The organism is Streptomyces marianii (assembly GCF_005795905.1).
Taxonomy (GTDB): Bacteria; Actinomycetota; Actinomycetes; order Streptomycetales; family Streptomycetaceae; genus Streptomyces; species Streptomyces marianii.
Map to the genome: position 1 here is coordinate 4,094,885 of NZ_VAWE01000001.1, position 57,671 is coordinate 4,152,555.

Here is a 57,671-nt window from a genome sequence, read left to right on the forward strand (position 1 = left end):
CACACCTTGCCCCTTCCGCCCCTGCCGCCGCCGGGCCCGGCGGCGTACGCGCCGTCTTCCGGATTGCGCGGCGGGAGGAGCGGGCCCTTCGAGGTCTCCCCGTGGTGCGGATGCCCCATGACCGCCGTCGCGCCCATGCCCTGCGCCGGGGTGTGGCCGCCCTCGTGCATCTCGACCGGGCCGGTGTTCCAGGCACCCGTGTGGCTGCCCTGCTGCTGCAGCATCTGCAACCCGTACTGCAGGAGCGCCCGCATCTCCTCGGCGCTCTGGAACCGGTCGTCGGGGTCCTTGGCCAGCGCGCGCATCGCGAGCCCGTCCAGCTCCGGCGGGGCCACGTCCGAGACCTCGGAAGGGGGCACCGGCATGTCCTGGACGTGCTGGTAGACGACGGACAACGGTGTCTCGCCGGTGAACGGCGGGCGCAGCGCGAGCAGTTCGTAGAGCAGACAGCCCGTGGCGTACAGGTCCGAGCGGTGGTCGACGGCCTTGCCGAGCGCCTGCTCCGGGGAGAGGTACTGGGGCGTGCCCATGACCATGCCGGTCTGGGTCATCGTCGTCGAAGCGCCGTGCAGCGCACGGGCGATGCCGAAGTCCATCACCTTGACCGCGCCGCTGTTGGTGATGATGACGTTCGCCGGCTTGATGTCGCGGTGGACGATGCCGTGCTGGTGCGAGTACGCGAGTGCCTCGAGGACGCCGGAGACGATGATGAGCGCCTGCTCCGGCGGCGGCGCCTCGGCGTTGATCAGCAGATCGCGGATGGTGTGGCCCTCGACCAGCTCCATCACGATGTACGGCACGGACTGCCCGTCCACGACGTCCTCGCCGGAGTCGTACACCGCCACGATGGCATGGTGGTTGAGGCCCGCGACGGACTGCGCCTCGCGCGTGAAGCGCGCCTTGGACACCGGGTCCTCGGCCAGATCGGCACGGAGCAGCTTCACGGCGACGGTGCGGCCGAGCCGGACGTCCTCCGCCGCGAACACCTCGGCCATACCGCCCCGGCCGAGACGGTGGGTCAGTCGGTACCGGCCGTCGCCGACGAGCCCGCCGACGCCCCAGGAGTCAGCAGCATCCGACACTCCGCCGCCATGTGGTCCGGATTCGGGTGCCATCAGTCCTCGCCGTCGTGTCTTGCCGCGCTGCGCGCGAGCGGCATCTCTCGGTGGTTCGACACGTCACGCTACAGGCTTCCGGCGACACGCCGGTCCGAGATGGACCGGTAGCCGGACCCGTTGCCGGTGGGCCGGAGCACATAAGTCCGGTTCCTGTAACGCTTGCGAGACGCTTCTTGTGCGTACGGTCACGGAACGGGCACCCGGCTTGACGTGTCACTGCCCTCGGGCAGACTTGCCACGTAATCCGGATCACCGCGGCCACCGCTCCACGGTGTGCGTGCCTAGGGGGAAGCACAGTCATGAGCCAGGACGGCGCACAGGGCGGCCGCTACGCGGGCGGTTCGGTAGCGGGCGGCCGGTACCAGCTTCGCGACCTGCTCGGCGAAGGCGGGATGGCGTCGGTGTACCTCGCGTACGACAGCGCGCTGGACCGGCAGGTCGCCATCAAGACGCTCCACACCGAACTCGGCCGGGAACAGTCCTTCCGCGAGCGCTTCCGGCGCGAGGCCCAGGCCGTCGCCAAGCTGTCCCACACGAACATCGTGTCCGTCTTCGACACCGGTGAGGACGAGCTCAACGGCGCGCTCATGCCGTACATCGTCATGGAGTACGTGGAGGGCAAGCCACTCGGCTCCGTCCTCCAGGAGGACACCCGGCAGTTCGGCGCGATGCCGGCCGACAAGGCGCTCAAGGTGACCGCCGACGTACTGGCAGCGCTGGAGACCAGCCATGAGATGGGCCTGGTCCACCGGGACATCAAGCCGGGCAACGTGATGATGACGAAGCGCGGCGTCGTCAAGGTCATGGACTTCGGTATCGCCCGCGCCATGCAGTCGGGCGTCACGTCGATGACGCAGACCGGCATGGTCGTCGGTACTCCGCAGTACCTGTCTCCCGAGCAGGCCCTCGGACGCGGCGTCGACGCCCGCTCCGACCTGTACTCGGTCGGCATCATGCTCTTCCAGTTGCTGACGGGCCGGCTGCCGTTCGACGCGGACTCGCCGCTGGCGATCGCGTACGCGCACGTCCAGGAGGAGCCGGTCGCCCCGTCCTCCATCAACCGCTCGGTGACCCCGGCGATGGACGCCCTGGTCGCACGGGCGCTGAAGAAGAACCCGAACGAGCGCTTCCCGAGCGCCGCCGCCATGCGCGACGAGTGCCTGCGGGTCGCGGGCGCGGGCCAGACGCACGCCCCCGTGATCGTGCAGGGCGCTCCGACGACGAACAGCGGCTCGGGCGTCGCGTCCGCGGTGTTCCCGCCGGTGGACCAGTCGGCCCCGGCCCCGGGCCCGGGCAGCGTCCAGCAGCCCTACCAGCCCGGCCCGTACGGCCCGTCGACGCCGGCCCCCGGCCCGGTGCACGGCCCCACCCCGGGCTACGGCTATCCGCAGCAGGCCCCGGCCTACCAGACCCAGGCCCCGGTGCCCCCGGCGTACCAGCTCTCCCCCCACCAGGCCGCCGCCCCCGCACCGTCCGGAGGCGGCAGGCGGAGCACGCCGCTGATCGTCGGCTCGATCGTGGTGGCGCTCCTCGCGGTCGGCGGAGTGGTCACGGCGCTCACCCTGAACGGCGGCGACGAGGGCGGAGGCGGCGCCGACCCGTCGGTCTCGGAGCCGGCCGTCGCGGGCCACAAGCCGCCGGAGCGCAACCGCACGATGGACACGGACGAGTGCACGGACGCACAGGAGGACAGCGACGACCCGGCGAAGGTCCGGGCGCCCAGCTTCACCTACAAGGACGTGATCTCCGTCAAGTCGTGCCTGCAGGCCGCGGGCTGGAAGTTCAAGGTCACGGAGAAGGACGACCCCCAGTTCGCCGAGGACCAGGTCATCGACCAGTTCCCCACGGAGGGCACCGCCGTGGTGCCGGGCAACCAGACCTTCGAGCTGACGGTCGGCACGGGGAACCCGGGGTACTAGCTAGCTAGGGCGTGTTGCGAAAGTAGCTCCGTCCGCCCGCAGGGCGGGGCCTGCGGCGTCTGGTGCATGGGGCCTACCCCACCCCCTCGGCCCCGAGGGCCGGGGGAGGCCCCGTGCACCGGACGCCGCTCCTTGACGGGCAAACCCTGCCTGACGCGGCACCAGTGATCGCCAGACCTTGGGGACCGTGCGGCCGCACCGCCACACGCCCAGGCGGGCTTCTCCTCTGAGAGTGAGTGGCCCTGAGAGTGAGTGGCCCGGCACGCGTTCGTGCCGGGCCACTCTCCGCCAGACAGTCCGGTTTCGCCCGGGATGCCGGAAGTTCCCGACCATGTGACGCTGAGCCCGAAACCTCGGCGACCCGGCTCGGGAGGGGGTCACCCCGTGACTCCGAAGCTCCGCACGCACTGCGCGACGACCCTCGCGGCACTGGTCCTCACCCTGCCCGTCGCGACGTACGCCTACGCCGACGGCCCCCTGACCCACTCCGCGGAGTCGCGCGGGGACGGCGAGGGCCGCGGACGGGGCGGCGAGGACGGCCGGTACGACGGGTCCGGGCGGTACGGCGGCGAGGAGCGCGGTGAACGTGGCCCGTACGGCGGTGACGGGCGCGACGGCAGCCGCCGGTACGGCCAGAGCACGCACGGCGAGGAGCGCGGGCGTTCCCGGACGCCGGGGGCAGGCGCGGATCACACCGGCCCCGACCGGAGGACACTCGCCGCCGGCGACCCGGCGCACGGCGCACCGTCACACCGGCGGGCCGACGGGGGCGCCGCACCGGAACAGGGCACGGGCACGGCCGGGGACCGCCCGCCGGCGGACCCCGGACGCTCCCGGGCGGCGCACGCACCACGCGGGAAGGCCGCCGAGCGACCCGATCCGTCACCCACCCCGTCGCTGGCCGGGCGTCAGGCCGGCGAGGGCCGGCTGCGCCCCGGCCGGACCTCCGCGCCCTCACCCGACGCGTCGACGCCCCCCGGCCGGCACCACGACGACGGGCTCGGACACGGCCGCGACCCCGAGGAGGCCGCGACCGAGGAGGACACCACGCCGCACGACGAGAACACGGCCGAGGCCGAGGCCCACGCCGTGCCGGACTCCCCGTCTCCCTCGGAACCCACCCCTACGGACGACGCGTCTCCCGCCGCCGCGGGCAGGTCCCACCCGCGTCCCGTACCCCAGCCGCTCGAACGGCAGATCCCGGCGCTGACGCTGGGCGCCGGCTGTGCCCTCATGGGGCTGGGGCTGGGCTACATGGGGCTACGGCTGCGTCGCGGCTGAGCCCGGGGACGCTCCCACGCCCTCCCCGTCCACCCGTTCGGGCGGTGCGCTCGTGCCGTTTCGTCCGGGTGCGTACGGCGGTGTCGTCCTCCCCGGGTTCGTGTGTCCCCCGTACGGACTACGCCGGACGTCCGCCTCAGGGCGGTTGGTCGCCGTCGGCATACCCGGTATACATACTCGGTATGTCGATCCGGCACGGGCTGCTCGCCCTCCTCGAACGCGGTCCCCGCTACGGTTCCCAGCTCCGCACGGAGTTCGAGTCCCGTACGGGGGCGACCTGGCCGCTCAACGTGGGCCAGGTCTACACGACCCTGAACCGGCTGGAGCGCGACGGAATGGTCGCGCAGGACGGCGAGGACGAGGCCGGCCACACGCTCTACGCCATCACCGGCGCCGGGCGGGCGGAGCTGCGGGCCTGGTTCGAACGGCCCGTCGACCGGACCAGCCCCGCGCGGGACGAGCTGGCCATCAAGCTCGCCATGGCGGTCGGCGCGCCGGCCGTCGACATCCGCGATGTCATCCAGTCCCAGCGCCGCCACACCGTGAAGGCGATGCAGGACTACACCCGTCTCAAGGCCCAGGCGCTGGAACCGGCGCCCGCCGACCGGGACGAGATCGCCTGGCTGCTCGTGCTGGAGCAGCTCATCTTCCAGACCGAGGCGGAAGCCCGCTGGCTCGACCACTGCGAGGCCCGGCTCATCCGGCTCTCCGCGGCGGCGGAGCGGCACCCGGAGCCCGCACCCCCACCCGCCCCGGCTCCGGCACCCGCCCACGGACACCGGAGGAGGCCCGGCTGAGCCCCGCCCCTGCTCGACAGGGGTCGCGTCCGGGTCCGGCGCCGACCCACCGGCGCCGGACGGGGTGAGGCAAGCGCCGTACGCCGGGCGCACTCGAACCCTTCTCCCGGCCCTCGCAGGAGGCCCGTTCGGGCCGTCCCGCCCCGGTGCCTCCCAGGCACTCGCCTTCCACATCCGCTCATGTACGCCTCACGCGTACGCCCAAGGGGGACCTCTCATGTCCGACCATTCCCACCAGCCCCAGCAGCCCGTCCTGCAACTACGAAACCTGTCCCGGGTGCACGGCAGCGGTGCCACCGAGGTGCATGCACTGCGCGGTGTCGACCTCGATGTGTTCCCCGGTGAACTCGTCGCCGTCATGGGCCCGTCCGGCTCCGGGAAGTCCACGCTGCTGACGATCGCGGGCGGCCTCGACACACCGACGTCGGGCCAGGTGATCGTCGAGAACACCGACATCACCACCGCCGACCGCAGGACACTCGCCGCGCTGCGCCGGCGCAGCATCGGGTACGTCTTCCAGGACTACAACCTCATACCGGCGCTGACCGCCGCGGAGAACATCGCACTGCCCCGCGAACTCGACGGCCACTCCGCTCGCAGGGCCCGGAACGAGGCCGTCACGGCCCTCGACGAGATGGGTCTCGGCCATCTCGCCGACCGGTTCCCCGACGAGATGTCCGGCGGCCAGCAGCAGCGGGTGGCCATCGCCCGCGCGCTCGTCGGCGACCGCCGTCTGGTGCTCGCCGACGAACCGACCGGCGCTCTGGACTCCGAGACCGGTGAGTCCGTCCTCGCGCTGCTGCGCACGCGCTGCGACGCGGGAGCGGCGGGCATCCTCGTCACCCATGAGCCCCGCTTCGCCGCGTGGGCGGACCGGGTCGTCTTCCTCCGCGACGGCTCGGTGGTCGACCAGACCGTCCGCAGCGACGCGGACTCCCTGCTGAGTGGTCAGGCGGCCGAGCGGTGAGGAACTGGTACCACTCCTGGCGCGCCGCGGTCCGTATCGCCCGCCGCGACGCCGTCCGCTCCAAGGGACGCAGCTTCCTCGTCCTCGCGATGATCGCCCTCCCGATCCTCGGGGTGAGCGCCGCCGATCTGACCCTGCGCAGCGCCGAGCTCTCCACCGAGCAGTCCCTGGAGCGCAAGCTCGGCCGCGCCGACGCCCAGGTGAGCGATGCCCAGACAGGTGGCGTGCCGATCCACCAGACCCCGGACGGCAACGGTTACGACCCCGTCGGGGACTTCTCGGACAAGCCCTGGCCCGAAGGCGACACGGATGTCCGCAAGGCCCTCCCGGCCGGCACGAAGTTCCTCGAGGACTCGTCCGGTTCCGGGAAGTTGCGCACCGCGCACGGGCTGCTGAACGCCGAGATCCGGGAGCTCAGGGCCGTTGATCCGATGGCCGAGGGCATCATGACGCCGGTCAGCGGCCGCTTCCCGAAGTCGCCGGACGAGGTGGCGGCGACGACGCACTTCCTGGAGTCCAGCGGGCTGAGCGTGGGCTCGAAGCTGGTGGCGCGCGGGCTGGACCGCGAGTACACGATCACCGGCTCCTACGAACTGCCGGACTCGCTGAAGAGCGACCAGGTCAACGCGCTCCCCGGCGCACTGCTGGACCCGCTCGACAAGGCGCTCACCGCAGACGGGCTGCCGGGCACCGAGAAGTCCACGAACTACCTGGTGAGCCTGCCGGGCGGTTTCACGTGGAACATGGTCCAGGAGATCAACACCAAGGGCGTCCGGGTGCTGTCACGCGCCGTGCAGCTCTCGCCGCCGGCCGATGCGGACGTGCCGCTGTACGAGCGCAAGGGCTGGGATAACAGGAACTACGAGCAGAGCACCGCCGCCCGGGCCGCCGCGCTCGCGGCGGTCGGCACGGTCGTCGGTCTGGCCATGCTGGAGATCTGTCTGCTGGCAGGGCCCGCCTTCGCGGTGGGTGCCCGGCGCTCGCGCCGCCAGCTCGGGCTGGTCGGCGCCAACGGCGGCGACCGCAGCCACGTCCGGGCCATCGTCCTGGCCGGCGGGCTGGTGATCGGCGTCGCCTCCGCGGTCGTGGGCACGGTCCTCGGCCTGATGCTGACCTTCGCGCTCCGTCCCCTGCTGGAGGACTACATCGGTGCGCGCTTCGGCAGCTTCGACATCCGTCCTCTCGAACTGCTCGGCATCGGACTCCTCGCCGTGGTCACCGGTCTGCTGGCCGCGATCGTCCCCGCGGTGACCGCTTCCCGGCAGACCGTTCTGGCCTCGCTCACCGGCCGCCGCGGTATCCGGCGGAGCAACCGGGTACTGCCCGTGCTCGGACTGGTCGCCGTGGCGCTCGGCGCCGCGATCGCCCTCTACGGCTCGCTGCTCACCGAGCAGTTCGTCATCGTCGCGGGCGGCAGCGCCCTCGCGGAGCTCGGCGTGGTCGCCATGACGCCCGCGCTGGTCGGCCTGTTCGGCCGCTCCGGCCGCTGGCTGCCGCTGTCACCGCGGCTGGCGCTGCGGGACGCGGTGCGCAACCGGGGCCGCACGGCACCGGCGGTGGCCGCCGTACTCGCCGCGGTCGCCGGAACCGTCGCCGTGGCCACGTACGCCACCAGTAGTGACGCCCAGTCGGAGGCCTCGTACGAGGCGCGGCTGCCGCACGGTGCGGTCTCGATGGTGATCGCCGACGGCGGCGGACGGGATGTGCCGGCGGCCCGCGCCGCGGTGCAGAAGTACCTGCCGGTGGACGTGCGCGCCGACGTGGACCGGATCGTCGTCGGGAGCGTCAACTGCCCGCCGTTCGGCGGCGGCAAGGAATGCGGCAGCTACGAGATCGTCGTGCCCGAGCCGAACCGCTGTCCGCTGTGGAGCTCCTCCGACGGCCAGGATCCCTCCGAGAAGTTCACCAAGGCCCAGCTGCGCGCACTCGCCAAGGACTGGCGGTGCAAGGAGAGCTCCGGCATGACCTACACGGAGAGCGGGGTGCTCGTCGCCGACGAGAAGCTGCTGGAGGTGCTCGCCGTCGACGATCCGTCCGCCGCGAAGGCCCTGGCGGACGGCAAGGCCGTCTCCTTCGACAAGCGCAACCTCGACGGAAGCGGTGCGGTCGCCATCCGACTGATCACCGACATGGAGGCTGCGAACCGGGCGATAGAGAACGACAAGGAGATCCCCGGCACGATCAAGTCCTTCCCCGTCCACCAGGCGGCAGACGAGGTCGACGCCTATGGGGTGGCCATGATCCTTCCGCCGCCGGCGGCCAAGGCGGCCGGCATCACCACCGTCCCGCTCGGTGCGTACTACTCCACGGACCGGATGCCCAGCAGCGAGCAGCGGCAGAAGCTCGACGGTGAGCTCGACAAGTCGGCCGCGAACATCGATCTGCACCTCGAGGAGGGCTACACCAGCGACAACAGCATCGTCCTGCTGGCCCTGACCGTCTTCGCCGGCCTGGTCACGATCGGGGCGGCCGGGATCGCCACCGGGCTGGCACAGGCCGACGCGGAGGCCGACCTCAAGACCCTGGCGGCCGTGGGGGCCCCGCCCCGGGTCCGTCGCACGCTGAGCGGATTCCAGTGCGGCGTCATCGCCGCGATGGGCGTGGTCCTCGGCTCGGCCGCCGGAGTCCTGCCCGCGATGGGCCTGCGGCTCACCGAGCACCGCCAGGAGCTCAAGTGGTACGAGGAGGCACTGGACGCCGGCTGGGGCGGGAACCTGACCCCTCCGGTGTCCACGATCGTCATCCCGTGGGGCACGCTGGCCGCCCTGCTGGTCGCGGTGCCGCTCGGCGCAGCCCTGCTGGCGGCACTGGTCACCCGCTCCCGGGGTGCGCTGGCCCGCCGTGAGGCGATCTGAGCCCTCTTCGGTACGCGCCCGGTGAAATCGTGCCCTCGCACCAGGGTGGATCACCCCGGTGCGGGGGCACACCGTGGGGGGAACCACAGGTGCGAGAGAATGGACGGCATGGAGATGCCGAGGAGTGAACGGTCGCAGGAGAGTCCCCCGGTCCTCATCGTGGGACAGAACGGGATGGCGCTCGGCGGCGGTGAAGGTGACGGCGAGCCTCGCGAGGTCCCGGTGACGGAGATGGTCGAACAGCCCGCGAAGGTCATGCGGATCGGCAGCATGATCAAGCAGCTGCTGGAGGAGGTGCGCGCGGCACCTCTGGACGAGGCGAGCCGGGTCCGGCTGAAGGAGATCCATGCGAGCTCGGTGAAGGAACTCGAGGAAGGGCTGGCCCCTGAGCTCGTCGAGGAGCTTGAGCGGCTCTCGCTTCCGTTCACCGACGAGACCGTGCCCTCGGAGGCCGAGCTGCGCATCGCGCAGGCCCAGCTGGTCGGCTGGCTCGAAGGGCTCTTCCACGGCATCCAGACGGCGCTGTTCGCCCAGCAGATGGCGGCCCGCGCCCAGCTCGAGCAGATGCGCCGTGCGCTCCCCCCGGGTGCTCCGACCGACGACGACCCCCTCCACGGCGGCGCCGCCCGCTCGGGCCCCTACCTCTGAGTTCCCCCACGCAGAGCGGCCCCGTCCTTCGCAAGGGCGGGGCCGTCGTCATCGGCGCGCGCTCCGCACCGGCACGGAGCGGGACGGTGGGGGCCGGTCCTCCGGCCCGGGTGGGCCCGGTTCAGCGCTGCCAGGCCGGGGCCACCAGCAGCACCTTGCCCACATGGGCGCCGGACTCCAGGATCCGGTGCGCCTCGGCCGCCTCCGGCATCGGCAGAGCACGGTCCACCACGGGCTTCACCGCCCCCACCTCGATGAGCGGCCAGACGTGCTCCCGCACGGCGGCGACGATCGCCGTCTTCTCGTGCAGCGGCCGAGCGCGCAGCGATGTCGCGGTCACCGCGCCCCGCTTGCCCAGCAGCACCCCGAGGTTCAGCTCGCCCTTCACCCCGCCCTGCAGCCCGATCACGGCCAGACGCCCGTTGACGGCCAGCGCACGCACGTTCCTGTCCAGGTACTTGGCGCCGATGATGTCGAGAATGACATCGGCCCCGGCACCGTCGGTAGCCTTCCGCAGCTCCTCGACGAAGTCCTGCTCGCGGTAGTCGATCAGGATGTCGGCGCCCAGCTCGGCGCAGCGCGCCAGCTTCTCCGGCCCTCCAGCGGTAACGGCCACACGTGCGCCCACCGCCTTCCCCAACTGGATGGCCATCGTGCCGATCCCGCTGGCGCCGCCGTGTGCCAGCAGCGTCTCACCGGGCCGCAGATGGGCGACCATGAACACGTTGGACCAGACGGTGCACGTGACCTCGGGCAGTGCCGCCGCCGTGATCAAGTCGACGCCTTGGGGCACCGGGAGCAGCTGGCCGGCGGGCACGACCACCCGCTCCGCGTATCCGCCGCCCGACAGCAGCGCGCACACCTCGTCGCCCACGCTCCATCCGGAGACTCCGGAGCCGACGGACACGATCCGGCCCGAGCACTCCAGCCCCGGATAGGGGGACGCGCCGGGCGGCGGGTCGTAGAAGCCCTGCCGCTGGAGGACGTCCGCGCGATTGACGGCGCTCGCGGCAACCTCGACGAGGACCTCCCCCTGGCCGGGTTCGGGGTCCGGTGCCTCCGCCCAGACCAGCGCCTCGGGACCACCTGGTTCGGGAATCGTGATCGCGTCCATGGCGCGAGGCTACTCCGGCTTGGCGTTGCCGCCGCCCCGCACCGCACCGGGCAGCGCCTTCGTCGCACGCACGATGGTGATGACCCGGTCCGTCAGCTGGAGCGGACTGGCCTCGGGGTCGTCGTAACCGAGCAGCCGGTGCCCGCGCAACACGCTGACCACCAGGTCTTCCACCTCCCGGACGTTCTTGCCGACCTCGCTCTTTATCACCGGCCGCTCGACGATATCGAGCCCGCTGCCCTGTTGGATCAGGTCTTCCATCACCGTGCCCGCGTACGGGCTGAGCACGGACAACCCGAGGAGGCGGCCCGCCGCGCTGGCGCTGGTGATCACCGCGTCGGCGCCGGACTGACGCAGCAGAGGCGCGTTCTCCTCCTCCCGGACCGCGGCCACGATCTTCGCTCCCCGGTTGAGCTGCCGCGCGGTGAGCGCGACCAGGACCGCCGTGTCGTCGCGCTGGGTGGCGATGATGATCTGCCGTGCCCTCTGCACCTCGGCCCGGAGCAGCACATCGCTCCGGGTCGCGTCGCCGATGACACCCGTGAAGCCGTCCGCGTTCGCCGCCTCGATCACCTTGGAGCTCGGGTCGACGATGACGACCTGCGCCTTCTGCAGGCCCGTCGCACACAGGGTCAGCAGTGCGGAGCGCCCCTTCGTGCCGAAGCCGATGACGACGGTGTGGTCACGCAAGGTGGACCTCCAACGGTTCAGCCGCCACTCCTCCCGGGTCCGTTCCGTGAGGACCTCGAGAGTGGTACCGACCAGAATGATCAGAAACAGCACGCGCAGCGGCGTCACCAGCAGCACATTGATCAGGCGCGCACTGTCGCTGTGCGGAACGATGTCGCCGTAGCCCGTGGTGGAGAGCGTCACCGTGGAGTAGTAGACGGCGTCGAGGAAGTCGACCTTCTGGTCGGCGTTGTCGTAGTAGCCGCCGCGGTCCAGCCAGACGATGAGCACCGTCAGTACGAGGACGAACAAGGCCAGCAACAGCCGCTTGGTGACCTGCCGCAGCGGTCTTTCGACGGTCTGCTTGGGCAGGTGCACCCGTGAGACGGCCAGTTGTTCGTCCGCTTGCCGGGCCATCGCGTCATGGCCGGGAAGTTTCACGTGAAACACCCTTCGGAGCTCGGTGGCCAGGTGAGATCGAGGATCTCCAGCTCGTCGCCGGGCCGCCCTCCCCCGGGAGGCACGACGGCGAGACCGTGTGCGGCGGCGATTCCCCGCAGCATGGCCGGACCGCGGTAGTGCAGCGGTACGACCTTGTCGCCGCGGTACACCACCGGCACCAGCCGGGTGTCCTGCGGATGTCCGTGGATCTCGTCCCTCAGGGACGCGCGATACGGCGCCGGGGTTGCCTGCCCGGACCGCCGGCGCAGCAGGGGCTCCGCGAGCGTGAGCAGTCCGGAGACGGCGGCGAGCGGATTCCCCGGCAGTCCCACCAGATGGCGGCCCGGAGCGAGCCTGGCCAGGAGCATCGGATGCCCGGGCCGTACGGCGACGCCGTCGACCAGCAGCTCCGCACCCGCCTTGCGCAGCACGGGGTGGACATGGTCCACCGGTCCCGCGGCCGTGCCGCCCGTGGTGATGACGAGATCGGCGGCTGACTCGGTGACGGCCCGCTGCAAGGCGTCCGCGTCGTCGCCGACCCTGCGGGTACCGGTCACGTCGGCCCCGAGGGCGCGCAGCCAGGGAGCGATCATCGGCCCGAGCGCATCACGGATCAGCCCGTCGTGCGGCAGCCCTTCGGTGAGCAGCTCATCTCCCAGGACGAGCACCTCCACCGTCGGACGGAGCACCGTGAGCAGTTCGTCGTAGCCGGCGGCGGCTGCGAGACCGAGTACGGCAGGGGTGACCAGCGTCCCTTCGGCCAGCAGTCGGTCGCCGGAGCGGCATTCCTGGCCCCGGGGCCTGATGTCCTGACCGTGCAACACCCGCCGCTGGGCGTGCAGATGACCGCTGTCGGTCCGGGCGTGCTCGCTGCGGATCACTGCGGTGGCGCCGGGCGGGACGCGGGCACCCGTCGCGATCCGTACGGCCGTGCCGTCCGCGAGGGTCCCGGCCTCCTCGCGCCCCGCGAGGAGGCCGCCGTCGCCGGACATCACCGTCCACGGTCCCGGGCCCGCGACCGCCCAACCGTCCATGGCGGAGGTGTCGAACGACGGCAGATCGACGAACGCGGTGAGCGGAGTGGCGAGCACCCTGCCCAGGGAGGCGGCGAGGGGATCTCGCTGGGTGCGCAGCACCCCGGCACGTCCGGCACGGGACGCGACGGCGCGTGCCTCGTCCCAGGGCATGCCACGGCGCCGTCCGCGGAGGGCGTCCCGTCCCGGTGCGGACGGCTCCTGACGCCCCGGCGAGGTCGGGGACCGCCTTCCCACCAACGCGAGAGCGTCCTCCATGCCGTCGTCGCCCTCCACCATCGGGGCGGAGGCACGGTCATCGGACCGGTCGTGGGACACGGGACAGGGCGCCGACTCACCGGTGCCGCCCTGCCCGGTGGCGCCGGAAGCACCGAGATCATGGTCCTGCGCGGTCATCGGCTGCCGGCCCCGTCGCTGCGGTCCGGACCGTTCCGGCCGTCCTCACGTCCGTCCGCCCCTGCCTTGTCGGCCGCGGCTCCGTCCGCCTCGGCGGCCTCGGCGGCCTCGGCGGCCCACCGTCCGGCCAGCGCCCCGGCCTTGCGGGCCGCCTCGGCGACCGCCTGGGCATCGTCACCGCCGGCCCTCGCCGCCGCATAGCCGACGAGGAAGGTGGTCAGCGGAGCCGCGGGCCGGGCTACGCCATGGGCGGCGTCCCGGGCGAGGTCGAGCAGCAGTCCCGTGTCCACCTCGAGGTCGATGCCGAGTTCGTCCTTGACTGCGGTGATCCATTCATCCAGCACGTTCCCATGCTCCCTGATCCTGGCCCGGGCTGTGACGATGTCCTCCCAGGTGTCGCAGTCGTACGCGGCGAGCGGTCCGGCGGCCACCCGGTCCAGGTCGAGTTCGGACGTCAGCAGACGCAGCGGCAGCCCCGAGAGACCGCCGTGCTCGGCGGCGATCAGGGCCAGTTCGCGATGGAGCGGTTCCGCGCGGTACGCCGCGACGAGCGACTGGTCCCGGCCGTCGGCATCGACGAGGAGCGCACCCTCTCGCCCTCCGGAATCCACGGCGTCGACCAGCCGCCGCACCGTCCCGTCGTCGAGGAAGGGGAGATCTGCGGAGAGCACCACGACGGTGGGGGCGCCGGTCCGGCGGAGGCCCGCGTGGAGCGCGGCGAGCGGCCCGCCGCCCGGCGGGGTCTCGCGGGTCCAGGTCACCGGGCGCGCGGTCGGCCGCCGCCCGCCGACGACGACCGTGCGCCCGGCGCCCCGGCTTGCCCTCAGCACCCGGTCGAGCAGCGTCCGGCCGCCGACGCTCACCCCCGGTTTGTCCGCGCCGCCGAGCCGCTCGGCATCCCCTCCGGCGAGCACGATGGCGTCGTAGTCCGCTTCCGCATCGGCAGTCACCCCAGAAGTATGGGCGTGACCGCCGATACGGAACCACTCGGCCCCGCCGACGCGGGTTTCCCGCGATACCGCGCGATCAGAGAGTGCGCAGCAGCACCGCGGGCTGCTCCACGCAGTCCGCCACGTACCGGAGGAAGCCGCCGGCCGTGCCTCCATCGCACACCCGGTGGTCGAACGTGAGCGAGAGCTGCACGACCTGGCGGACGGCGAGCTGTCCCTCGTGCACCCAGGGCTTGGGCACGATACGGCCGACACCGAGCATGGCCGCCTCCGGGTGGTTGATGATCGGCGTGGAGCCGTCGACCCCGAACACGCCGTAGTTGTTCAGCGTGAACGTGCCGCCCGTGAGGTCGGCCGGAGTGAGGCTGCCCTGGCGGGCCTTGTCGGTGAGCCGCGCGAATTCCTCGGTGAGCGACTCCGCCGGGCGGTCCTGTGCGTCACGGACGACCGGGACGACCAGGCCTCGGTCGGTCTGGGCCGCGAAGCCGAGATGGATCCCGGGCAGCCGCACGATCTCCCTCGTTTCAAGATCCACCGTGGAGTTGAGCTCCGGGTGGCGGGTGAGCGCCGCCGTGCAGATACGGGCCAGCAGAGCAAGCAGCGAGATCTTCGGCCCACCCGCCGCGTTCATGGCCCTGCGGGCGGCCATGAGTTCGGTGGCGTCCGCGTCGACCCAGCAGGTCGCGTCCGGAATCTCCCGGCGGCTGCGGGACAGCTTGTCCGCGACGGCGCCACGCACCCCGCGCAGCGGAATCCGCTCACCGGTGGCCGGGCCGCGCGCGGCGCCGATCGCCGGTGCGGGTTCGGTGGCGGGAACCGGCGGTTGTGCCGCGATGTGCTGCTCGGCCGCGCCGGCACGGGCCCGCACGGCGTGCTCCACGTCCACGCGCAGGACCAGCCCGTCCGGCCCGGACCCCCGCAGTGCCCGCAGATCGACCCCGTTGTCCCGGGCCAGCCGCCGCACCAGCGGCGAGATGACCGCGACCGGACCTTGGTGGGCGGGCGGGACGGCTTCGAGGACGACGTCGCCCTGGGCGGGGGTGCCGCGCGGCGCGTCGGGCGCCGGGCTCTCCACGGCGCTGTCCCAGACCGGTTCGTGTCCCGCGGTGGACGCCCCGGACGTCCCGCCCGGCACGGGTCCGGGAGCCGACGCGACGGGTCCACCACCGCTCGCGGTGCGTGCGTCGCCCGTGGGGGCGGACCTGCCGCCGGTGAGCGCCGGCGGGCGGACCCTCCGGCGGCGGGCCGCCGGTGCACCCGTCCCGTAGCCCACGAGGACGTTGCCCGAGGACTCCGCCTCCTGGCTCGCGGCGGTGCCGGCACCCTCGGCGGAGCCGCCGGGGACGGGCTCCGTCGCGCCCACCGCGACGGTGAGCAGGGGAGCCCCGACGGGAAGCTCCGCCCCTTCGTCACCGAAGCGCTGCGTGACCACACCCGCGTACGGGCAGGGCACCTCGACCATCGCCTTGGCCGTCTCGACCTCGACGACCGGCTGGTCGATGGCGACGACATCGCCCACGTCCACCAGCCAGCGGACGATCTCCGCCTCGGTCAGGCCCTCACCGAGGTCCGGCAGCCTGAATTCGAGCACCTGGGCCATCAGCTCTCCGCCTCCCACTGCAGCCGTGCCACGGCGTCCAGTACCCGGTCCACACCCGGCAGATGGTGACGCTCCAGCATCGGCGGCGGGTAGGGAATGTCGAAACCGGCCACCCTCAGCACGGGGGCCTCGAGGTGGTGGAAGCAGCGCTCGGTCACCCTGGCCGCGATCTCGCCGCCCGGACCGCCGAAGCCCGTCGACTCGTGGACGACGACGGCCCGGCCCGTGCGGCGCACGGAGGCGCACACGGTCTCGTCGTCGAACGGCACGAGCGAACGCAGATCCACTACCTCCAGGTCCCAGCCCTCGGCCTCGGCGGCCTCCGCCGCCTCCATGCAGACCGGCACGGAGGGACCGTAGGTGATGAGCGTGGCGCTGCGCCCCTGGCGGCGCACCACCGCGCGGCCGATGGGTTCCACGGCCGCCGGGGCGTCCGGCGACCAGTCGGCCTTGGACCAGTAAAGCCGCTTCGGCTCCAGGAAGACCACCGGGTCGTCGGAGGCGATGGCCTCCCGCAGCAGTCCGTACGCGTCCTCGACCGTCGCCGGCGTGACGACGTGGAGCCCCGGAGTCGCCATGTAGTACGCCTCGGAGGAGTCGCTGTGGTGCTCGACGCCTCCGATGCCGCCGCCGTAGGGCACCCGCACGGTGATCGGCAGCGGCATCGCCCCGCGCGTCCGGTTGCGCATCCGGGAGACATGGCTGATCAACTGCTCGAACGCCGGATAGGCGAAGGCGTCGAACTGCATCTCGACGACGGGACGCAGCCCGTACATCGCCATGCCGACGGCCGTGCCGAGGATGCCCGCCTCGGCCAGCGGGGTGTCGGTGCACCGGTCCTCGCCGAACTCCTTGGCGAGCCCGTCCGTGACCCGGAAGACCCCGCCGAGGGTGCCGACGTCCTCGCCCATGACATGGACGGTCGGATCCTCGGACATGGCGTCGCGCATCGCGCGCTGGAGAGCCTGCGCCATCGTGGCGGGCTTGGCCTGCCGTGCGGTTGCCGTGCTCATCGTGCGTCACCCTCCGCGCCGTGGGCGCCCTCTCCGCCCTCGGCGTCGATCTCGGCCCGCAGCTGGGCGGCCTGCTCCCGCAGCTGACCGGTCTGCTCGGCGTACACGTGCTCGAACAGGTCCATCGGGTTCAGCACGGGATCCGCGTTCATCCGCTCCCTCAGCCGGGCGGCCATCGCCTCGGCGGCCTCGGCGGCCGACCGTACTCCGTCCTCGTCGAGCAGTCCCCGGCTCGTCAGCTCCGCCTCCAGCAGCCGGATCGGGTCGTGCTCGCGCCAGGCCTCGACCTCGCTCTCACCCCGGTACCGGGTGGCGTCGTCGGCGTTCGTGTGCGCGTCGATGCGGTAGGTGATCGCCTCGACGAGGGTCGGACCGCCGCCCCGCCGGGCCCGTGCGACGGCTTCGCCGAGCACCTCGTGCACCGCCGCCGCGTCGTTGCCGTCGACGAGCCGACCGGGCATTCCGTACCCCACGGCCTTGTGCGCGAGGGACGGGGCCGCGGTCTGCTTGGACAGCGGCACGGAGATCGCGAAGCCGTTGTTCTGCACGAGGAAGACGACCGGCGCCCGCCAGACGGCGGCGAAGTTGAGCGCCTCGTGGAAGTCACCCTCGCTGGTGCCGCCGTCGCCGACCATGGCGAGCGCCACGACGTCGTCGCCCTTGAGCCGCGCGGCGTGGGCCAGACCCACGGCATGCGGGAGCTGGGTGGCGAGCGGGGTGGACAGCGGGGCGACGCGGTGCTCGTTCGGGTCGTAACCGGTGTGCCAGTCACCGCGCAGCAGCGTCAGTGCCTGCACCGGGTCGAGCCCGCGGGCCACGGCGGCGAGGGTGTCCCGGTAGCTGGGGAACAGCCAGTCGCGCTCCTCCAGCGCGAGGGCGGCGGCGACCTCGCAGGCCTCCTGACCTGTGCTCGACGGATACACGGCGAGTCTGCCCTGCTTGGTGAGGGCGGTCGCCTGCGCGTTGTACCTGCGGCCGCGGACCAGCTCCGCGTACAGCCGCAGAAGCAGCTCGGGGTCGGCCCCGGCGGCGGCGTCGGTGCCGAGGACCCGGTACGGCTCCGGGTCGGGAAGCAGCGGCGCAGGGTCGGTGCGGGGCTTCCAGGCGGGCGGCGGGGTGGGCCGGTAGGCCGCACCCGGCCGCTCCTGGACCGTCATGCTGCTCTTCTTCAACGCGAGCACCTCCTCGTGGGAGCGGGCATAAGGACCCATGAAGGGCGCGGAGTGTGAGGCGCCTCACCTACCGATTGTTCGGTCGTGGGCGCATTTTGGCTACAGGCACCTCCAGCCTGTGGACAAACGGTTCTCCACAGCCTGGGATAGGAGCAGGTCGTCCACGGCGGAAAGGTGGGGGGACGTGACAGCTGAACAAATGGCCGACGACGGGGACCGCACGGTCTACGCAGCGGTGCCCGGCGCGGACCAGGGGCGGCCGGCGCGCACCCTGGACGCGATCGACCGCGACATCCTCCGCATCCTCCAGACGGACGGCCGCGCCTCGATACGGTCCGTGGCCGAACGCGTCCACGTGTCGCGGGCCAACGCCTACGCCCGCATCAACCGGCTGATCGACGACGGAGTGATCCGGGGCTTCAGCGCACGGGTGAACCACGAGCGCGCCGGCCACGGCGCCTCGGCCTACATCACCCTCAAGATCGTCCAGAACTCGTGGCGGACGGTGCGCGAGCAGCTCCAGGCACTGCCCGGGGCCGCCCACATAGCGCTGGTCAGCGGCGACTTCGACGTGCTGCTCCTGGTCCACACGCCGGACAACCGCACCCTGCGGGAACTCGTGCTGACCAGGCTCCAGGCGATCCCCGAGGTGCTCTCCACCCGCACACTGCTGGTCTTCGAGGAGACGGACCTGGATCCGGACCCGGTGCGCTGACGCCCGTGCGGGCGCTCGTCACCGTACCCGGCACGCGGCGGTGCCCCGCCGGACCGGACCACGGCGAGGCCGTCCGACCAGACGCACCCCGGCCCCGGGCGGGATCCGGGCCCGCGACGCCGTACGCCCGTGGCACACGAACCCCACGCCCGCGGTGCGGGGCGCGGGCCCTGGCTCAGGACGCCGTGCGCAGGCCGTCGAAGGCCAGCCGGACCACCGCGTCCGCGACCTGCTGCCGGTCGTAGCCGGTTCCGGCCTGCGGCCTGTACCACTCCACCAGGGAGTTGACCATGCCGAACAGCAGCCGCGTCGCCAGCCTCGTGTCCATGTCCGCGCGCAGGTCGCCGTCCGCTGCGGCCGCCTTGAGGAGATCGGCGACCCGGTGGTCGAACTCGCGGCGCCGTTCCATGGCCCACCGCTCGGTCCTGGTGTTGCCCCGGACCCGCAGCAGCAGCGTGACGTAGGGCAGCTCCGCCATCAGCACCTCGACGGTGCGGCGGGTCACGTACTCCACGCGTTCCAGCGCCCGTCCGCGCGTCGCGCCCGGCTCCTCGAGGATCCCGAAGAGCCCGTCGAGGGCGCGGCTGACGGCCCGCCTCAGCAGTTCCTCCTTGCCGGCCACGTGGTGGTATATCGACGACTTGGAGATGCCCGCGGCCTTGGAGAGGTGCTCCATGGAAGTGCCGTCGTAACCGCGTTCGTTGAAGACCCCGACGGCGACGGACAGCAGCGTCTCCGGGGTGTACGTGTCGCGCTTCGCGGTCGTCATGAGGCCTGCTCGCCCTTCATCCGAACGTACGACTGGCGATAGAGGCCCAGTGACGGCGCATAGCGGCCGGTCGGCACGCGCGCGTGGAGTTCGTCGAGGAGCTCGTGGGCCCAGGCGCGGCCCAGCCGGTGCCCCCATTCCACGGGGCCGACCGGGTAGTTGACCCCGAGCCGCATGGCGGTGTCGACGTCCTCCGGGGAGGCGACCCCCTTGGCGACGGCGTCGGCCGCGGCGTCCACGAGCATCGCGACCGTCCGCGCGACGATCATGCCGGGAACGTCGCCGATGACGCTGACCTTCTTGCCGAGGGCCTGGAAGAGGCCGATCGACTGCCGCAGGGTCTCCCAGCCGGTGACCTCCGAAGCGGACAGGGCGATCCTGGTCGCCGACCGGTAGTCGAGGGCCAGGTCGAAGTAGACGACGTCACGGAACTCCGCCGACGTCTGCCCGTCCGCGAGCACGAGCTGCCCGCCGCTCGGGAGCAGCATGCGGGTCCCTCGGTCCTCGTCCTCCTCGTGCACCGTGATGCCGGACTCCCGGCACAGCGTGATCAAGGCCCGGGCCGGCCCCAGGTCGCCCTCCACGGTGATGTGCGGCGGGGGCTCGGTCGCCGGGGCGGTGTGCGGCTCGGGACGCTCCGCGCCGTCCTCGTAGGCGTACCAGCCGTGGCCCGACTTGCGCCCGAGGCGGCCCGACTCCACGAGACGGCGCTGGGCGAGCGACGGCGCGAACTTGGGGCTCCGGAAGAACGACTCCCACACGGAGCGGGTGACCGCCTCGTTGACGTCCTGGCCGATCAGGTCGGTGAGCTCGAACGGGCCCATCCTGAATCCGCCGCACTCGCGCAGGATCGCGTCGATGGTGGCGGGGTCCGCGCCGCGCTCCTCGTGGACCGCGAAGGCCTCGGCGTAGAACGGCCGGGCGATGCGGTTGACGATGAACCCGGGGGTGTCCGCACAGCGGACCGGGGTCTTGCCCCACGCCTTCGCCGTCTCGTGTGCGCGGGCGGCCGCGTCCTCGTCGGTGGCGAAGCCGCTGACGACCTCGACCAGCGGAAGAAGCGGCGCCGGGTTGAAGAAGTGCAGTCCGACGAAGCGTCCTGGACGGCGCAGCGCGCCCGCGACGGCGGTGACGGACAGGGAGGAGGTGTTGGTGGCGAGGAGGCAGTCGTCGGCGACGACCTCCTCGAGCGCACGGAAGAGCTCCTGCTTGACGGCGAGGTCCTCGACGACGGCCTCGATGACGAGCGCGCTGTCCGCGAGCTCGGCGATCTCCGTCGTTCGCGTCAGCCGGAGGGCCGCGGCGCCGCGGGCCTCCTCCTCCAGCCGCCCCTTCTCGACCAGCCGCTCCAGGCGGGTCAGGATCGCGCCCGCGCCGGACTCCGCCTGGCCGGGGGCGACGTCGTAGAGGCGCACACGGTGGCCGGCGAGCAGCGCGACCTGCGCGATGCCCTGCCCCATGGTGCCGGCGCCCACGACGGCGACGGTGCGGCCGGGGGCGATGGCGTCGGTGCCGCTCGGGCCCCCGGCGGCGTCGGTGACGGTCATGGCAGTGATCCTCCCCTACGAGTCATCCACAGGATCTGCGGACCCCCCTTGTCCCGACCGATCGTTCGGTTACTCTAACTCTGTCCGCGTTCCCCTGCCCAGCTCACCGAGGAGTTGGTCTGCCATGCAGCTGACCGAGACCCACCGGCCGACGCTCGACCGGGCTCTCGAGGCGATCCGCACCCGGGCGTACTGGTCGCCCCACCCCGAGCATCCGAAGGCGTACGGCGAGACCGGCGCTGCCGACGGCCTCGCGGCGTACCAGGCCCTGCTCGGCTCGCGTTTCGAGCTCGACCAACCCGGCACCGACGGCTGGACCGGCGGAGAGGTGTCGCCGTACGGACCGGAGCTGGGCATCGAGTATCCGCATCCGGACCTCGACGTCCTGCTGCCGGCGATGCGCGCGGGCATGGCCGCCTGGCGCGACGCGGGCCCGGAGACGCGCGCCCTGGTCTGCCTGGAGGTCCTGTCGCGCATCAGCGCCCGCACCCACGAGTTCGCCCACGCGGTCATGCACACGAGCGGCCAGGCGTTCATGATGGCGCTCCAGGCCGGCGGCCCGCACGCCCAGGACCGCGGTCTGGAGGCGGTGGCGTACGCCTATGAGGAGCAGACGCGCACGCCGCAGACCGCCGACTGGTCCAAGCCCCAGGGCAAGCGGGACCCCCTGGAGCTCCGAAAGGCCTTCACGGCCGCCCCGCGCGGCATCGCGCTGCTGATCGGCTGCAACACCTTCCCGACGTGGAACGGCTACCCGGGCCTGTTCGCCTCGCTGGCCACCGGCAACCCCGTGCTGGTGAAGCCCCACCCGCGCGCGGTCCTCCCGCTCGCCATGACGGTCCGGATCGCCCGTGAGGTGCTGGGCGAGGCGGGCTTCGACCCGAACCTGGTGGCCCTGGCCGCCGAGCGCCCCGGCGAGGGCATCGCCAAGACGCTCGCACTCCGCCCGGAGATCAAGATCATCGACTACACCGGGTCGACCGAGTTCGGCGACTGGCTCGAGGAGAACGCCCGCCAGGCCCAGGTCTACACGGAGAAAGCCGGCGTCAACACGGTGGTGATCGACTCCACCGACGACTACAAGGGGATGCTGTCGAACCTGGCGTTCTCGCTGTCCCTGTACAGCGGCCAGATGTGCACCACCCCGCAGAACCTGCTCATTCCGCGCGACGGCATCACCACGGACGCCGGCCCCAAGTCGTACGACGAGGTCGTCGCCGACATCGCGGCCTCCGTGAGCGGTCTGCTCGGCGACGACGGCCGGGCGAATGCCCTGCTGGGCGCCCTGGTGAACCCGGACGTGAAGGCGCGCCTCGAGGCTGCGGCGGGTCTGGGCGAGGTGGCACTGCCCTCCCGCGAGGTCGCCAATCCGGAGTTCCCCGACGCCGTCGTGCGCACACCCGTGATCGTGAAGCTGGACGGTGCCAAGCCGGACGACGAGGCGTCGTTCATGTCCGAGTGCTTCGGGCCGGTGTCCTTCGCCGTCGCGGTCGACTCGACGAGCGACGCGCTGGAGCTGCTGCGCCGCACGGTGCGCGACAAGGGCGCGATGACGGTCGGCGCGTACACGACCTCGGCGGAGACCGAGCGTGCGGTCGAGGAGGTCTGCCTGGAGGAGTCGGCGCAGCTCTCCCTGAACCTCACGGGCGGCGTCTATGTGAACCAGACGGCGGCGTTCTCGGACTTCCACGGCTCCGGGGGCAACCCCGCGGCCAATGCGGCCCTGTGCGACGGCGCCTTCGTGTCCAACCGCTTCCGCGTGGTGGAGATCCGCCGCCAGGCCTGACCTCCGGTTCTTGCGGCCCGGCCCGCGCGAGCGGGCCGGGCGTCGCTCTCACGGGCGGGTCAGGACTCCGGAGGGACGTCCCCGTACCGCTGGATCCAGGAGTGCGTGGCGATCGCGGCGGCCGCGCCGGCGTTGATCGAGCAGGTGGAGGCGAACCGGGGATCGAGCACACCATGGCGGCGCCGCCCCACACCGTGGATCTCCTTGGCCAGGGTGGCGTTGGCGGTCCTGACCACGGAACCGATGCCGAAGTATCGGTTACATAGCAGGGCTGGAGAGCGATGAGTCGTCTTGGGGACCTCCCCAGTGGAACAAAGCCATGGCCACGCTGGTCGCAAGGTTGTAGCTCGACACCTGGGGCCGCATAGGAAGGGCCAGCAGTTTGGTTGCCCGGCCTCGGAGCTCAGGCGAGACCCCGTGCCGCTCGGAGCCGAACACAAGCAGCGCGTCACCGGGGATGGCCACGGACCTGATGTCCTCCCCCTCAGGGTCCAGGGCATACATCGGGCCTGGTGGCAGATCGTTGAAGGGGAGCCGTTCGACGGCGGTCGCAAAGTGCAGACCCGCGCCCGCCCTCACCGCGTTGGGGTGCCAAGGGTCCACGCCACCGGTGGTGACGACGCCTGTGGCCCCAAAACCGGCAGCAAGACGAACCACGGCCCCGACATTCCCAAGATTGCGCGGGTTGTCCAGAACGACGATCGGTGACGTCCTCGGCAACCGCACCAGCCCCGCCAGGTTCGTCTGCCGACTTCGCCTGGTGGCCAGAGAGACCACCTGCGTAGGGTGAACCCTCGGCACCAGTTTCCGCAGGGTTTGCCCGGGTACTTCGACGACAAGATCCCTCATGCGGTCCGTCACGTCGTCGGCGAGCGAATCGGCCAACGCCAGGGCGGCTTCCTTGTCGCTGGTGACTGCGACTCGTACGTCCGCTCCGAAACGAAGCGCGTGCTTCAGCGCATGGAAGCCGTCAAGCAGCACAGCGTCGGGTGCGGCCTCACTCCACTTCCGTACAGCCCTCGTGGCCTCGTCATCGCTCATCGACTCAGGCTACGACGCCAGTCAGCTGCTTCACCGCATCGCACAACGCCCTCAGGGCCAGCTCCGTCGTTTCGGTGTGGGTTCGGGGCTCTACGCGTTCGGGCTCCTCGGCACACCCGGCACGGTCGGCTGTCGCGTCGCAGACAAGCTGTGCGACAAGACCCTCCTGCCGGGGCTGAGTACCCGGTTCGTCAGGGCACGGACCGGATGTCCTCGGTGACGAAGCACCCCGTTATGGACACAGCGGACTGCCTCGGTGAGCTGCGGGCCACCGGAAAGGGCATGCACAGCGGCCAGCTTCAGGCCCCAGTTCTCCACGGCCACGTGGAAGTCGTGCCGCCGGGTGTCCAGGCCGACGACGATCGCCTCCCGCGTCCAGTAGCGGTACCGGTCGACCACGTTCCGCCGGTCCCCGGCCGCGAGCAGTTCGGGATCGTACGGCGCCCCGTCCGGCCACGGGGCCGGATGGGGACCGACGCCCACCTCCGGGCCGTAGCCGTCGTCGTACCGAACGGGTTCAGGGTCTCGGTGCTCACCCGACGAGGGTACGGGTGGCCTGCTCCTCGGGTGTAGTGCGCTGCTCGGGGATCCGTACCGCCCGCCGCAGGACCCGGTCCCTGGCGCCGGCCGCCCAGCCGCCGAGTCGGCACAGGAAGGAGGTGGGCAGGAAGACGGCGTCGGCGGCGATCATCGCGAGGGAGAAGAAGGGCAGTCCGAGGAGGAGGGCGATGCCGGCGTGCTCCAGCATCATCGCCACCAGCAGGACGTTCTTGACCTTGCGGTTGAACAGCGTGAAGGGGAACGCGACCTGCACGATCACCGTGCCGTAGGTCAGCACCATCACCATCAGCCCGCTGTTGGCGAGGATGTCGGAGAGCGCGGGCCAGGGCGTGAAGTAGTCGAGTTTGAGCGGGTAGTACAGCGCGCTGCCGTCCTGCCACCGGGAGCCCTGGATCTTGTACCAGCCGGCCGTGGCGTAGATCAGGCAGACCTCCGCCATGATCACCACGAGGGCGCCGTTGTGGGCGAGGTTGGCGAGGACGTCGAGAAGGGTGCGGAGCTCGCTGCGCGGCGCTCGGCGGTTCACCGCCCACCACACGCCCTGGCAGCCCCACAGCCCCCAGAGCAGGAGGGTAAGCCACCACTCCCCGCCGGTCCGCTCCGTCAGCGACCCGACGAGGAGCAGCAGACCGAGCACCACCCAGAGCACCGGCCCCCAGCGGTCCGGCGCCCGGTCCGCGGTGTCCGTCGTGCGTCGCGCCCGCCGGGCGTCCAGGGACCAGACCTGGCCGCAGCGGGTGAACACGAGATAGACCGCGATCAGATGGATCACGTTGTCGCCGCCGTCGCCCATGAAGATGGACCGGTTCTGCAGCGACAGCACGCCGACCATGAAGACCACCGACATGGCGCGGGTGCGCCAGCCGAGCAGCAGCAGCGCGGCGGACAGCACGGCGACGGCGTACACGATCTCGAACCAGACGGCGCTGTCCGACCACATGAGCGCGGTGAACGCGTGGTTCTCGGCGATCAGCTGCTGGGCCATGTCCCAGCCCCAGGGGCCGTCCGGGCCGTACAGCTCGCGGCGGTGCGGGAACTCGCGCAGCAGGAACAGCAGCCAGGTCAGGGAGAAGCCGATCCGGACGATCGCACTCTGGTACGGGCCGAGGGCCGTCGACGTCACCCGCTGGACGGCGGCGGCGAGCCGGCGGTCGAGTGGCTGGGTCACCGGCCCGTCTCCTCGTCGTTCGCGCCGTTGCGCACGTCGAGGGGCAGATCTGCGGAGGTCACGGTCCACCAGGGGAGCATCCGGTAGTACGGGCGGGTGTCGATCTTCTCGCGGCTCCACAGCGGCGCCTTGACCGAGCGGGTGGCGGAACGGAGCTGGATACGCTCGACGCGTCCGCCCAGGTCGTGGTCGTCCAGGCGCGTCATCACGATGCGGCGGACGTAGCGCTCGGAGAGCTGGCCGCGCAGGCCGTTGGGCTTGTTGTCGTCCGTGTGGGAGTTGCCGTAGAAGTCCCAGCCCCTGCGCAGTTCGTTCTGGTGCACATGGCTGGGCAGGAGGTTGCCCCGGATCGCCTCGCCGTCCTCGGCCGAGAGGTCGATCCAGTCGCTCGTCCGGCGGCTGCCGTCACGTCCGGCGACCTCGGCGCGCACCTGGACCGCGATGTTCTGCTGGAGCGGGTTGGGCGCGAAGAGCTTCCAGTTCTGCTCGAACTCGGGGTAGATCCACTCGTCGACCCCCTTGCCGTACCGCTTGGTCAGCGTGTTCGACGGCGCGACGTGCAGGAACACCATGGCCAGGTGGACGCCCGCGAGGACGGCGACGAGCCCGAGGGCGACCGCGGCCACGACCTGGTAGGGGAGGGAGAGGGCCGCGATACCGCCGGACGGGCGCTGCCGGAGCGGTGCCTCGCCCGGGACGCCGGCTCCGGTCGCGTCGTCCGCGGGGCCGGCGGGCGCGGGCGCTCCCGGGTCGCCGGTCGCACCGTCACCGGTCGTCGCGCCGCGCCGGTCCGGACCGCCTGAGCTGCCCGAATCGCGTATCGCGCCCGGCACGACGGGCGGAACCGCTCCGGCGCCCGCGGCACCGTCGCCGTCGTACGAGTCCATCCCGCCCCGATCCCCTTGGTCCACCGCGGCTATCCACAGGGTTGACACCTTACGGGCCGCCGACTCACCATTGAAGTCATTCAACCGAACGATCGGTCGGTAGGGGGTCCGATGACGGCAGTGACAGCAGGGACGGCTGCGGCTTCGACGCACCAGGCGCGGTTCGACGCTGCCATGGCGGCCGACGAGCGCATCGAGCCCCGCGACTGGATGCCCGACGACTACCGCGCCTCGCTGGTCCGCCAGATGGCACAGCACGCGCACTCGGAGATCATCGGCATGCAGCCCGAGGCGAACTGGATCACGCGCGCGCCCTCGCTGCGCCGCAAGGCCATTCTCATGGCCAAGGTCCAGGACGAGGCCGGCCACGGCCTGTACCTCTACAGCGCCACGGAGACGCTCGGCGTGGGCCGGGACGAGCTGCTCGACAAGCTCCACTCGGGCCGCCAGAAATACTCCTCGATCTTCAACTACCCGACGCTGACCTGGGCCGACGTCGGCGCGATCGGCTGGCTGGTCGACGGCGCCGCCATCACCAACCAGGTTCCGCTCTGCCGCTGCTCCTACGGTCCGTACGCCCGCGCGATGGTCCGGATCTGCAAGGAGGAGTCCTTCCACCAGCGCCAGGGGTACGAGCTGCTGCTGGCCCTCTCCCAGGGCACGCCCGCCCAGCACGAGATGGCCCAGGACGCGGTGGACCGCTGGTGGTGGCCGTCGCTGATGATGTTCGGCCCCCCGGACGACGCGTCGGCACACTCCGCACAGTCCATGGCATGGAAGATCAAGCGGCACTCCAACGACGAGCTGCGCCAGCGGTTCGTGGACATCTGCGTGCCGCAGGCGGAGGCCCTGGGCCTGACCCTGCCGGACCCGGACCTGCGCTGGAACGAGGAGCGTGGTCACCACGACTTCGGCGCCATCGACTGGGACGAGTTCTGGCAGGTCCTCAAGGGCAACGGACCGTGCAACGAGCAGCGGATCACACAGCGCCGCAAGGCCCACGAGGACGGCGCCTGGGTGCGCGAGGCAGCCGCGGCCCATGCCGCCAAGCGCGCCTCCGGCCGCCCCGGGGCGCCGCACGAGTCAACAGCGTCGGACGGGTCGGGCAGGGAGTCCGACGAGGCACAGGTGGAGGCGACGGCATGAGCAACTCGACGGACTGGCCGCTGTGGGAGGTATTCGTGCGCTCGCGCCGCGGCCTGTCCCACACCCACGCGGGCAGCCTGCACGCGCCCGACGCCGAGATGGCCCTGCGCAACGCCCGTGACCTCTACACCCGGCGCAACGAAGGCGTGTCGATCTGGGTGGTTCCCTCCACGGCGATCACCGCCTCCTCGCCCGACGAGAAGGACCCCTTCTTCGAACCCTCCGCCGACAAGCCCTACCGCCACCCGACCTTCTACGAGATCCCGGAAGGGGTGAAGCACCTGTGACCGCCGCACTCGCCCTGGGCGACGACGCACTGGTGCTCTCGCACCGGCTGGGGGAGTGGGCCGGTCACGCCCCGGTCCTGGAGGAAGAGGTCGCCCTGGCCAACATCGCGCTGGACCTGCTGGGGCAGGCCCGGACGCTGCTCTCGCTCGTCGGCGACGAGGACGAGCTGGCCTATCTGCGCGAGGAGCGAGCCTTCCGGAACCTCCAGCTCGTGGAGCAGCCGAACGGCGACTTCGCACACACCATCGCCCGCCAGCTCTACTTCTCCACCTACCAGCGGCTGCTGTACGGGCAGCTGGCGGCGGGGGACAGCGAGTTCTCCGGGCTCGCCGCCAAGGCAGTCAAGGAGGTCGCCTACCACCAGGACCACGCAGAGCAGTGGACGCTGCGCCTGGGCGACGGCACCGCCGAGAGCCATGAGCGGATGCAGCGCGCCTGCGATGCCCTGTGGCGGTTCACCGGCGAGATGTTCCAGCCCGTCGAGGGCCTGGACGTGGACCGGGATGCGCTGCGGTCGGCCTGGCTGGAGTCGGTCACGACCGTGCTCAAGCGGGCCACCCTGACCGTGCCCGACACCGCGGACACCGGTGCCTGGTCGGCCGGCGCGGGGCGCCAGGGGCTGCACACGGAGCCGTTCGGACGGATGCTGGCCGAGATGCAGCATCTGCACCGGAGTCACCCGGGGGCGTCATGGTGACCGGGACCGACACCGCTCTCGAGGCGGAGCTGCGCCGGCTGGCCGGCTCCGTGCCCGACCCCGAGCTGCCGGTGCTGACCTTGGCGGAGCTCGGGGTCCTGCGCGGGGTGCAGATACTCGGCCCCGGTAGCGTCGAGGTCGAGCTCACCCCCACCTACACAGGCTGCCCCGCCGTCGAGGCGATGGCTGCCGACATCGAACGGGTGCTGCACGAGCACGGCGTGGCCGAGGTGTCGGTCGTCAGGGTGCTCTCCCCCGCCTGGTCGACGGACGACATCAGCGCGGACGGCAGGCGCAAGTTGGCGGAGTTCGGGATAGCACCGCCGCGGCCGACCGCCGTGGACGGTCCCGTTCCGCTCACGCTCACGGTGCGCTGTCCGCACTGCGGTTCCACGGACACGGAACTGCTGAGCCGCTTCTCCTCCACCGCGTGCAAGGCACTGCGCCGCTGTGTCAGCTGCCGCGAACCGTTCGACCACTTCAAGGAGTTGTAGATGTTCCATCCGCTCCGGGTCAGCGAGGTCGAGCGGCTCACGGACGATTCCGTGGCCGTCACCCTCACGGTGCCCGCCGAGCTCCGTGAGGCCTTCCGCCACACACCGGGCCAGCACATCGCCGTGCGCCGCACGGGAGTGAACGGCGAAGAGATCCGCCGTACGTACTCGATCTGCTCGCCGGCCGCCGCTGCCGGGGAGGAGGCCGTGCTGCGCGTGGGCATCAGGCTGGTCGACGGCGGCGAGTTCTCGTCCTACGCCCTCAAGGAGCTCTCGGCCGGCGACACGCTCGAGGTCATGCAGCCGATGGGCCGGTTCGTCCTGGAGCCGCGCGCCGGCCACTTCGCGGCGATCGTCGGCGGCAGCGGAATCACCCCTGTCCTCTCGATCGCCGCTACGCTGCTGGAGAGGGAGCCGGAGGCCAGGTTCTGTCTGGTCCGCAGCGACCGTACGGCGGCCTCGACGATGTTCCTGGACGAGGTGGCCGACCTCAAGGACCGCTATCCGGACCGCTTTCAGCTGGTGACGGCACTTTCCCGGGAGGAGCAGCAGACGGGGCTGCCCTCTGGTCGGCTCGACCGGGAGCGGCTGACGGTTCTGCTGCCGGCTCTGCTTGATGTGCCGGAGGTGGACGGCTGGTTCCTGTGCGGACCGTACGGGCTGGTCCAGGGCGCCGAGCAGGCGCTGCGCGGGCTGGGCGTCCAGCGGAGCCGGATCCACGAAGAGATCTTCCATGTGGACGACGTGCCCGCCCCCGCCCCGGTCGCGGCGCCCGAGCACAGCAGGCTGACGGCCACGCTGGACGGACGCTCCGGTTCCTGGCCCGTGGAGGAGGGCGAGTCGCTGCTGGAGACGGTGCTGCGCGCCCGCTCCGACGCCCCCTACGCCTGCAAGGGCGGAGTGTGCGGGACATGCCGGGCGTTCGTGGTGTCGGGCGAGGTCAGGATGGACCGGAACTTCGCCCTCGAGCCGGACGAGACGGAAGCCGGCTATGTACTGGCCTGCCAGTCGCATCCGGTGACCTCGGACGTGGAACTGGACTTCGACCGCTGACGGCACCATTCCCTTCCCCGGAAACCTGGCCTATCTTGACGGACCGTCAGTTAGCCGGTGCACGGGAGGGACTGGGCTGTGGACTTCACCTTCACCGAGGAGCAGCAAGCGGCAGTCGAGGCGGCCAGGGCGGTCTTCTCGGGCGTCGCACCCGACGCGGTACCGAGTCCCGCCCTCACCGCGGGTGCCGTGGCGGAGGACATCGACCGCGCGCTGTGGACCGGACTGGCCGCGGCGGATCTGCTGAGCCTGGTCCTCGGTCCCGAGCACGGCGGTGCCGGCCTGGACCCCCTCGCGCTCTGCCTGGTCCTGCGTGAATCGGCGAAAGTGCTGGCGCGGGTGCCGTTGCTGGAGACCGGCGCGGTCGCGGCCGCCGTCGAGCGGTTCGGGGGCTCCGAGTGCGCGTCGCGGCTGCTTCCACGAGTCGGCCGCGGCGAGCTCGTGCTGACAGCCGGTGCCAGTGGGCGCACCGGTCACGACCCTGCCGAGCTGGCCGTCACCGCGCACCGCGCCCGCGGCGAGGACTCCTGGCTCATCGACGGGGTACAGAGCGCCGTGCCATGGGCCCAGTGCGCGGACGTCATCGCCGTGCCCGCGCACGCCGAGGACTGCCGAGCCGTGATCGCCCTGGTCCCCCGGATCCGGGAAGGGGTGTCACTCGCCGGACAGGTCTCCACCAGCGGAGAACTGTTCGCTGAGGTGCGGCTCGACGGTGTGAGGATCGACGGCGGCGATGTGATCGCTGCCGAGGGCGCCTGGGAGTGGCTGCGCGACCTGCTTACCACCGGCACCTGCGCGCTGGCCCTCGGCCTCGGCGAGCGTGTGCTGTCCATGACCAGCGAGTACACGGGGAAGCGCGAGCAGTTCGGTTTCCCCATCGCCACCTTCCAGGCCGTGGCCGTGCAGGCTGCCGACCGGTACATCGATCTGAGGGCGATGGAGGCGACGCTCCTGCAGGCGGCCTGGCGGCTCGGCGCACCCGCCGGCCGGAGCACCACATGGGGCGGACCTCTGCCCGTGACCGGTGATGTGGCGGTGGCGAAGATCTGGGCGTCCGAGGGGGTCCGCCGAATCGTGCAGACCGCACAGCATCTGCACGGTGGATTCGGCGCCGACACCGACTACGCACTGCACCGGTACCACGCCTGGGCCAAGCAACTGGAGCTGTCCCTCGGGTCCGCCGCGGCTCACGAGGAGGCCCTGGGAGACATGCTCGCGGCGCACCCGCTCGGCTGACGGTGCGCTGTCCCGTTCGGGGAGACGGGGAGGGACCGGGCCGGGTCGCCGGGCGAGAGCCTCGTGGCGGAGCAGGCCCGGCAGTCCGCGTCGGGACCGTCATCTAGAGGACGAAGGCCGGGTTGCCGCTGTCCGTGACCATCGGACGGCCGGCGGAGTCCCAGGCCTGCATCCCGCCGTCGATGTTCACCGCGTCGATGCCCTGCTGCACCAGGTACTGGGTGACCTGGGCGGAGCGGCCGCCCACCCGGCACATCACATAGGCGCGGCGGCCGCCGGCCACGGCCTCGGTGACCTCACCGATGCGGGCCACGAAGTCGCTGATCGGGATGTGCATCGCACCCTCGACATGGCCGGCCGCCCACTCGTCGTCCTCCCGGACGTCGAGCACCAGACCGCCGGCGGGCACGGAAGCTGCGTCCACCGAGGGCAGCTGGGCGAAGTTCATGGTCGGGCCTTCTCTCGTACCTGGACTCGTCATGCCTCCCGCCCGCCGTATGTCCCGGCGCGAGCGGGTGGGCAACCTCCCGGAAAACCTACTGCACCAGGGCGGCCAGCTCGGCCTCTCGCTCCGCGACCTGTGCCAGCAGCTGCTCCGCGATCTCCTCGAGCAGCCGGTCGGGGTCGTCCGGCGCCATCCGCAGCATCGCGCCGATCGCGCTCTCCTCCAGGTCCTGGGCGACCGCGGTCAGCAGTTCCTTGCGCCGCGCGAGCCACTCGAGGCGGGCGTAGAGCTCCTCGGCCTCGCCGAGCCGTGCCTCCTCGGGCGCGGGCCCCGCCTCCCACTCCCTCGTCAGCTCCCGCAGCAGCGCCTCGTCACCGCGCCCGTACGCGGCGTTGACCCGGGTGATGAACTCATCCCGGCGCGCCCGCTCCTCGTCCTCCTGGGCGAGGTCGGGGTGGGCCTTGCGGGCGAGCTCACGGTAGAGCCTGCGGGCCTCGTCCGTGGGCCGCACCCGCTTGGGAGGCTGCACGGGCCGGTCGGTGAGCATGGCCGCGGCCTCGGCGGACAACCCCTCGGAGTCGATCCAGCTGTGGAAGAGCTCCTCGACGCCGGGCATCGGCATCACCATCGCCCGCGCTTCCCGGGCCTTGCGCAGATCCTCCGGGTCTCCGCTCCGGGCCGCCCGCGCCTCGGCGATCAGCGCGTCGAGTTCGTCCAGACGCGAGTACATCGGACCGAGCTTCTGGTGGTGCAGCCGGGAGAAGTTCTCCACCTCGACCCGGAAGGTCTCGACCGCGATCTCGAACTCGATCAGGGCCTGCTCCGCAGCGCGTACGGCCTTCTCCAGCCGTGCCTCGGCGCGCTCGGACTCCTCAGTGGCGTCCTCGCGCACGCCGCCGGCGCCGGGTGGGTCCTGCGCCGCCCGAGCGTTCTTCACGTTCTGATCGTCCACGCGGTGGTCGTCCTGCTCGTCCTCGTTCCGGGTGGCCGGGCCCCCGGGAGCGTCCTGAGTCACCCGCCCAGCGTATGGCAGAGCGCCGGCCGCTCCGGCGGGCGGACGGACGATGCGCCCATCACACACCCAGCTCGGCGGCTATCCGTCCACTGCGGACGGCGGCGGCCAGATCGGCGTGATCGGCCTCGGTCCGGTCCGCGTAGACCACCGCGAAGCCGGCCACGGCCTCGTCCAGCTCCTCGCTCTTGCCGCAGTAACCGGCGACCAGTCGCGGATCGACGCTGTGCGCGTGGGCCCTGGCCAGCAGCGCACCGGTCATACGGGCGTAGTCGTCCACGTGGTCCGCCGCGAGGGCGGCGGGATCCACGCTGCCCTTGCGGTTGCGGAACTGCCGCACCTGGAACGGACGGCCCTCCACCGTCGTCCAGCCCAGCAGGTTGTCGCTGACCACCTGCATCCGTTTCTGGCCCATCACCACACGACGCCCTTCGTGCGGGATTCTGGGAACCTCGAAGCCGGCGGCGGCCAGATGCGGCACCAGCACGGAGGGCCGTGCCTCCTTCACCTGCAGCACGAGCGGCTCACCCCGGTGGTCCAGCAGCAGCACCACATAGGACCGCGTCCCCACGCTGCCGGTACCGACGACCCGGAAGGCCACATCGTGGATCGCGTAGCGCGCGAGCAGCGGCAGCCGATCCTCCGAGACGGTCTCCAGATACCCGGCGAGTGATGTGGCGACGGCCGCGGCCTCCGCGTCGGAGACCCGGCGCAGCACCGGCCGGGCGTCCACGAAGCGCCGGCCGCCGTCCTCCGACGCCTCGGTCGACTTGGCGGCGAAACGCGCGCTCGTGTTGTTCTTGGCCTTCTCCGAGACCCGCTCCAGGGTGCCCACCAGGTCACGTGCGTCGGCGTGCGAGACGAGCTCCTCGTCCGCGATGGCATTCCACGCGTCCAGTACGGAGAGCTTCGCCAGCAGCCGCATCGTGCGCCGGTACGACCCGGCCGTGTCGAACGCGGCCTTGCGGCAGACGTCCTCGTCGGCGCCGGCCTCGCGGCCGGCGAGCACGAGCGAGGTGGCGAGCCGTTTGAGGTCCCACTCCCAGGGGCCGACGGCGGTCTCGTCGAAGTCGTTGAGGTCGATCACGAGACTGCCGCGTGCATCGCCGTACAGACCGAAGTTGCCCGCGTGCGCGTCGCCACAGATCTGTGCCGCGACGCCCGTGACCGGCGTGCCCGCCAGGTCATGGGCCATCAGCCCGGCGGAGCCGCGCAGGAAGGCGAACGGGGTGGCTGCCATCCTTCCCACGCGGATCGGTGTGAGCCCGGGGACCCTGCCCCGGCTGGACTCCTCCACGGCCCGCACCGCGTCGGGCCGCCCCTCGGGGATCACCACCGTGGCGTGGGAACAACGCGGCACCTCCCGGCGCAGAGCCTTGCCGTCCCGTCTGGGGAAGTCCGGCACACCGCCCGGCACCCGGCGGGCGAAGCCGGTGACCTCCGGTATGCGCGCCTCGTCCGACGCCGTCCGCCGGTACGCCACCGTTTCGGTCCCACTCATGGCGTGACCGCCTCCCCCGCTGTCGTGCAACATCAAGTGCCCACGACCGTACCGTCCGACCAGGCCGCCGTCTCCCCCTGTGGAAAACCGCGGCCGTCGCCCGCTTCACCGGATCCGGAGCGCCGCCCGCCCGAGATCGGGCCATCGGGACGCCATCCGGTGGCGAAAGCCCCGGGAGGACCCTCCGGGCTCGCGGGACGTCATGGACGACGCCCTCGGCAGGCCCCGTCATCCGCACCGCCGGGAAGGTGCCGACGCCGTGTTGATCGGCGCCCCGATGTACAACTTCACGATTCCGTCCACCCTCAAGGCATGGCTCGACCAGGTGATCATCGTGGGTCACAACGCGGGCTCTCCGGACGGACCGCTGTCCGGCACACCCTTCACCGTGGTCGCCAGCCGGGGCGGTTCGTATGCCCCCGGTACGCCCCGGGAGGACTTCGAGTTCGTCCAGAACTACCTGGAGAAGTTGTTCGCCGGGATGTTCGGGGCCAAGGTGGACTTCATCGTCCCCGAACTCACCCTGGCGCCCAGCAAGCCCGAGATGGCCGAGCTCGTTCCGCTCGCCGAGGCGTCCCGTACCAAGGCGTTCGCGGATGCCGCACGGAAGGCCAAGGACCTGGCGGCACGGCTCGCCGCGTGAAGGCAGCCCCGGGGGCACGAGCAGCTCCCGCCGATGTTCCACGTGAAACCTCCGCCACGGCCCTCGGGAGGGCCGTGGCGGAGGGCGTGCTCGCAGAGACCCCGCAGAGACGGGCTCAGCAGCCGACGCCCGGCCCTACAGCCCGGCGTCCCGCGCCAGCAGCGCGGCCTGCACCCGGTTCTCGCAGTCGAGCTTGGCCAGGATCCGGCTCACATAGGTCTTCACCGTCGCCTCGCTCATATGCAGCCGGCGCCCGGCGTCCGCGTTGGACAAGCCTTCCCCGAGCAGCGCCAGCACCTCGCGCTCACGGGCGGCCAGCGCCGCGACTCTGGCCCTGGCCTCCTCGTCGCGCGTCGCCACCCGCCCCGAGGCCAGCTGGTCCACGACATGGCGCGTGGCGGCCGGCGAGAGATAGGCATCCCCGGCCGCCGCCGCCCGCACCGCGCGAATCAGCTCCGCCGGAGCGGTGTCCTTGAGCAGGAATCCCGCGCCGCCGTGCTCCAGCGCTCGTAGTACGTTGTCGCGCTCACCGAAGGTCGTGAGCACGATGACGCGGGCGGTGGGAACCGCGCGGCGCAGTTCGGGCAGCGCGGTGAGTCCGTCCATCACCGGCATCTGGATGTCCAACAGCACCACGTCCGCCCGGTGCGACCGCGCCAGCTCGACGGCCTCACGGCCGTTGGCCCCCTCGGCGACGACCTCTATCTCCTGATCGGAGGTGAGGATCATCCGGATCCCGGCCCGGATCAGCGGCTCGTCGTCGGCGATCACGACCCGGATCGGCGAACCGGTCACAGACCCCCCTCTGCTCCCCAGCACCTGGCCGCTTACGCCTAGCGCCTGACCTCGTAGGACTTCTTCTCGACCAGCTTGCCGTCCTTGAAGCAGAACCGGAACACCGGCTCCGTGTCCAGACTCTCCCCGATCTCCGAGGACATCAGCACCAGGCACCGCGAACCCGCCGGCTCCGTCGGCCCCTTGCCGTCCAGTCCCTCGGTGGCGATCGTGTCCCCGCTCGGCAGCTGGTCCCGTACCGTCTTCTCGGCCGTTCCGACCTTGATCGCCTGGTACTCGGAGGGCTCGATCATGCCCTTGTCGAGGGATCCGACCAGGAAGAACACCCCCACCAGAACAGCGATCCCCAGCAGCATCACGACACCCAGCGCGATTCCGCACCCCATGGCCACCCCGCTGAACCTGCTGTTCCCGTCCCTGCCGCCCATCGCCCACTCCCTCTCCGAAACGGTCCGGTCCATGACCGAAACACCGTCCCCGTAGAGGGTCTTCGCCGGCTGCCGCCGGAAGTCGTCCACCGGGTCGACGAACGGCGATGCCTCCCCGATGCCGTACGGAAGGACTCCCGCCACCCGGAAACCGCCGCCGGGGACCGGACCGGCGTGCACCATTCCGCCCACCAGCCGGGCGCGCTCGTGCAGTCCCGTCAGCCCCTGTCCGCCACTGACGACGTGGCCGATCACCTCCGAGGCCGCTCCGTTGACGATCTCGACGACGAACGAGTCCGGTTCGTAGCGCAGATCCACCGTGATCGGCGCACCGGGCGCGTGTTTGTAGGCGTTGGTGAGGGCCTCCTGGACGATGCGGTACGCCGCGTGGTCGGCGGCCGCCGCGAGTGGCCTGGCCTCCCCCGAGTACTTCAGCTCCACCGCGTTCCCCGCGGCCCTGGCCGCGTCGACGAGCGCCGCGATGCCTGCCGTGCCGCGAGCGGCCCGGCCCGACTCGTCCACTGACGCGGGCGCGGGCGCCTCCACCCCGTCCCTGAGTATCCCGACGACCTCGCGCAGCTCGTGCATGGCGGTCACCGACGCCTCCCGCAGCACCCCGACCACCTCACGCTGGCGCGGGGTGAGTTCGCGGTCGACCTCGAGGGCCCCCGTGTGCACGGAGATGAGCGCAAGCCGGTGCCCGAGGCTGTCGTGCATGTCCTGAGCGATGCGCTGCCGCTCCCTCAGCCGCGCCTGCCCGGCGACCATGGCACGCTCACGCAACAGCTGGCTGTTGCGCTCCTGCAGGGTGTGCAGAAGGGTCCGCCGCTGTGTCCAGTACCGGCTGGCCAGGCCGGGGACGACCGCGACCGCGAGGAAGTAGAGAGTGGTGAGCAGCACCAGCGTCAACGCGGTCGAGGGCGACCAGGTGTCGACGAGCGAGACGGTGACACAGAGTGCATAGGCACCGGCGAACGCGGCCACGGCCCGGCCCGCCCCGGTGATCCGGCGTCCGGCCGACCAGCCCGCCGCCATCATCAGCGGGAGGAACCCGTTCCCCACCGGCGTCAGCGCGGCGGTCACCGCCAGCACGGTCGCCGGCAGTCTCCGCCGCATCAGCGACAGGCCCGCGATCGCGACGGCCTCGGCCGGGACGGACGCCCCCAGCGCCTGTCCCAGACCCACCGCCAGGAGGGCGAGCAGCAGCGCGACGGTCGCCTCGCCCGCGAGTCTGCGCCGGGACCACAGCTCCGGCGGCGCCAGCCATCTGCCGCCCGCCCGCACCCCGGCCCATATCTTCGATGACGCGTCCACGACCGCACCCTAGGCAACCGTGTCCTCCCGCCACTGCCCACTTTCGTCGCACGCACGTCCGACGAAGGTTGCGAGGCCCGCTCACAACCGTGGAGACAGAACGCATATGAAGAGGATCGACCGGACGGATCGGAGTCCGATGAGGACCGGTCCTGGAGGAACTCAACGAGAAACGGGCCCCACAAGGACTTGCGTCTCTGGCGAGGATGTTCCCCTGCTGCTGGAAGCCGCTTCCCTGCTCGTGCCCGAGGAGAGCGCCACCGAGAACGACATCACGGTGGCCGACGTCTGGGAGTACCTCACCCAGGACGAGTGGGAGGTGGCTCTCGGGCTGCTGGAGGAACTCGGAGACGTCCAACCGCCTCCTCTCAGCTTCTGGGAAGCTCTGGCCACCGCTGCCGAACAGATGCGGATGGAGAAGAGCGCGGCCTGGTGCCACTGGCGCTGCCACGAGACACTCAACGGCATGATTCGCGCCGATCTCACCCTCCGTCCGGCTGCCGAGGCCCGACGGCAGACGCCCATTTCCGGCGCTGGCGTCCTGCGACCGATGTGGAACATCGGAAACCGAACCCCGACCGGCGAGCCGGCCCTCAACATCGCCATGCTCTGGGTCGAGCGCACGCCCTTCCTCGAACCTGGCGGGCGTGCCTCGGTGCGACTCGCTCCCCTTGCCCCTCAGCAGTGGCAGCACCTCGAGCCCGGCCAAGTGATCACCATGCACGAGGACCGATCCGTGGCCGGGACGGCAGTTGTCCTGGAAGTTCAGCGGCCTGCGGCCACGCCCACGGCACAGGAATGAACCTCGACATCTCCTTTGTCCCTCACAGGTGGCCCACAACCGAATGATCAGCAGTGGGGACCGAAAGCGCGCTGTCTCCACTGGGGAACCACAAACGCGAGATCCAAGCAGCCCGGCGGCTACCTCGAGATCATCACCGTTCGTCCCAGGCTGCGGCACCAAAGTGCCCGTCGCACCGCGGAAGGCGACATGTCGAAGCAGAGTTGGCGACACGCTGCCCGGGTCGGGTGATCCGAAGCCGTCCAGCACGGCCGGGTGCTGCGCCACCTTCAGCACCGTCGACTCGGTGCGGACCGGACAGCGCATGACACCGCGTGCGAACGCCTCGCCGGCCGGCGGGCCGTCCGACGAGGCGCGCGCCCCGTCGCGCCTCCAGCAACGCGTTGAGCAGGACCGGGTTACCGCCGGCCGCCACATGCCACCGAGGTGCCAGCCGCGCACCCTCTGAGGCCCTCAGCTGCCGGCTTTCAGGTCGGCCGTGCCGCGCTGCGACAGCATCCCCAGGGCGATCTGCAGCAGCGCTGCGCTTGCCGGAGGCGGCGCCGCGCCGGCCGGCGATGGTGGCCTGAAGCCGGCTGTCGTGGTGAACGAGCCGGACGACGTCCGGCAGATCGAGGATGCCCGCGATGAAGGCCGCGGCGATCTCGCCGAGGCTGTGCCCGGTAACCGCGTCCGGCCGGACCGGCTTTCGCGCTGACTGTTCGTTACCGGCCGGTCTCTGATAGTTGTTTGGGCGGGGTACGGGCGCATTGCCCGTAGCGGTGTCCCAGGACGCCGCAGGGAGGGATGCACATGAGCACCACCACGCGCGACGAGGTCCTTGCCGGCGAGCAGAATGCGGTGGACCACGCGTACGACTGCTACACCGCGCGGCTGGCCGAGATGAGCGGGACCTCGGCCGCCACGGCGTCGGCGAGCGGCAAGGACGGCATAGCCAATAGGAAGGACGCAGAGGCGCGGGCCGCGGCGTACGGCGGGCTCGGTGACGAGGCTCTGGTCTTCTCCCGCGTCGACGCGCCGGAGGAGCCCGGAGGGGAGCCTCGCCCGTGGTACATCGGCCGGCGGGGCGTGCGTGACTCGCAGAACGACCCGGTGGTCCTGCTGTGGAGCAGCGACCGCGCCAGGAAGTGGTCCGAGGCACTCCCGGAGGCACCGGGGGAAGTGGTTCTGCGACGCCGGCTGCAGTGCACGCAGCGCGTCGTCGAAGACTACTTCGACGAGATCGCCCCGGCGTCGCCGTCACCCGCGCCCACGGCGGCCCTTCCGAGGCCGCGGTCCGAGGACGACCCACGGACGGCGGCTCCGCCCGAGACCCGCCCAGAACCGGACGAGCAGCAGGGCGAGGACCGGCTGCCGCCGTCCCCCACACCCGGCGACGTCGCCCGCATCCAGCGCCGCAAGCCGCTCCAGCCGGACGACTTCCTGCTGCGCGAGCTCCAGCGCTCGCGCAGCGGCCGCATGCGGGACATCGTCGAGACCATCCGCCGCGACCAGATGGACCTGGTCACCGGCTCCCCGTCCGACATCCTCGTGGTGCAGGGCGGCCCGGGCACGGGCAAGTCCGCCGTCGGTCTGCACCGTGTGACCTGGCTGGTCAACAACGAGCACTTCAAGGCACAGGACGTCCTCGTCATCGGCCCCCACCAGCGGTTCCTCGACTACGTGAGCCGGGTCCTGCCCACCCTCGGCACACGGGACGTCAACGCCGTGCAACTGAGCCGTATGTGGGACGGAGAGGTGCTCGGCACCGACACCCCGCAGGCGCGACTGGTCAAGTCCGACGAACGCATAGCGGCCGTCCTGCGGCGCCGGGTCGAGCACGACTGCCGCCCCGAGGTCCTCGACGACCTCACCACCGCGCCGTCCTTCGAGGGTGACGAGCCCGCCGTCGTCGTCACCGCCGGAAGCACCACCCTGCGCGTCCCCCGATCCAGGGTCCTCGCCCTCCTCGACGAGGCCCGATACGGCGACGGGCCGTATCGGCAGCGCCGCGAACGCTTCCGCAACCTGTTCGTCGACCTCCTCCTCCAAGAACTCGCCGCCATCGCCCCGCGCCGCGGACAGGGCGGCACGATCCGCCGGGACCTGGAACGCAACCGCCGCGTAGAGCGGCTCGTCGAACGCGTCTGGCCCTCGCCGGGCGCCAGAGAAGCCCTGCGCAGCCTCTACGACTCGCCCGAACTCCTCCGCGCCTGCGCCGAAGGCGTGCTGGACGACGACGAGCAAACCGCTCTGCACCGGCCCCGGGCCGCCACCGCCGACGCCGACCCCTGGACCCTCGACGACCACGTCTGCATCGAGGAACTCGGATACCTCATCACCGGGGAGACCCCCAGCCGCTACGGGCACATCGTCGTCGACGAGGCACAGGACCTCACCCCCATGCAGGCCCGCGCGCTGCGCCGCCGCTGTGCGGTGGGCGGTTCCATGACGGTCCTCGGAGACCTCGCCCAGGCCACCGGCCCCCACACCCACACCAGCTGGGACCGCCTCGGCACGCTCCTGTCCGACCACGGCGACTGGCGGATCGCCGAGCTGCACACCAGCTACCGCGTGCCGGCGGAGATCATGGAGTTCGTCGCGCCACTGGCCCGTGCGATCGCCCCGACGCTGCCTTACCCCCGAGCCGTGCGCGAGGTGGGTGACAACGCCGTACGAACCGTGGCGACCGAGCCGTGGAGGCTCCTCGAGGACACCGTCGCCCAAGTGACCCGCCTGGTGGGCACCAGCGACGGCACCACCCTGCGCTCCATCGCCGTGATCGTCCCCGACGACTCCGGCTGGCTCGACGAGATCACCCGCCACCTCGACCAGAGCGCCGGCATCACCGGGCCGCGCCGGGAATCGGTGTCCGTACTCGCCGCGGCCCAGGCCAAGGGCATGGAGTACGACCACGTCCTGGTCGTCGAGCCCGCCACGATCGCCGATCGCGGTGCGGCCGGGCTGCGTCAGCTCTACATCGCCCTCACCCGCAGCACCCAGAGCCTTACCGTGCTGCACACCTCACCGATCCCGGAGGCCCTCACGAACAACGCCGACAACAGCGAGCAGCTCCCTGCCCAGACGGGATCCGACGCGGCCTCCGGCGACGTACCGGACATCGGGACGGACATCCGTGTGCGCGTCGTCGGCCCCGCACCGGGCGGCCGCTACCGGGTCGAGGCACTTTCCCCCACCACCGACCGCCCGCTGGTCCTGACCGTCCGTCACGGCTCCGCTCCGCCGCGCCCGGGTACGGAACTGGACTGCTGGGTCTTCGGCAACGAGACCAACCACAGCGTGCTCACCGCCGATCAGCGCGGTCGCCGGCCGATCTCGCCCACGATGGCGGAACGCTATGCGGCCGCACTCGGCGTACTCGACGACCTGGTGGCCGGAGGGGGAGACGTGCCGCAGGACGTACGCAGCCGACTCTCCGAACTCCAGGGCATGGCCAACCGCGTCCTCCGCCGCGACCAGGCAGACTGGGTGGACGTACGACGCGTCCTCGGTTTCCCGGACAGACACCGCCTGGGCGCGCTGCGCGACCTCGCGGCGAGCACCAACCGCGCACTCAAGGACCACACACTGGACGTCCGAAGCCTCCAGGGCCAACTCGCCGACTCCGGTTGGTCCGACGCGCTGCTCGAGGCACGCGAGACGATCCGCACCCGACTGGCCGAAGCCGCAGAGCCGGACCAGCACAACGCACCCACCCATCAGCCCGAGCGGGAGGAACCCGAGCCCGTGACCACCATCGACGAATCTCCCGCCGCACCGGCCACAGCGACGAAAGACGACTTTCTCCAGCAACTGGAAGCCTCGGCAGCGGTCGACCGCACGTGCAAGAAGCACGAGGCCGTGCGCCACGCCCTGAAGTCGGCCCTGCTGTGGTCCGACATCCAGCCGTCCGACTCACCGGTCATCGACGTCAGCTGCGTCACGGACCGAGGCCTGTCCGTCTACGAAGTCCTGGGCACCGGCCGCTCCACCTACCAGGACCTCCGCTCCGGAGCGACCCGCCTTCTCGAGATCAACCACACCCTGCCGGCGCCGGCCGACCACCTCTATCTGGTCCTCTGCGAAGCACCCGCCGAAGAATGGTCCGTCGACACCATCCGCGACGTGTTCGACGTCCGAGTCCTGTGGCGCAGCCCCAGCGGATGGAGCGGCCAGGACACGGAAACCGCACTGGGCTCCTCCGGAGCGTGATGCCGAAGTGAATCGGCCCGGACGCGGTACGCGTCCGGGCTCACTTCCAGGAGCTCAGCGCGGTCGTCGAAGGCCCGCGGCCTACACCAATGAGACTTCTCCGTCCGGTAGCCACCCCTCCCAGTACCCCTCGACGAGATCGAGGATCTGTGTCGGTGCGACGGAAGCCCCGCCAGACCGGAGGTCGCAGACCCTCCACCACTGCGCGCCCGGACCGAGCATCCGAGTCGGTCGCTGCGGCCGGCTGCCGTCGGCGGGAGTCACGAGCACGACGTACCCGAGCTTCTCAACGTCGTCGATCGCAAACAGCCGGCCGATGACCGGTGCGATGCGGAGCGCAGGCAGGCCCATCCTTCGCCGGAGGAAGCGCGATGCCGCTCGTCGGCACGTTGCGCCGCCCCGCACGCCTTCCGGTGGCCGCGGGACGGGCCGCCCTGGCCACCGACCTCGCCGAGGTGGCCCGCGAGATGGAGGCCCGCCGCGACCTGGCGCAGAGCGTCTTCGCCCGCACCGGCATGAAGTTCTCCCCGGCCGAGGGCGGCTGCTTCCTCTTCGCCGACATCAGCCCGCTGACGGCCGGCGAGCGCGACTGCACCGGCTTCGTCCGCGACCTGCTCGACCGGGCGGGCGTCCTCCTGGTCCCCGGCGCCTCGTTCTTCTCCGACCCCGCGCGGGGCGAGCAGTACGTCCGCATCGCCTTCAACCGGCGCGCCGAGACGCTCCGCGAGGCCGAGCAGCGGATCGCGGCGGCGTCATGACCGGCCACCGGAACGGAGACGGCAGGAACACCACCATGACCATCGAGCACGAGGAGCGGAAGGCGGCCACGGCCGGCTGCCCGTACGCGCACCACGTCGGGCGACTCGGCCCGCTGCCGGAGTTCCTGGAGCACGGCGACGAGCCCGTCACCCGCGTCGCCACCCCCACCGGCCACACGATGTGGCTGGTCCGCGACTACACGCTCGGCCGGTCGGTCCTCACCGATCGCCGCTTCAGCCGCGCCGAGGCCGTCAAGCCGCACGCGCCGACGGTCATCGACGCCCAGCCCGTGCCGGACTCCATGATGAGCATGGACGGCGCCGAGCACGCCCGGCTGCGCCGCATGGTCACCGGCTCCTTCACCACCGGCAAGGTCGCCGCGATGGCCCCGTTCGTCGAGCGGCTCGCCGACGAGCACCTCGACCGGCTCGCCGAGGCCGGGCCCGGCGCCGACCTCGTCGAGACGATCGCCGCGCCGCTGCCGCTCGTCGTCCTCTGCTCGCTGCTCGGCGTCCCGCCCGAGGACGCCGACCGCTTCCGGAACTGGGTCGAGGTCCTCTTCGACATCTCCGTGAGCAGCCCCCGCGAGAAGGCCCGCCGCCGCCTCGAACTCGTGGAGTACATGTCCAACCTGATCGAGGAGAAGCGGCAGCGCGACGAGGACGACCTCCTCACCTCCCTGATCGGCGCGCACGACGGCGGCGACCTGTCCATGCCGGAGCTGCTGACCCTCGGCCTCACCCTGCTCATGGCCGGGTACGAGACCACCGTCGGCCAGCTGTCGCTGTCCGCGCTCGCCCTGCTCTCGGACCCCACCACCCTCGCCGCGCTGCGCGAACGGCCCGAACTCGTGCCGTCCGCCGTCGAGGAGCTGATGCGGCTCAGCCCCGCCACGCCGCTCGCCTTCCCGCGCGTCGCCGTCGAGACCGTCGAACTCGGCGACGTCACCGTCCGGGCCGGCGAGGGCGTCCTCGTCTCCTTGCTGCACGGCAACCGCGACGGGGCCGTCTTCGCCGACCCCGAGTTGCTCGACGCGGACAGCCGCACCGCCGCCCACCTGACCTTCGGACACGGCGTCCACCGATGCCTCGGCGCCCCGCTCGCCCGGCTCCAGGTCCGCATCGTCGTCGAACGGCTGCTGCGCCGCTTCCCCGGCATCCGGACGGCCTCCGGGCCCGACGCGGTGCTGTGGAAGGACGGCCTCGCCACCCGAGGCCTCGCCCGGCTGCGGGTGGAGTGGTGACCACCCCTGGCTGAGCCGGCCCGCTCCGGTCACCCCGTGCCGCCGCCCCCGTGCCGTTGACCCCGTACCAGCCCTCGGAATGCGAATGAGGAACCGCGTGTCTGTCGAGAACACCCGCCACGGCGCAGAGCCCTGCGGGGAACCCATAGCCGTCGTCGGACTGTCCTGCCGCTTTCCCGACGCCCCGAACCCGGAGGCGTACTGGAAGCTCCTCGCACGCGGGGGCGACGCCGTCACCGAGCCGCCCGCCGACCGCGTCGCCGCCACCGGCGGCCGCGCCGCCGCCGGACCGGCCGGCAAGGGCGGCTTCGTCCACGGGATCGGCGATTTCGAGCCCGGCTTCTTCGGCATCGCCCCGCGCGAGGCCGTGGCCATGGACCCGCAGCAGCGGCTCATGCTCGAACTCGCCTGGGAGGCCCTGGAGGAGGCCGGCATCGTCCCCGCCGACCTCGAACGCAGCGACACGGGCGTCTTCGTCGGCGCCATGACCGGCGACTACTCCGACCTGGCGCGGCGCTCGCGCACCCCGCTCGGCCACCACTCCTTCACCGGCCTCAACCGCTGCCTGATCGCCAACCGCGTCAGTTACGTCCTCGGGCTGCGCGGCCCCAGCCTCACCGTCGACGCCGGCCAGGCATCCTCCCTCGTCGCCGTCCACACGGCCTGCCAGAGCCTGCGCACCGGCGAGACCGAGGTAGCGCTCGCCGGCGGTGTCGAACTGGACCTCGGCACCGAGAGCGCCGACCTCGCCGAGCACTTCGGTGGACTCTCACCCGACGGCCGCTGCGCCACCTTCGACGCTGGGGCCAACGGGTACGTACGGGGTGAGGGCGGCGCCTTCGTCGTCCTCAAGACCCTCTCCCGCGCCCTCGCCGACGGCGACCGGATCCACGCCGTCCTGCGCGGCGGCGCCGTCAACAACGACGGCGGGGGCCCGGGCCTCACCGTCCCCCACGAGGAGGCCCAGCGGGCCCTGCTCGCCCGCGCCTACCGCAACGCCGGAGTGCACCCGGCCGACGTCCAGTACGTCGAACTGCACGGCACCGGCACCCCCGTCGGCGACCCGATCGAGGCCGCCGCTCTCGGCGCCGTCCTCGGCGCCGCCCGCCCGGCCAGCTCCCCGCTCCTCGTCGGCTCGGCCAAGACCAACATTGGCCACCTCGGTGCCGCCGCCGGCATGGCCGGACTCCTCAAGGTCGTCCTCTCCCTCACCCACGGCCAGCTCCCGCCGAGCATCCACCACACCTCCCCCCATCCGCGCCTTCCGCTCGCCGAGATCAACCTGCGCGTCCAGGACACCCTCGGCGCCTGGCCCGTAGCTGAGCCGGAGCGTCGGCTCGCTGGCGTCTCCGCCTTCGGCGTCGGCGGAACCAACGCCCACCTCGTCGTCGCCGCGCCCGAGCCCCGCAAGGAGACGGTCCGCGCGGGCGCCAACTCCTTGCTCGTCCTGACCAGCTCCCCCACCGGACGGGAGACCGGGGCGACGGCCGAGCCCGCGCGCCCGGCCACCTTCCGCGCCGGCATCCTGCCGTGGCTCGTCTCCGGGCACACCGCGGCCGGCCTTCGCGCCCAGGCCGAGAGCCTGCTCACCCACCTCGCCGACGCCAGCGATGAGTTCGAGGGCGACCTCGGCGACGCGCCCGTCGACATCGGCTGGTCGCTCGCCGCCACCCGTACCGCCTTCCGCCACCGCTCGGTCCTCCTCGCCGGCAGCCGTACGGAACTCGCCGCCAAGCTGACCGCCCTCGCCGCCGGGGACCGCTCGGCCTCCCGCGTCACCGGCACCGCCCGGACCGTCGGCCGCCCCGTCTTCGTCTTCCCCGGCCAGGGCTCGCAGTGGTACGGCATGGCCGCCGACCTCCTCGACGCCTCGGACGTCTTCCTCTCGAGCGTCCGCGCCTGCGACCGGGCCCTCGCCCCGTACCTCGACTGGACCACCGAGGACGTCCTGCGCAAGGCGCCCGACGCGCCCTCCCTGGAGCGCATCGACGTGCTCCAGCCGACCCTGTTCACCGTGATGGTCGCGCTCGCCGACCTCTGGCGCTCCTTCGGCGTCGAGCCCGGCGCCGTCGTCGGCCACTCCCAGGGCGAGGTCGCCGCCGCGTACGTCGCGGGCGCCCTCGGCCTCGACGACGCGGCCCGCGTCATCGCGCTGCGCAGCCACCACCTCCTGACCGTCGCCGGGCGCGGCGGCATGGCCTCAGTCGAACTGACCTCCGAGGAGGCCGCCGAACGGCTCCTCGCCTACGACGGGCGGCTATGCATCGCCGTCGTCAACGGCCCCCGGGCCGTGGTTGTCTCCGGTGACGCGTCGGCCGTGGACGACCTCGTCGAGCGCTGCCGCGCCGAGGGCGTCCGGGCCCGCAAGGTCCCCTCCGACTGCGCCGGCCACTCGGTCCACATGGACAAGATCCGCGAGGCCCTCCTCGCCGACCTGGCCGAGGTAGCCCCGCGCCGCGGGACCGTCCCGTTCTACTCCACGGTGACCGCCGGCGAGTTGGACACCGCCACGCTCGACGCCGGGTACTGGTACCGCAACATCCGGGAGACGGTCGAGTTCCACCGCACCGTCCTCTCCCTCGCCGACGACGGCCACGACGCCTTCGTCGAGATCAGCCCCCACCCGATCCTGACCATGTCCGTCCAGTCGACCTTCGAAGGCCGCGAGACGGCCCCCGTGGTCGTCGGCTCGCTGCGCCGCGACGAGGACGGGCCGCAGCGGTTCCTGTCCTCGGTGGCGTCCCTCCACGCGCAGGGCGGGACCGTGGACTGGCGGCCGGTGTTCCCCGGCGACGTCACGGCCGTCCCGCTGCCCACGTACGCCTTCCAGCGCCGCCGGTACTGGGTGGAGCCGCCGGTCGCCGCCGCACCGGGGGAGCGGACGGTGTCCGTGCCGTCGCAGGACCTCGCGGAGACCGCTGAGACCGAGGAGGTCGAGACGTCGGAGGCGACGGAGGACGGCCTCGAGCTGGCCGGCCTGTCGGCGGAGGACGCGACCGCCCTCGTCCGTGACCTCGTGCACGGCGAGGCGGCCCTCGTGCTCGGCCTCGACCCCCGCGACACCGTCGACCCGACGGCCTCCTTCAAGGACCTCGGCTTCGACTCGGTAACCGCCGTCGAGTTGCGCAACCGGCTCGTCACCGCCACCGGACTGCGGCTGCCGACCACCCTGCTCTTCGACCACCCGACGCCGCAGCGGCTCACCGACCACCTCCTCGCTGAGGCGACCGGTGTCCGCCCCGGCGCCGCCGCCCCGGCCGCGGCGGGTGCCGTGAAGGACGAGGACGACCCGATCGTCATCGTCGGCACCGCCTGCCGCTTCCCCGGCGACGTGACGTCCGCCGAGGAGCTGTGGAAGCTCGTCCTGGACGAGGCGGACGCGATCACCGGCTTCCCCGAGAACCGGGGCTGGCCGCTCGACACCCGGTCGGCCACGGCCTTCGGCGGCTTCCTGCACGACGCCGACCTCTTCGACGCCGAGTTCTTCGGGATCAGCCCGCGCGAGGCCGTCGGTATGGACCCGCAGCAGCGCCTGCTCCTGGAGACCAGCTGGGAGGCGTTCGAGCGGGCCGGTCTCGACCCGGCCGGGCTGCGCGGCAGCGGCACCGGCGTCTTCATCGGCGCCATGGCGCAGGACTACGGCCCGAGGCTGCACGAGTCCGCCGACAAGGACGGCGGCTACCTGCTCACGGGCAACGCCAGCAGCGTCCTCTCGGGCCGTCTCGCCTACTCCTTCGGCCTTGAGGGTCCGGCGGTGACCGTGGACACGGCCTGCTCGTCCTCCCTGGTCGCGCTGCACCTGGCCGCGCAGGCCCTGGGCGGCGGGGAGTGCGACCTCGCCCTGGCCGGCGGTGTGACGGTCATGTCGAGTCACGGCTACTTCGTGGAGTTCAGCCGCCAGCGCGGCCTGGCCGAGGACGGCCGCTGCAAGGCCTTCTCCGAGGGCGCGGACGGTACGGCCTGGGCCGAGGGCGTGGGCGTGCTCGTCCTGGAACGGCTCTCGGACGCGCGGCGGCGCGGGCACCAGGTGCTCGCGGTGGTGCAGGGTTCAGCGGTCAACCAGGACGGCGCCAGCAACGGCCTCACCGCCCCGAACGGTCCGTCGCAGGAGCGGGTGATCCTCCAGGCCCTGGCCGGCGGTGGGCTCTCGACCGCGGACGTGGACGTCGTGGAGGCGCACGGGACGGGGACCCGGCTCGGCGACCCGATCGAGGCGCAGGCGCTGCTGTCGACGTACGGCCGGGACCGTGACGAGAACTCCCCGCTGTATCTGGGGTCGTTGAAGTCGAACATCGGTCACGCGCAGGCCGCGGCCGGTGTCGGCGGTGTCATCAAGATGGTCATGGCGATACGGAACGGGGTCCTGCCCCGGACCCTGCACGTGGACGAGCCCAGCTCGCGCATCGACTGGTCCTCCGGCGCCGTGGAACTGCTGACGGAGGCCAAGGCCTGGCCGGAGACGGACCGTCCGCGCCGCGCAGGTGTGTCGTCTTTCGGCATCAGCGGCACGAACGCCCATGTCGTCCTGGAGCAGGCGCCGGCCGAAGACACCGCCGAGGGGACGGAGCCGGTGGTCTCCGGGTCCGGGCAGCCTCTGCCCTGGCTGATCAGCGCCCGGACCGAGGACGCCCTGCGGGTGCGGGCCGAGCGGCTCGGGAGCTTCCTCACCGAGCACCCCGAGCACTCCGCCGCCGACATCGGCCTCTCCCTCGCCTCCGCGCCGAGCGGCTTCGCCCAGCGCGCCGCCGTGCTCGCCACGGACGACGAGGGACGGCTGCGGGCGCTCGCCGCCCTAGCGGCGGGGGAGACCTCCGCCGATCTGGTGACGGGAGCGGTGTCGGGGACCGGGAAGACCGCGTTCCTCTTCACCGGCCAGGGCAGCCAGCGCCCCGGCATGGGCCGCGAACTCCACGCGACCCAGCCCGTGTTCGCCGCCGCGCTCGACGCCATCTGCGAGCGGATCGACGCCCACCTCGGCATCTCCCTCAAGGACCTGATGTTCGCCGAGGAAGGCACCGAGGAAGCTTCCGCCCTCAACGACACCCAGTACACCCAGACCGCACTGTTCGCCCTCGAAGTCGCCCTCTTCCGCCTCATGGAACACCAGGGCATCACCCCCGACTACCTCCTCGGCCACTCCATCGGCGAACTCGCCGCCGCCCACGTCGCCGGCGTCCTCTCTCTCGACGACGCCTGCACCCTCGTCGCCGCACGCGGCCGCCTCATGCAAACCGCCCGCACCGGCGGCGCCATGCTCGCCATCCAGGCCACCGAGAACGACGTCCTGGCCTCCCTCACCCCCTACGAAGGACGCGCGGTCATCGCCGCCGTCAACGGACCCACCTCCACCGTCATCTCCGGCGACGAAGACGCCATCACCGAACTCGCCGACCACTGGCGCAAGTCCGGACGCAAGGTCAACCGCCTCAAGGTCAGCCACGCCTTCCACTCGCCCCACATGGACGACATCCTCAAGGAGTTCCGGAACGTGGCCGCCTCCCTCACCTACACCGAACCCACCATCCCCCTCGTCTCCAACGTCACCGGCACCCTCGCCACCCCCCACCAGCTCACCGACCCCGACTACTGGGTCAACCACCTCCGCGGCACCGTCCGCTACGCCGACGGCGTCCGCGTCCTGGAGCAGGCCGGGGTGACCGCGTACGTGGAGCTGGGTCCTGACGGCGTCCTGTCGGCCATGACTCGCGGCTGCCTGAGCGACGACACTGCCGTCACCGGAGCCGTACCGCTGCTGCGGGGCGGCCACGCCGAGGCCCGTACCCTCGCCGCCGGGCTCGCCTTGGCGTACGCGAACGGCGCGGACGTCGACTGGAGCGGCTTCTTCCCCGGGGCCCGTACCGTGCCGCTGCCGTCCTACGCCTTCCAGCGGGAACGGTACTGGCTCGACGAGCCGCCGGCCGCGCCCGTGGCGCCCGCCCCCACCGGCGGCGCGGAGCACCCGCTGCTGACCGGCGGCATGGAGCTCGCGGGCGGCCTCGGCCGAGTCTTCACCGGCCGGCTCGACCTGGGCACCGACCCCTGGCTCGCCGACCACACCGTCATGGGCACGGCGCTGCTCCCGGGCGCTGCCGTCGCCGAACTCGCGCTGTACGCGGCGCGGAAGACGGGCGGCGAGCGGGTCGCGGACCTGACCCTGGAAGCCCCGCTCGTCCTGCCCGCCACCGAGGCCGTCGACGTCCAGCTCCTGGTCGGCCCCCCGGCCGAGGACGGCACCCGGCCCGTCACCCTGCACGCCCGCCCGGCCGACGACCCCGAGGGCCCGTGGATCCGGCACGCCACCGGTCTGGTGGACACCGACGGGACCGCCGACGGGAGCCCCGAGGCGGCCGTCGAGCAGGAGTCGGCCGCGTGGCCGCCGCTCGGCGCCACCCCGGTCCCGCTCGACGGCCTCTACGCCCGACTGGCCGAGCGTGGGTACGGATACGGTCCCGCCTTCCGCAGCCTGCGCGCCGTGTGGAGCCATGGGGACGACCTGTACGCCGAGGTGACGCCGGAAGCGGCATCGGCGAAGGGCGCCGGCTTCCTGCTGCACCCCGCGTCGCTCGACGCCGCCCTGCACCCGCTGCTCGCGGTCGCCGGGGACGACGCCCCGCTCCTCGTCCCGTTCGCGTGGAGCGGCGTGACCCCGCTGGGTACGGCCACCGGCTCCGCGGCCTCCGACGGCCTGCGCGTCCGGCTCCGCCGGTCCCGCCCGGACGTCGTGTCGCTGCTCGTCTCCGACGCGACGGGCGGACCGCTGCTCGCCGCCGACGCGCTCACCCTGCGCGCGCTTCCCTCCGGCGCCGACCTGGTGGCCGGACGGGCCGCCCGCGACGGGCTTTTCGCCCTGGAGTGGGAGCGGTCGCAGGCGCCCGCCGCGCCGGTCCCGGCCGGAGCGGACTGGGCCGTGGTGGGCGAGGACGGTACGGGCGCGGCGGAGGCCGTGCGCGGTGCCGGGGTCTCCGTACGGCACTACCCCGGCCTCGGGGAGCTGCGGCGGGCCCTCGACGAGGGCGACCGGGCCCCGGCGGTGGTCCTCGTGACCGGACCCGTCGCCGATGCCACCGGGCACGAGACCGACGGCCGGCACCCGTGGGCGGCCCGTACGGCCCTGGCCACGGGAACGGTCCTGGACCTCGCCCGTGACTGGACCACCGACGACCGCCTCACCGGGTCCCGGCTCGTACTGATCACCTCGGGCGCGGTCACGGTCGCGGCCGAGGACGGCAGAGGCACCGGCCCCGACCCGGCGCTCGCCGCCGCCTGGGGCCTGATCCGCTCCGCCCAGTCCGAGCACCCCGGACGCTTCTCCCTGATCGACACGGACAGCGCCCCGGACTCCCTGCGGGTCCTGGCCTGGGCCGTTGCGGCCGACGAGGCCCAACTCATCCTCCGCGAGGGCCGCTTGTCCGTCCCGGTGCTGCACCGGCCGCGGCCGAACCGCCCCTCCGGCACCACCGCGCCGTTCGGGCCCGGCAGCCACGTGCTGATCTCCGGCGGCCTGGGCACCCTCGGTCGGCTCGTCGCCCGCCACCTGGTGCGGGAGCACGGCGTGCGCCGACTGCTCCTGACCGGCCGACGCGGCACGGCGACGCCGGGCGCCCCGGAGTTCGTGGCCGAACTGGCCGCCGAAGGGGCCGAGGCGACCGTCGCCGCCTGCGACGCCGCCGACCGGGAGGCGCTCGCCGCCCTTCTGGCCTCGGTGGATCCGGGTCGGCCGCTAACCGCCGTGGTGCACGCGGCGGGCGTCCTGGACGACGCGGTCATCGGCGGGCTCACGCCCGAGCGGATGGAGCGGGTGCTGCGGCCCAAGGCCGACGCCGCCGTCCACCTGCACGAGCTGACCCGCCACCTCGACCTGGACGCATTCGTGCTCTTCTCCTCCTTCGCAGGGATGCTGGGCACGGCGGGCCAGGGCAACTACTCCGCGGCCAACGCCTTCCTGGACGCCCTGGCCGCCGTCCGCCACGCGGAGGGCCTCCCGGCGCTCTCCCTCGCCTGGGGCCTGTGGAAGTCCGACGGCGGCATGGGCGGGGAGCTGAGCTCCGCCGATCTGCGCCGCCTGGCCCGCTCGGGCATCCGGGCGCTGTCCGACCGCGAGGGCCTCGCCCTCTTCGACGCGGCCTGCGCCGGTGACGTACCGGTGCTGGCGGCGGCCGGGATCGACCCGGCCGCCATGGACCCGGAGTCGGCCCCGGCCCTCGTCCGGAGCCTGGTCCCGGCGGCGCGTCGGCAGGCCGCCGCCCCCCGGGCGGCGGACCGGCCCGCCGAGCTCCGCGCGCGGCTCGCCCGCACGCCGGAGCCCGAGCACCGGCACCTCCTCGTCGAGCTGGTACGGGAACAGGTGGCCGCCGTCCTGGGCCACGCGGACCCGGACACGGTGGCGGCCGAACGCCGCTTCCAAGACCTCGGCTTCGACTCCCTGACGGCCGTCGAACTGCGCAACCGGCTGGTCGCCGAGACCGGCGTCAAGCTCCCTCCGACGCTCGTCTTCGACCACCCCACGCCGGGCGCGCTCGCCGACCGGCTCCGTACCGAACTGGCCCCCGAACCGGCCCCCGAGCCCGCGCCCGGCACCTCGGACGGCGGTCTCGAAGGTCCGGACGGCCTCGACGACCTGGGCGACCTGTTCGACACCCCTCTCGACCTCGACCTGATGACCGGCGACGACCTGGTGCGACTGGCACTGGGCGGCAGCGAGTCCTGAACCCGCCCCACAGGGCAGTAGGAGATTCACGATGACGTCCACCGACCAGCAGCAGGTCGTCGAGGCGCTGCGGACAGCGCTCAAGGAGAACGCGCGCCTCAAGCAGGCCCACAGCCGGCTGAAACAGCGTGACGAGGAGCCGATCGCGATCGTCGGCATGGCCTGCCGGTTCCCCGGCGGGGTGCGCTCCCCGCAGGACCTCTGGCAGCTCGTCACCGACGGCGTCGACGCCGTCGGCCCGTTCCCCGCCGACCGTGGCTGGAACCTGACGGAGCTGTACGACGAGGACCCCGACACCCCCGGCACGTCCTATGTGCGGGAGGGCGGCTTCCTGCGCGACGCCGCCCGCTTCGATCCCGAGTTCTTCGGGATCTCCCCGCGCGAGGCGCTCGCCATCGACCCGCAGCAGCGGCTGCTCCTCGAGACGGCATGGGAGACCTTCGAGCACGCCGGCATCGACCCGCGCAGTCTGCGCGGCTCCCGCACCGGCGTCTTCGTCGGCACGATGTACGACGACTACGCCTCCCGCCTCTCCCCGGCCCCCGAGGAGTACGAGGGCTACCTCAGCACCGGCAGCGCAGGCAGCGTGGCCTCCGGCCGCGTCTCGTACACCTTCGGTCTCGAAGGCCCGGCGCTCACCGTCGACACGGCCTGCTCGTCCTCGCTGGTCGCGCTGCACCTGGCGTGCGCGTCGCTGCGACGCGGCGAGAGCACGCTCGCCCTGGCGGGCGGCGCGACGGTCATGGCGACGCCGACGCCGTTCGTGGAGTTCAGCCGGCAGCGCGGGCTCGCCCCCGACGGCCGCTGCAAGCCCTTCGCGGGCTCGGCCGACGGCACCGGCTGGTCGGAGGGCGCTGCGCTGATCCTCGTGGAGCGGCTCTCGGACGCCCGCCGCAACGGGCACCGCGTCCTGGCCGTCGTCCGTGGCTCGGCCGTCAACCAGGACGGCGCCAGCAACGGCCTCACCGCCCCCAACGGGCCCGCGCAGGAACGCCTCATCGGCCAGGCGCTCGCCGCCGCCGGACTGACGGCGACCGACGTCGACGCGGTCGAGGCGCACGGCACCGGCACCCGGCTCGGCGACCCGATCGAGGCCCAGGCCCTGATCGCCACCTACGGCCGCTCCCGTGCCGCCGGCACCCCGCTCTACCTGGGCTCGCTCAAGTCCAACATCGGGCACTCGCAGGCGGCCGCCGGTGTCGGCGGCGTGATCAAGATGACGATGGCGATGCGGCACGGGGTGCTCGCCCGCACCCTGCACGTAGACGAGCCCACCCCGCACGTCGACTGGTCGGACGGCTCGGTTGCCCTGTTGACGGAGGAGCGGGCCTGGCCCGAGCACGGCCGTCCGCGCCGGGCGGCGGTGTCCTCCTTCGGCATCAGCGGCACCAACGCCCACGTCATCCTGGAACAGGCCCCGGAGGAGGCGCCGGCCACGCGGTCCTCGGCGCCGTCGGCGACCGCACCGGCCGAGGCGGCCCTGCCGGCCGTCCCCGTGCTGCTCTCCGCCGCCACCGCCACCGCCCTACGCGACCAGGCGGACCGGCTCTACCGCCACCTGACCGCCGACCCGGCCGCCGAGGCGTCCCCGGCCGACCTCGCCGACCTCGGGCGCTCCCTCGCCGTGTCCCGCTCCCACCTGACGCACCGCGCGGTGCTCGTCGCCGAGGACCGGAAGCGGCTCCTCGACGGCCTGCGGGCCCTCGCCACCGAGACCGCCCACAAGGGCGGGCCCGAGGCCGTGCGCGGCACCGCCCAGGAGGGCAGGACCGCGTTCCTCTTCGCCGGCCAGGGCTCCCAGCGGGCCGCGGCGGGCAAGGAGCTGTACGAGGCGTTCCCCGCGTACGCCGCCGCCTTCGACGCCGTCTGCGCGGCCGTCGACCCGCACCTGGAACGCCCGCTGCGGGAGGTGCTCTTCGCCCCCGAGGACTCCGCCGACGCGGCGCTCCTGCACTACACCGCGTACACCCAGCCCGCGCTGTTCGCGTGCGAGGTCGCCCTCCACCGCCTTCTCGACTCGTGGGGCGTGCGGCCCGACGCCGTCCTCGGCCATTCGGTCGGCGCCTTCGCCGCCGCGCACGCCGCCGGGGTCCTCTCCCTGGAGGACGCGGCCGAGTTGATCGCCGCCCGCGGCCGGATCATGCAGAGCCTGGAACCGGGCGGGGCGATGGTGGCCCTGCGCACCGGCGAGGCCGAGGCGCTCGCGCTGCTCGCCGGGTACGAGGACCGGGTGTCGGTCGCGGCCGTGAACGGGCCCGGCGCCACCGTCCTCTCGGGCGACCGGCAGGCCCTGGAGGCGGTCGTCGCCGCCTTCGAGTCCCGGGGCGGGAAGGCCACCTGGCTGCGCGTCAGCCACGCCTTCCACTCGCCGCTGATGGAGCCCGCCCTCGACCGGTTCCGCGCCGTCGCCCGGCGCATGACCTTCCATGCGCCCCGGATCACCTTCGTCTCCGACCTCACCGGCCGGACGGCGACGGCGGCCGAACTGGCCGACCCCGAGTACTGGGTGCGGCACGTCCGCGAGGCGGTCCGCTTCCAGGACGGGGTGCACAGCCTCGCCGGCCTCGGCTGCGTCCGCTTCCTGGACCTCGGCCCCTCCGGCGACCTCGCCGCCATCGCCGCGAACTGCCTCGCCGAGGAGACCGGGCTGCGCCGCCCGCGCGGCGGCCACCGGGTCGTGCCCGCGCTGCGCCGCCGCCGGCCGGAGGTCACCGCCCTGCTCGACGCCGTCGCCCGGCTGCACGCGGACGGCGCGGACGTCGACTGGAACGCGTTCTTCGCCGGACGGCCCGCCCGCCACATCGAGCTGCCGACGTACGCCTTCCAGCATGGCCACTACTGGCTGGAGGGGACGCGTCAGCGGACCTCCGGCACGGCCGGCACTGCCGACGCGGCCGGTCTCGACGCGGCGGACCACCCGCTGCTCGCCGCCGTCGCCGAGGTGCCCGGCCTCGACGGGCTGCTGGTCAGCGGGCGGCTCTCGCTGGCCGAGCACCCGTGGCTCGCGGACCACCGCGTCGCGGGCGAGATCCTGGTGCCCGGCACCGCGCTCCTGGACCTGGCGGCGTGGACCGCACGCGAGGCGGGCTGCGCGCTCGTCGAGGAACTCCTCATGGAGGCCCCGCTCATCGTGCCCGAGGACGGCTCGGTGCGGCTGCGGCTCTTCCTCGCCGCGCCGGACGCCTCCGGGGCGCGCGCCCTCACCCTGCACTCCCGCCGCGAGCCCGCGCGCGGGGAGGACGGTGCCGAGCCGTCGGGGTGGACCCGCCACGCGCACGGCTCCGTCGCCTCCGGCATCTCCGGCGTCTCCGGCGTCTCCGGCGGCGAGACGCGGCCTGCGGACCTCTCCGTCTGGCCGCCGACCGGCGCAGAGCCCGTCGCCGTCCCGCCGGCCGCGCTGTACGAGGACCTGGCGGCGCGCGGACTCGCCTACGGGCCCGCGTTTCGGCGCGTCGGCGCGATGTGGCGGCGCGGCGAGGAGACCTTCGCCGAGGTGGCGCTGCCCGAGGACGGCCCGGCCCGCCCGGACGCGTACCGCGTCCACCCGGCGCTGCTCGACGCGGCCCTGCACCCCCTTGCCACCGGCGGCGTGATCCACGACGGCGGTACGGGGCTGCTGCCCTACGCCTGGTCCGGGGTCCGCGTCCACGGCTCCGCAGGCGGGCGGCTGCGCGTCCGGCTCGCCCCAGCGGGCGCGAGCTCCGTCGCCGTCGAGGTCGCCGACGCCACCGGCGCCCCGGTCGCCTCCGTGGCCGCGCTCGCGCTCCGCCCGCTGCCCTCCGGAAGCACCGGAAACGGCACCGAGCCCGACGGCCTGCTCGTCCCCTCCTGGTCGCCGCTGCCCGCGCTGACCCGCGCCCCGGCCGCCTCCGGCCGCTGGGCCCTGATCGGCACCGCCGAGGACACCGCCGCCGAGGCGGCCGAGGCCCTGGCCGCCGCGCTCGGCGAGGCCGGTGCCGTCCCGGCCGTCCACCGGGACGCCGAGGCGCTCGCCGCCGCGCTCGCCGCCGGTGCGCCCGCCCCCGACCTGGTCGTCCTGGTCTGCCCCGCCGCCGACGGCGGGTCCGCGACCGCCGAAGGCGTCCGCGAGGTCCTGTACCGGACCCTGGCCGTCACCCGCCTCCTCGTCGACGACGAGCGCCTGCACCACACCCGGCTCGTCGCGCTCACCCGTGGCGCAGTCGCCGTCGGCGGAGATGCGGTCGCCGCCCCCGGGCAGCGGGCCGTCTGGGGCATGCTCCGCTCCGCCGACCGCGAGCACCCGGGCCGCTTCCTCCTCGTCGACGAGGACGGCACGGCCGAGTCCCGGCGCTCCCTGCCGGCGGCCCTGGCCACCGGCGAACCGGAGCTCGCCCTGCGCGGCGGCGTCGCCCACCGTCCCGTACTCGACTCGGACGGCCCGGCCGGGGGCCTCGTCCCGCCCGCCGACGCCCCGCACTGGCGGCTCGACTACGTCGCCCGCAAGTCCT

At 72.5% G+C, this 57,671-nt stretch carries 39 protein-coding genes and 3 pseudogenes (2 of these 42 running past the window's edge); 21 read left to right on the top strand and 21 right to left on the bottom strand.

Going from position 1 to position 57,671, the window contains the following annotated elements; genetic code table 11:
• Positions 1-1,115 carry the 5' portion of a protein kinase domain-containing protein gene (locus FEF34_RS18360; protein ID WP_138054138.1) on the bottom strand. The gene continues 514 nt to the left of window position 1, outside the view, so only the first 1,115 of its 1,629 coding nucleotides appear in the window; its start codon is at positions 1,113-1,115; the stop codon falls past the left edge of the window.
• Between the two features lie 302 nt (positions 1,116-1,417).
• On the opposite strand from FEF34_RS18360, the gene FEF34_RS18365 reads away from it, so the two are divergent.
• From FEF34_RS18365 to FEF34_RS18390, 6 genes are all read left to right on the top strand, one after another.
• On the top strand, positions 1,418-3,037 hold the full coding sequence (locus tag FEF34_RS18365) for a protein kinase domain-containing protein (protein ID WP_138054139.1): 1,620 nt from the start codon (positions 1,418-1,420) through the stop codon (positions 3,035-3,037).
• Positions 3,038-3,421: 384 nt separating this feature from the next.
• Positions 3,422-4,318, top strand: coding sequence for a hypothetical protein (locus tag FEF34_RS18370; protein ID WP_138054140.1), 897 nt, complete (start codon positions 3,422-3,424; stop codon positions 4,316-4,318).
• Between the two features lie 182 nt (positions 4,319-4,500).
• Positions 4,501-5,115: a PadR family transcriptional regulator gene (locus tag FEF34_RS18375; protein WP_138054141.1), complete on the top strand. Its 615-nt coding sequence runs from the start codon at positions 4,501-4,503 to the stop codon at positions 5,113-5,115.
• Positions 5,116-5,332: 217 nt separating this feature from the next.
• Positions 5,333-6,082, top strand: a complete 750-nt coding sequence (locus FEF34_RS18380) for an ABC transporter ATP-binding protein (RefSeq protein ID WP_138054142.1) — start codon at positions 5,333-5,335, stop codon at positions 6,080-6,082.
• Entirely contained in the window at positions 6,079-8,937 is a 2,859-nt protein-coding gene (locus FEF34_RS18385; RefSeq protein WP_138054143.1) for an ABC transporter permease, read from the top strand. Before FEF34_RS18380 ends, FEF34_RS18385 begins: the two co-directional genes overlap by 4 nt.
• A 108-nt stretch (positions 8,938-9,045) precedes the next feature.
• Positions 9,046-9,585, top strand: coding sequence for a bacterial proteasome activator family protein (locus tag FEF34_RS18390; protein WP_138054144.1), 540 nt, complete (start codon positions 9,046-9,048; stop codon positions 9,583-9,585).
• Positions 9,586-9,706: 121 nt separating this feature from the next.
• On the opposite strand, the gene FEF34_RS18395 is transcribed toward FEF34_RS18390, so the two are convergent.
• The 7 genes from FEF34_RS18395 to pdhA all read right to left on the bottom strand — a co-directional run bounded on the left by FEF34_RS18395 (position 9,707) and on the right by pdhA (position 17,959).
• The gene (locus tag FEF34_RS18395; protein WP_138054145.1) at positions 9,707-10,699 is read right to left on the bottom strand and encodes an NAD(P)H-quinone oxidoreductase; all 993 of its coding nucleotides are present in this window, start codon (positions 10,697-10,699) and stop codon (positions 9,707-9,709) included.
• Positions 10,700-10,708: 9 nt separating this feature from the next.
• A complete protein-coding gene (locus FEF34_RS18400; RefSeq protein ID WP_138057567.1) occupies positions 10,709-11,785 on the bottom strand; it encodes a potassium channel family protein in 1,077 nt (358 codons plus the stop codon).
• A gap of 20 nt (positions 11,786-11,805) precedes the next feature.
• Entirely contained in the window at positions 11,806-13,239 is a 1,434-nt protein-coding gene (locus FEF34_RS18405) for a molybdopterin molybdotransferase MoeA (protein WP_138054146.1), read from the bottom strand.
• Entirely contained in the window at positions 13,236-14,189 is a 954-nt protein-coding gene (locus FEF34_RS18410; RefSeq protein WP_234042449.1) for an NTP transferase domain-containing protein, read from the bottom strand. Before FEF34_RS18410 ends, FEF34_RS18405 begins: the two co-directional genes overlap by 4 nt.
• 76 nt (positions 14,190-14,265) lie before the next feature.
• A complete protein-coding gene (locus FEF34_RS18415; protein ID WP_138054148.1) occupies positions 14,266-15,789 on the bottom strand; it encodes a dihydrolipoamide acetyltransferase family protein in 1,524 nt (507 codons plus the stop codon).
• Positions 15,789-16,802, bottom strand: a complete 1,014-nt coding sequence (locus FEF34_RS18420) for an alpha-ketoacid dehydrogenase subunit beta (RefSeq protein WP_138054149.1) — start codon at positions 16,800-16,802, stop codon at positions 15,789-15,791. The genes FEF34_RS18415 and FEF34_RS18420 overlap by 1 nt, the downstream gene beginning before the upstream one ends.
• Positions 16,799-17,959 (bottom strand): pyruvate dehydrogenase (acetyl-transferring) E1 component subunit alpha, encoded by a 1,161-nt coding sequence (gene pdhA / locus FEF34_RS18425; RefSeq protein ID WP_138057568.1) that lies wholly within the window; start codon positions 17,957-17,959, stop codon positions 16,799-16,801. Before pdhA ends, FEF34_RS18420 begins: the two co-directional genes overlap by 4 nt.
• Before the next feature lie 214 nt (positions 17,960-18,173).
• On the opposite strand from pdhA, the gene FEF34_RS18430 reads away from it, so the two are divergent.
• Positions 18,174-18,689 (top strand): Lrp/AsnC family transcriptional regulator, encoded by a 516-nt coding sequence (locus FEF34_RS18430; RefSeq protein ID WP_138057569.1) that lies wholly within the window; start codon positions 18,174-18,176, stop codon positions 18,687-18,689.
• Positions 18,690-18,864: 175 nt separating this feature from the next.
• On the opposite strand, the gene FEF34_RS18435 is transcribed toward FEF34_RS18430, so the two are convergent.
• Positions 18,865-19,458, bottom strand: coding sequence for a TetR/AcrR family transcriptional regulator (locus tag FEF34_RS18435; protein WP_138054150.1), 594 nt, complete (start codon positions 19,456-19,458; stop codon positions 18,865-18,867).
• Complete coding sequence (locus FEF34_RS18440) at positions 19,455-21,005, bottom strand: 3-hydroxyacyl-CoA dehydrogenase (RefSeq protein WP_138054151.1); 1,551 nt, start codon at positions 21,003-21,005, stop codon at positions 19,455-19,457. The genes FEF34_RS18435 and FEF34_RS18440 overlap by 4 nt, the downstream gene beginning before the upstream one ends.
• Before the next feature lie 124 nt (positions 21,006-21,129).
• On the opposite strand from FEF34_RS18440, the gene paaN reads away from it, so the two are divergent.
• Positions 21,130-22,791 carry a phenylacetic acid degradation protein PaaN gene (gene paaN / locus FEF34_RS18445; RefSeq protein WP_138054152.1) on the top strand — a complete coding sequence of 554 codons (1,662 nt, stop codon included), beginning with the start codon at positions 21,130-21,132 and terminating at the stop codon, positions 22,789-22,791.
• A gap of 59 nt (positions 22,792-22,850) precedes the next feature.
• Here paaN and FEF34_RS18450 read toward each other — a convergent pair.
• The 5 genes and pseudogenes from FEF34_RS18450 to FEF34_RS18470 form a co-directional block, all read right to left on the bottom strand.
• Positions 22,851-23,042 (bottom strand): annotated as a pseudogene (locus FEF34_RS18450) (hypothetical protein); the annotation flags it as partial.
• Between the two features lie 7 nt (positions 23,043-23,049).
• The gene (locus tag FEF34_RS18455) at positions 23,050-23,832 is read right to left on the bottom strand and encodes a TrmH family RNA methyltransferase (protein WP_138054153.1); all 783 of its coding nucleotides are present in this window, start codon (positions 23,830-23,832) and stop codon (positions 23,050-23,052) included.
• A 303-nt stretch (positions 23,833-24,135) separates the two neighbouring features.
• Positions 24,136-24,351, bottom strand: a pseudogene (locus FEF34_RS18460) (rRNA methyltransferase); the annotation flags it as partial.
• Positions 24,352-24,364: 13 nt separating this feature from the next.
• A complete protein-coding gene (locus FEF34_RS18465; RefSeq protein ID WP_138054154.1) occupies positions 24,365-25,561 on the bottom strand; it encodes an HTTM domain-containing protein in 1,197 nt (398 codons plus the stop codon).
• Complete coding sequence (locus tag FEF34_RS18470) at positions 25,558-26,448, bottom strand: DUF5819 family protein (RefSeq protein ID WP_138054155.1); 891 nt, start codon at positions 26,446-26,448, stop codon at positions 25,558-25,560. The genes FEF34_RS18465 and FEF34_RS18470 overlap by 4 nt, the downstream gene beginning before the upstream one ends.
• A gap of 111 nt (positions 26,449-26,559) precedes the next feature.
• Between FEF34_RS18470 and paaA the strand changes: the two genes are divergently transcribed.
• From paaA to FEF34_RS18500, 6 genes are all read left to right on the top strand, one after another.
• A complete protein-coding gene (gene paaA / locus FEF34_RS18475) occupies positions 26,560-27,594 on the top strand; it encodes a 1,2-phenylacetyl-CoA epoxidase subunit PaaA (RefSeq protein ID WP_234042450.1) in 1,035 nt (344 codons plus the stop codon).
• Positions 27,591-27,881, top strand: coding sequence for a 1,2-phenylacetyl-CoA epoxidase subunit PaaB (gene paaB, locus FEF34_RS18480; protein WP_138054156.1), 291 nt, complete (start codon positions 27,591-27,593; stop codon positions 27,879-27,881). Before paaA ends, paaB begins: the two co-directional genes overlap by 4 nt.
• Positions 27,878-28,579: a 1,2-phenylacetyl-CoA epoxidase subunit PaaC gene (gene paaC, locus FEF34_RS18485; RefSeq protein WP_138054157.1), complete on the top strand. Its 702-nt coding sequence runs from the start codon at positions 27,878-27,880 to the stop codon at positions 28,577-28,579. The genes paaB and paaC overlap by 4 nt, the downstream gene beginning before the upstream one ends.
• Positions 28,573-29,073 (top strand): 1,2-phenylacetyl-CoA epoxidase subunit PaaD, encoded by a 501-nt coding sequence (paaD, locus tag FEF34_RS18490; RefSeq protein ID WP_138054158.1) that lies wholly within the window; start codon positions 28,573-28,575, stop codon positions 29,071-29,073. The genes paaC and paaD overlap by 7 nt, the downstream gene beginning before the upstream one ends.
• A complete protein-coding gene (locus tag FEF34_RS18495; RefSeq protein ID WP_138054159.1) occupies positions 29,074-30,126 on the top strand; it encodes a 2Fe-2S iron-sulfur cluster-binding protein in 1,053 nt (350 codons plus the stop codon).
• A gap of 78 nt (positions 30,127-30,204) precedes the next feature.
• On the top strand, positions 30,205-31,362 hold the full coding sequence (locus tag FEF34_RS18500; RefSeq protein WP_138054160.1) for an acyl-CoA dehydrogenase family protein: 1,158 nt from the start codon (positions 30,205-30,207) through the stop codon (positions 31,360-31,362).
• A gap of 103 nt (positions 31,363-31,465) precedes the next feature.
• Here the strand turns inward: FEF34_RS18500 and FEF34_RS18505 are convergent, their stop codons facing one another.
• From FEF34_RS18505 to FEF34_RS18515, 3 genes are all read right to left on the bottom strand, one after another.
• The gene (locus FEF34_RS18505; RefSeq protein WP_138054161.1) at positions 31,466-31,810 is read right to left on the bottom strand and encodes a rhodanese-like domain-containing protein; all 345 of its coding nucleotides are present in this window, start codon (positions 31,808-31,810) and stop codon (positions 31,466-31,468) included.
• An 88-nt stretch (positions 31,811-31,898) separates the two neighbouring features.
• On the bottom strand, positions 31,899-32,822 hold the full coding sequence (locus tag FEF34_RS18510; protein WP_138054162.1) for a J domain-containing protein: 924 nt from the start codon (positions 32,820-32,822) through the stop codon (positions 31,899-31,901).
• Between the two features lie 58 nt (positions 32,823-32,880).
• The gene (locus FEF34_RS18515) at positions 32,881-34,320 is read right to left on the bottom strand and encodes a DUF2252 domain-containing protein (protein ID WP_138054163.1); all 1,440 of its coding nucleotides are present in this window, start codon (positions 34,318-34,320) and stop codon (positions 32,881-32,883) included.
• Positions 34,321-34,567: 247 nt separating this feature from the next.
• Between FEF34_RS18515 and FEF34_RS18520 the strand changes: the two are divergent.
• Positions 34,568-34,963, top strand: a pseudogene (locus tag FEF34_RS18520) (NAD(P)H-dependent oxidoreductase); the annotation flags it as partial.
• Positions 34,964-35,098: 135 nt separating this feature from the next.
• Here the strand turns inward: FEF34_RS18520 and FEF34_RS18525 are convergent.
• Together FEF34_RS18525 and FEF34_RS18530 are read right to left on the bottom strand one after the other, a co-directional pair.
• A complete protein-coding gene (locus FEF34_RS18525) occupies positions 35,099-35,758 on the bottom strand; it encodes a response regulator transcription factor (protein WP_138054164.1) in 660 nt (219 codons plus the stop codon).
• 38 nt (positions 35,759-35,796) lie between these two features.
• Positions 35,797-37,470 carry a sensor histidine kinase gene (locus tag FEF34_RS18530; RefSeq protein ID WP_138057572.1) on the bottom strand — a complete coding sequence of 558 codons (1,674 nt, stop codon included), beginning with the start codon at positions 37,468-37,470 and terminating at the stop codon, positions 35,797-35,799.
• 271 nt (positions 37,471-37,741) lie between these two features.
• On the opposite strand from FEF34_RS18530, the gene FEF34_RS18535 reads away from it, so the two are divergent.
• Positions 37,742-38,302, top strand: a complete 561-nt coding sequence (locus FEF34_RS18535) for a hypothetical protein (protein ID WP_234042451.1) — start codon at positions 37,742-37,744, stop codon at positions 38,300-38,302.
• A 133-nt stretch (positions 38,303-38,435) separates the two neighbouring features.
• On the opposite strand, the gene FEF34_RS43920 is transcribed toward FEF34_RS18535, so the two are convergent.
• Positions 38,436-38,945, bottom strand: a complete 510-nt coding sequence (locus tag FEF34_RS43920; RefSeq protein ID WP_325063672.1) for a hypothetical protein — start codon at positions 38,943-38,945, stop codon at positions 38,436-38,438.
• 149 nt (positions 38,946-39,094) lie between these two features.
• On the opposite strand from FEF34_RS43920, the gene FEF34_RS18545 reads away from it, so the two are divergent.
• The 5 genes from FEF34_RS18545 to FEF34_RS18565 form a co-directional block, all read left to right on the top strand.
• The gene (locus FEF34_RS18545) at positions 39,095-42,493 is read left to right on the top strand and encodes a HelD family protein (RefSeq protein WP_171053004.1); all 3,399 of its coding nucleotides are present in this window, start codon (positions 39,095-39,097) and stop codon (positions 42,491-42,493) included.
• A 371-nt stretch (positions 42,494-42,864) separates the two neighbouring features.
• On the top strand, positions 42,865-43,251 hold the full coding sequence (locus tag FEF34_RS18550; RefSeq protein WP_138054166.1) for an aminotransferase class I/II-fold pyridoxal phosphate-dependent enzyme: 387 nt from the start codon (positions 42,865-42,867) through the stop codon (positions 43,249-43,251).
• A 35-nt stretch (positions 43,252-43,286) separates the two neighbouring features.
• Entirely contained in the window at positions 43,287-44,495 is a 1,209-nt protein-coding gene (locus FEF34_RS18555; RefSeq protein WP_138054167.1) for a cytochrome P450, read from the top strand.
• A gap of 97 nt (positions 44,496-44,592) precedes the next feature.
• Positions 44,593-53,202: a type I polyketide synthase gene (locus tag FEF34_RS18560; RefSeq protein ID WP_171053005.1), complete on the top strand. Its 8,610-nt coding sequence runs from the start codon at positions 44,593-44,595 to the stop codon at positions 53,200-53,202.
• 67 nt (positions 53,203-53,269) lie between these two features.
• On the top strand, positions 53,270-57,671 hold the 5' portion of the coding sequence (locus tag FEF34_RS18565) for a type I polyketide synthase (protein WP_456114792.1). Its footprint extends 2,234 nt past the window's final position; only the first 4,402 of its 6,636 coding nucleotides appear in the window; its start codon is at positions 53,270-53,272; its stop codon lies off the right edge, out of view.

What these genes read in the sequence shown, in the direction of transcription:
- FEF34_RS18365 (WP_138054139.1), top strand. Translation starts at nt 1,418, where the DNA reads ATGAGCCAGGACGGCGCACAGGGCGGCCGCTACGCGGGCGGTTCGGTA.
- FEF34_RS18375 (WP_138054141.1), top strand. Translation starts at nt 4,501, where the DNA reads ATGTCGATCCGGCACGGGCTGCTCGCCCTCCTCGAACGCGGTCCCCGC.
- FEF34_RS18380 (WP_138054142.1), top strand. Translation starts at nt 5,333, where the DNA reads ATGTCCGACCATTCCCACCAGCCCCAGCAGCCCGTCCTGCAACTACGA.
- FEF34_RS18390 (WP_138054144.1), top strand. Translation starts at nt 9,046, where the DNA reads ATGGAGATGCCGAGGAGTGAACGGTCGCAGGAGAGTCCCCCGGTCCTC.
- FEF34_RS18395 (WP_138054145.1), bottom strand. Translation starts at nt 10,699, where the DNA reads ATGGACGCGATCACGATTCCCGAACCAGGTGGTCCCGAGGCGCTGGTC.
- FEF34_RS18400 (WP_138057567.1), bottom strand. Translation starts at nt 11,785, where the DNA reads ATGGCCCGGCAAGCGGACGAACAACTGGCCGTCTCACGGGTGCACCTG.
- FEF34_RS18405 (WP_138054146.1), bottom strand. Translation starts at nt 13,239, where the DNA reads ATGACCGCGCAGGACCATGATCTCGGTGCTTCCGGCGCCACCGGGCAG.
- FEF34_RS18415 (WP_138054148.1), bottom strand. Translation starts at nt 15,789, where the DNA reads ATGGCCCAGGTGCTCGAATTCAGGCTGCCGGACCTCGGTGAGGGCCTG.
- FEF34_RS18420 (WP_138054149.1), bottom strand. Translation starts at nt 16,802, where the DNA reads ATGAGCACGGCAACCGCACGGCAGGCCAAGCCCGCCACGATGGCGCAG.
- pdhA (WP_138057568.1), bottom strand. Translation starts at nt 17,959, where the DNA reads ATGACGGTCCAGGAGCGGCCGGGTGCGGCCTACCGGCCCACCCCGCCG.
- FEF34_RS18430 (WP_138057569.1), top strand. Translation starts at nt 18,174, where the DNA reads ATGGCCGACGACGGGGACCGCACGGTCTACGCAGCGGTGCCCGGCGCG.
- FEF34_RS18435 (WP_138054150.1), bottom strand. Translation starts at nt 19,458, where the DNA reads ATGACGACCGCGAAGCGCGACACGTACACCCCGGAGACGCTGCTGTCC.
- FEF34_RS18440 (WP_138054151.1), bottom strand. Translation starts at nt 21,005, where the DNA reads ATGACCGTCACCGACGCCGCCGGGGGCCCGAGCGGCACCGACGCCATC.
- paaN (WP_138054152.1), top strand. Translation starts at nt 21,130, where the DNA reads ATGCAGCTGACCGAGACCCACCGGCCGACGCTCGACCGGGCTCTCGAG.
- FEF34_RS18455 (WP_138054153.1), bottom strand. Translation starts at nt 23,832, where the DNA reads ATGAGCGATGACGAGGCCACGAGGGCTGTACGGAAGTGGAGTGAGGCC.
- FEF34_RS18470 (WP_138054155.1), bottom strand. Translation starts at nt 26,448, where the DNA reads ATGGACTCGTACGACGGCGACGGTGCCGCGGGCGCCGGAGCGGTTCCG.
- paaA (WP_234042450.1), top strand. Translation starts at nt 26,560, where the DNA reads ATGACGGCAGTGACAGCAGGGACGGCTGCGGCTTCGACGCACCAGGCG.
- paaB (WP_138054156.1), top strand. Translation starts at nt 27,591, where the DNA reads ATGAGCAACTCGACGGACTGGCCGCTGTGGGAGGTATTCGTGCGCTCG.
- paaD (WP_138054158.1), top strand. Translation starts at nt 28,573, where the DNA reads ATGGTGACCGGGACCGACACCGCTCTCGAGGCGGAGCTGCGCCGGCTG.
- FEF34_RS18495 (WP_138054159.1), top strand. Translation starts at nt 29,074, where the DNA reads ATGTTCCATCCGCTCCGGGTCAGCGAGGTCGAGCGGCTCACGGACGAT.
- FEF34_RS18505 (WP_138054161.1), bottom strand. Translation starts at nt 31,810, where the DNA reads ATGAACTTCGCCCAGCTGCCCTCGGTGGACGCAGCTTCCGTGCCCGCC.
- FEF34_RS18515 (WP_138054163.1), bottom strand. Translation starts at nt 34,320, where the DNA reads ATGAGTGGGACCGAAACGGTGGCGTACCGGCGGACGGCGTCGGACGAG.
- FEF34_RS18545 (WP_171053004.1), top strand. Translation starts at nt 39,095, where the DNA reads ATGAGCACCACCACGCGCGACGAGGTCCTTGCCGGCGAGCAGAATGCG.
- FEF34_RS18550 (WP_138054166.1), top strand. Translation starts at nt 42,865, where the DNA reads ATGCCGCTCGTCGGCACGTTGCGCCGCCCCGCACGCCTTCCGGTGGCC.
- FEF34_RS18555 (WP_138054167.1), top strand. Translation starts at nt 43,287, where the DNA reads ATGACCATCGAGCACGAGGAGCGGAAGGCGGCCACGGCCGGCTGCCCG.